The sequence below is a fragment of the Embleya scabrispora DSM 41855 genome (genome assembly GCF_000372745.1).
Taxonomy (GTDB): Bacteria; Actinomycetota; Actinomycetes; order Streptomycetales; family Streptomycetaceae; genus Embleya; species Embleya scabrispora.
In genome coordinates this window covers 1-57,671 of sequence record NZ_KB889695.1, presented here as the reverse complement: position 1 = coordinate 57,671, position 57,671 = coordinate 1, and the positions used below count along the sequence as shown (strand labels likewise).

At 71.1% G+C, this 57,671-nt stretch carries 46 protein-coding genes, 2 pseudogenes and 1 CRISPR repeat array; of the genes and pseudogenes, 13 read left to right on the top strand and 35 right to left on the bottom strand.

Annotated features, from left to right (window positions below; translation table 11 throughout):
* Window positions 1–94 precede the first annotated feature (94 nt).
* Entirely contained in the window at window positions 95–1,171 is a 1,077-nt protein-coding gene (locus tag A3IC_RS0136860) for a hypothetical protein (RefSeq protein ID WP_020555101.1), read from the top strand.
* Between the two features lie 20 nt (window positions 1,172–1,191).
* Here the strand turns inward: A3IC_RS0136860 and A3IC_RS0136855 are convergent, their stop codons facing one another.
* Window positions 1,192–2,181, bottom strand: a complete 990-nt coding sequence (locus A3IC_RS0136855) for a tyrosine-type recombinase/integrase (RefSeq protein WP_040877755.1) — start codon at window positions 2,179–2,181, stop codon at window positions 1,192–1,194.
* A gap of 380 nt (window positions 2,182–2,561) precedes the next feature.
* On the opposite strand from A3IC_RS0136855, the gene A3IC_RS71675 reads away from it, so the two are divergent.
* Complete coding sequence (locus A3IC_RS71675) at window positions 2,562–2,699, top strand: hypothetical protein (protein ID WP_020555099.1); 138 nt, start codon at window positions 2,562–2,564, stop codon at window positions 2,697–2,699.
* An 18-nt stretch (window positions 2,700–2,717) separates the two neighbouring features.
* Here the strand turns inward: A3IC_RS71675 and A3IC_RS0136845 are convergent, their stop codons facing one another.
* Window positions 2,718–3,590: a recombinase family protein gene (locus tag A3IC_RS0136845; RefSeq protein ID WP_020555098.1), complete on the bottom strand. Its 873-nt coding sequence runs from the start codon at window positions 3,588–3,590 to the stop codon at window positions 2,718–2,720.
* Between the two features lie 330 nt (window positions 3,591–3,920).
* On the opposite strand from A3IC_RS0136845, the gene A3IC_RS0136840 reads away from it, so the two are divergent.
* Entirely contained in the window at window positions 3,921–4,709 is a 789-nt protein-coding gene (locus A3IC_RS0136840; protein WP_026219162.1) for a class I SAM-dependent methyltransferase, read from the top strand.
* A gap of 161 nt (window positions 4,710–4,870) precedes the next feature.
* Here the strand turns inward: A3IC_RS0136840 and A3IC_RS73165 are convergent, their stop codons facing one another.
* From A3IC_RS73165 to A3IC_RS63115, 16 genes are all read right to left on the bottom strand, one after another.
* Window positions 4,871–5,209 carry a hypothetical protein gene (locus A3IC_RS73165; protein ID WP_020555095.1) on the bottom strand — a complete coding sequence of 113 codons (339 nt, stop codon included), beginning with the start codon at window positions 5,207–5,209 and terminating at the stop codon, window positions 4,871–4,873.
* Entirely contained in the window at window positions 5,206–8,190 is a 2,985-nt protein-coding gene (locus tag A3IC_RS0136825) for a Tn3 family transposase (RefSeq protein ID WP_020555094.1), read from the bottom strand. Before A3IC_RS0136825 ends, A3IC_RS73165 begins: the two co-directional genes overlap by 4 nt.
* 585 nt (window positions 8,191–8,775) lie before the next feature.
* The gene (locus A3IC_RS58625) at window positions 8,776–9,288 is read right to left on the bottom strand and encodes a hypothetical protein (RefSeq protein ID WP_020555091.1); all 513 of its coding nucleotides are present in this window, start codon (window positions 9,286–9,288) and stop codon (window positions 8,776–8,778) included.
* A 632-nt stretch (window positions 9,289–9,920) separates the two neighbouring features.
* Complete coding sequence (locus A3IC_RS58620) at window positions 9,921–11,093, bottom strand: IS110 family RNA-guided transposase (RefSeq protein ID WP_245599773.1); 1,173 nt, start codon at window positions 11,091–11,093, stop codon at window positions 9,921–9,923.
* An 885-nt stretch (window positions 11,094–11,978) separates the two neighbouring features.
* A complete protein-coding gene (locus A3IC_RS63125; RefSeq protein ID WP_020555089.1) occupies window positions 11,979–13,400 on the bottom strand; it encodes a peptidoglycan DD-metalloendopeptidase family protein in 1,422 nt (473 codons plus the stop codon).
* Between the two features lie 115 nt (window positions 13,401–13,515).
* Window positions 13,516–14,169: a hypothetical protein gene (locus A3IC_RS0136790; RefSeq protein ID WP_026219160.1), complete on the bottom strand. Its 654-nt coding sequence runs from the start codon at window positions 14,167–14,169 to the stop codon at window positions 13,516–13,518.
* Window positions 14,166–14,816 (bottom strand): hypothetical protein, encoded by a 651-nt coding sequence (locus tag A3IC_RS63120; protein WP_020555088.1) that lies wholly within the window; start codon window positions 14,814–14,816, stop codon window positions 14,166–14,168. The genes A3IC_RS0136790 and A3IC_RS63120 overlap by 4 nt, the downstream gene beginning before the upstream one ends.
* Window positions 14,813–16,639 carry a type IV secretory system conjugative DNA transfer family protein gene (locus A3IC_RS0136780; protein ID WP_020555087.1) on the bottom strand — a complete coding sequence of 609 codons (1,827 nt, stop codon included), beginning with the start codon at window positions 16,637–16,639 and terminating at the stop codon, window positions 14,813–14,815. The genes A3IC_RS63120 and A3IC_RS0136780 overlap by 4 nt, the downstream gene beginning before the upstream one ends.
* A complete protein-coding gene (locus A3IC_RS0136775; protein WP_020555086.1) occupies window positions 16,636–18,240 on the bottom strand; it encodes a hypothetical protein in 1,605 nt (534 codons plus the stop codon). The genes A3IC_RS0136780 and A3IC_RS0136775 overlap by 4 nt, the downstream gene beginning before the upstream one ends.
* Entirely contained in the window at window positions 18,241–19,722 is a 1,482-nt protein-coding gene (locus A3IC_RS0136770; protein WP_020555085.1) for an SCO6880 family protein, read from the bottom strand.
* Between the two features lie 4 nt (window positions 19,723–19,726).
* Complete coding sequence (locus tag A3IC_RS0136765; RefSeq protein WP_020555084.1) at window positions 19,727–22,255, bottom strand: ICP22 family protein; 2,529 nt, start codon at window positions 22,253–22,255, stop codon at window positions 19,727–19,729.
* Window positions 22,245–22,988, bottom strand: a complete 744-nt coding sequence (locus tag A3IC_RS0136760) for a hypothetical protein (RefSeq protein WP_020555083.1) — start codon at window positions 22,986–22,988, stop codon at window positions 22,245–22,247. Before A3IC_RS0136760 ends, A3IC_RS0136765 begins: the two co-directional genes overlap by 11 nt.
* Window positions 22,985–23,371, bottom strand: coding sequence for a hypothetical protein (locus A3IC_RS0136755; protein WP_158696233.1), 387 nt, complete (start codon window positions 23,369–23,371; stop codon window positions 22,985–22,987). Before A3IC_RS0136755 ends, A3IC_RS0136760 begins: the two co-directional genes overlap by 4 nt.
* 29 nt (window positions 23,372–23,400) lie before the next feature.
* Window positions 23,401–24,423 carry a MinD/ParA family ATP-binding protein gene (locus tag A3IC_RS0136750; RefSeq protein ID WP_020555081.1) on the bottom strand — a complete coding sequence of 341 codons (1,023 nt, stop codon included), beginning with the start codon at window positions 24,421–24,423 and terminating at the stop codon, window positions 23,401–23,403.
* Window positions 24,420–24,773, bottom strand: a complete 354-nt coding sequence (locus A3IC_RS0136745) for a hypothetical protein (RefSeq protein WP_158696232.1) — start codon at window positions 24,771–24,773, stop codon at window positions 24,420–24,422. The genes A3IC_RS0136750 and A3IC_RS0136745 overlap by 4 nt, the downstream gene beginning before the upstream one ends.
* 106 nt (window positions 24,774–24,879) lie before the next feature.
* Window positions 24,880–25,764, bottom strand: a complete 885-nt coding sequence (locus tag A3IC_RS63115) for a hypothetical protein (protein WP_020555079.1) — start codon at window positions 25,762–25,764, stop codon at window positions 24,880–24,882.
* A 432-nt stretch (window positions 25,765–26,196) separates the two neighbouring features.
* Here A3IC_RS63115 and A3IC_RS66985 point away from each other — a divergent pair, with 432 nt between their 5' ends.
* Window positions 26,197–26,427 (top strand): hypothetical protein, encoded by a 231-nt coding sequence (locus A3IC_RS66985; protein ID WP_158696231.1) that lies wholly within the window; start codon window positions 26,197–26,199, stop codon window positions 26,425–26,427.
* 2,481 nt (window positions 26,428–28,908) lie between these two features.
* Here A3IC_RS66985 and A3IC_RS73760 read toward each other — a convergent pair.
* Window positions 28,909–29,040, bottom strand: a pseudogene (locus A3IC_RS73760) (helix-turn-helix domain-containing protein); the annotation flags it as partial.
* Between the two features lie 188 nt (window positions 29,041–29,228).
* On the opposite strand from A3IC_RS73760, the gene A3IC_RS0136720 reads away from it, so the two are divergent.
* The 7 genes and pseudogenes from A3IC_RS0136720 to A3IC_RS0136685 all read left to right on the top strand — a co-directional run bounded on the left by A3IC_RS0136720 (window position 29,229) and on the right by A3IC_RS0136685 (window position 35,207).
* Window positions 29,229–30,152, top strand: coding sequence for a TauD/TfdA family dioxygenase (locus A3IC_RS0136720; RefSeq protein ID WP_020555074.1), 924 nt, complete (start codon window positions 29,229–29,231; stop codon window positions 30,150–30,152).
* Window positions 30,145–31,170, top strand: a pseudogene (locus A3IC_RS73755) (FAD-dependent oxidoreductase); the annotation flags it as partial. The gene A3IC_RS0136720 and the pseudogene A3IC_RS73755, both read left to right, overlap by 8 nt.
* A 113-nt stretch (window positions 31,171–31,283) precedes the next feature.
* Window positions 31,284–31,544 carry a hypothetical protein gene (locus A3IC_RS0136705; RefSeq protein WP_020555071.1) on the top strand — a complete coding sequence of 87 codons (261 nt, stop codon included), beginning with the start codon at window positions 31,284–31,286 and terminating at the stop codon, window positions 31,542–31,544.
* Window positions 31,541–32,398 (top strand): phosphopantetheine-binding protein, encoded by an 858-nt coding sequence (locus A3IC_RS58595; protein WP_020555070.1) that lies wholly within the window; start codon window positions 31,541–31,543, stop codon window positions 32,396–32,398. The genes A3IC_RS0136705 and A3IC_RS58595 overlap by 4 nt, the downstream gene beginning before the upstream one ends.
* A gap of 84 nt (window positions 32,399–32,482) precedes the next feature.
* Window positions 32,483–32,992, top strand: coding sequence for an NUDIX domain-containing protein (locus A3IC_RS0136695; RefSeq protein ID WP_020555069.1), 510 nt, complete (start codon window positions 32,483–32,485; stop codon window positions 32,990–32,992).
* A gap of 53 nt (window positions 32,993–33,045) precedes the next feature.
* Window positions 33,046–34,155 (top strand): DegT/DnrJ/EryC1/StrS family aminotransferase, encoded by a 1,110-nt coding sequence (locus A3IC_RS0136690; protein ID WP_020555068.1) that lies wholly within the window; start codon window positions 33,046–33,048, stop codon window positions 34,153–34,155.
* On the top strand, window positions 34,152–35,207 hold the full coding sequence (locus tag A3IC_RS0136685; protein WP_020555067.1) for a Gfo/Idh/MocA family protein: 1,056 nt from the start codon (window positions 34,152–34,154) through the stop codon (window positions 35,205–35,207). The genes A3IC_RS0136690 and A3IC_RS0136685 overlap by 4 nt, the downstream gene beginning before the upstream one ends.
* 71 nt (window positions 35,208–35,278) lie before the next feature.
* On the opposite strand, the gene A3IC_RS0136680 is transcribed toward A3IC_RS0136685, so the two are convergent.
* Together A3IC_RS0136680 and A3IC_RS69105 are read right to left on the bottom strand one after the other, a co-directional pair.
* Window positions 35,279–35,674 (bottom strand): hypothetical protein, encoded by a 396-nt coding sequence (locus A3IC_RS0136680; RefSeq protein ID WP_020555066.1) that lies wholly within the window; start codon window positions 35,672–35,674, stop codon window positions 35,279–35,281.
* A gap of 261 nt (window positions 35,675–35,935) precedes the next feature.
* Complete coding sequence (locus tag A3IC_RS69105) at window positions 35,936–36,358, bottom strand: hypothetical protein (protein WP_211232330.1); 423 nt, start codon at window positions 36,356–36,358, stop codon at window positions 35,936–35,938.
* A 12-nt stretch (window positions 36,359–36,370) separates the two neighbouring features.
* Between A3IC_RS69105 and A3IC_RS69100 the strand changes: the two genes are divergently transcribed.
* Window positions 36,371–36,886: a hypothetical protein gene (locus tag A3IC_RS69100; protein WP_158696230.1), complete on the top strand. Its 516-nt coding sequence runs from the start codon at window positions 36,371–36,373 to the stop codon at window positions 36,884–36,886.
* Window positions 36,887–37,838: 952 nt separating this feature from the next.
* Window positions 37,839–39,773, top strand: coding sequence for a DNA/RNA helicase domain-containing protein (locus A3IC_RS58590; RefSeq protein WP_020555063.1), 1,935 nt, complete (start codon window positions 37,839–37,841; stop codon window positions 39,771–39,773).
* Between the two features lie 749 nt (window positions 39,774–40,522).
* Here the strand turns inward: A3IC_RS58590 and A3IC_RS63110 are convergent.
* The 14 genes from A3IC_RS63110 to A3IC_RS0136595 form a co-directional block, all read right to left on the bottom strand.
* A complete protein-coding gene (locus A3IC_RS63110; RefSeq protein WP_020555062.1) occupies window positions 40,523–41,542 on the bottom strand; it encodes an HNH endonuclease in 1,020 nt (339 codons plus the stop codon).
* Window positions 41,543–41,785: 243 nt separating this feature from the next.
* Window positions 41,786–41,971, bottom strand: a complete 186-nt coding sequence (locus tag A3IC_RS0136655; protein ID WP_158696229.1) for a hypothetical protein — start codon at window positions 41,969–41,971, stop codon at window positions 41,786–41,788.
* 484 nt (window positions 41,972–42,455) lie between these two features.
* The gene (locus A3IC_RS72730; RefSeq protein ID WP_040877754.1) at window positions 42,456–46,499 is read right to left on the bottom strand and encodes a LysM peptidoglycan-binding domain-containing protein; all 4,044 of its coding nucleotides are present in this window, start codon (window positions 46,497–46,499) and stop codon (window positions 42,456–42,458) included.
* The gene (locus tag A3IC_RS72725; RefSeq protein WP_079026909.1) at window positions 46,496–47,197 is read right to left on the bottom strand and encodes a pilus assembly protein TadG-related protein; all 702 of its coding nucleotides are present in this window, start codon (window positions 47,195–47,197) and stop codon (window positions 46,496–46,498) included. Before A3IC_RS72725 ends, A3IC_RS72730 begins: the two co-directional genes overlap by 4 nt.
* A 296-nt stretch (window positions 47,198–47,493) precedes the next feature.
* Window positions 47,494–48,027, bottom strand: a complete 534-nt coding sequence (locus tag A3IC_RS0136640; RefSeq protein ID WP_245599770.1) for a TadE/TadG family type IV pilus assembly protein — start codon at window positions 48,025–48,027, stop codon at window positions 47,494–47,496.
* Between the two features lie 134 nt (window positions 48,028–48,161).
* The gene (locus A3IC_RS0136635) at window positions 48,162–48,581 is read right to left on the bottom strand and encodes a TadE/TadG family type IV pilus assembly protein (RefSeq protein ID WP_020555057.1); all 420 of its coding nucleotides are present in this window, start codon (window positions 48,579–48,581) and stop codon (window positions 48,162–48,164) included.
* 1 nt (window position 48,582) lies between these two features.
* The gene (locus tag A3IC_RS0136630; protein WP_020555056.1) at window positions 48,583–48,795 is read right to left on the bottom strand and encodes a hypothetical protein; all 213 of its coding nucleotides are present in this window, start codon (window positions 48,793–48,795) and stop codon (window positions 48,583–48,585) included.
* A 38-nt stretch (window positions 48,796–48,833) separates the two neighbouring features.
* A complete protein-coding gene (locus tag A3IC_RS0136625; RefSeq protein ID WP_020555055.1) occupies window positions 48,834–49,724 on the bottom strand; it encodes a type II secretion system F family protein in 891 nt (296 codons plus the stop codon).
* Window positions 49,721–50,647 (bottom strand): type II secretion system F family protein, encoded by a 927-nt coding sequence (locus tag A3IC_RS0136620; protein WP_020555054.1) that lies wholly within the window; start codon window positions 50,645–50,647, stop codon window positions 49,721–49,723. The genes A3IC_RS0136625 and A3IC_RS0136620 overlap by 4 nt, the downstream gene beginning before the upstream one ends.
* Before the next feature lie 5 nt (window positions 50,648–50,652).
* Entirely contained in the window at window positions 50,653–52,269 is a 1,617-nt protein-coding gene (locus tag A3IC_RS0136615) for a TadA family conjugal transfer-associated ATPase (protein ID WP_020555053.1), read from the bottom strand.
* Window positions 52,259–53,113: a MinD/ParA family ATP-binding protein gene (locus A3IC_RS58570; RefSeq protein ID WP_020555052.1), complete on the bottom strand. Its 855-nt coding sequence runs from the start codon at window positions 53,111–53,113 to the stop codon at window positions 52,259–52,261. The genes A3IC_RS0136615 and A3IC_RS58570 overlap by 11 nt, the downstream gene beginning before the upstream one ends.
* On the bottom strand, window positions 53,110–53,811 hold the full coding sequence (locus A3IC_RS0136605) for a hypothetical protein (protein WP_026219153.1): 702 nt from the start codon (window positions 53,809–53,811) through the stop codon (window positions 53,110–53,112). The genes A3IC_RS58570 and A3IC_RS0136605 overlap by 4 nt, the downstream gene beginning before the upstream one ends.
* Window positions 53,812–55,019: 1,208 nt before the next feature.
* A complete protein-coding gene (gene tgmC, locus A3IC_RS58565) occupies window positions 55,020–56,240 on the bottom strand; it encodes an ATP-grasp peptide maturase system methyltransferase (RefSeq protein ID WP_020555050.1) in 1,221 nt (406 codons plus the stop codon).
* Window positions 56,237–57,187, bottom strand: coding sequence for an MvdC/MvdD family ATP grasp protein (locus tag A3IC_RS0136595; RefSeq protein WP_020555049.1), 951 nt, complete (start codon window positions 57,185–57,187; stop codon window positions 56,237–56,239). The genes tgmC and A3IC_RS0136595 overlap by 4 nt, the downstream gene beginning before the upstream one ends.
* Window positions 57,188–57,332: 145 nt before the next feature.
* Window positions 57,333–57,667: a CRISPR direct-repeat array (repeat unit 30 nt; unit sequence CCGGCTCACCCCCACTCGCGTGGGGACTTC).
* Window positions 57,668–57,671: the final 4 nt, after the last annotated feature.

Below are 57,671 nucleotides of genomic sequence, written 5' to 3'. Positions count from 1 at the left end.
GCGGCGTGCTGAACACGGGGGTCGAGTGGGAGCCGACCGGAGCTCCGATCTGCCCGACAACGAACCCGTCAGTGGGATTCGCTAGCTTTCGCGCATGTCGATAACTGCACAACTTCGCGACTCGGTACGGCTGCCGGGGGGTGACGCCCTGGTCAACGGCTACGCGTTGGAGAGCCGCAGTGGCTGGGCACGCCGCACGCTGATCCGGAACGGGCACGAGCTGGAGGTCTACGACCTCGACGAGCTCTTCACCGGCGAAACCGCGCCGACTGCGGTCTTCCCGGTTCCGTGGCCGGGGTGGGACCGCGGTGTCGACTCGGTGAGCCCCGACGCCGCGTTCGCGGTGTTCTCCGGCCAACGCGCGGTGCGGGCTGTCAGCAGCGCCGGCGAGACGCTGTGGGAGTACCGGCACAGTTGCTGGGGACCGGCGTTCGGTCACTCCCACACGGGGGACGAGCAGGAGGTGTGCCGCGGCCTCGAACACGGCTCCTGCCGCGTCTCCGACGACGGTCGGCTCGTGTGGGCGCATGTCGTGGTCGGCGTCCATGACCGAGATTGGGACGACTGGCACGAGTGTTGGGTCGTCCTGGATGCCCGGGACGGACGGGAGCTGGCCCAACTGCGGCTCGACAGTGCCGCTGCCGGCTCGCATCACGTGTCCCACCCGGACGGCATCCACGTCGGCCTGTGCATCGGTATGGGCCAGGACGGCATCCTGCTCTACTGGGCGCGCTGGGACGGCGAGAAGCTGACCAGCTGGGATCTGAACGACGGAATGGACCGCATCCTGACGGACGTCCATCCGGACCACGCGGGCTTCCTGACGGTCGAGCACTACGGAACCGACGTGCGACTTCACATGCTGGACGGCACCGTCCTCGCCACCGGAGCGCCCGAGGCCGCCGATGGCAAGGACCCGGCGTGGTGGGACTACGGATGCGGCTTCGTCGACGGCGGCACCGTCATCGCCACGACGGTCGACGCAGACGAGGACTCGGAACGAGCAGTCCGACACTGGCTCCTGGACGGCCGGACCCTCGAAATACGTGGGACGCCGACGTACCCCACCGGCGCCAACGGCAGCTATGTGCGCCCGCTCGGCGATGGGACGTGGCTGACCTACGACAGCACGAGCGAGACGCTCTACCGCTGGAGTGAGCCAGCGTCCTGAACCCGATGACGTGAGCAGCTTCAGCGGCGGGCGTCACCGGGAGCGAGATGCGCGGTGAGCGCGGCGACGTCCTCGCCGGTGGGGTGGAAGTAGAGACGCAGGCCATCGGCCTTGCGATGCCTCGACTTGGCCATCAGCAGCAACAGGTTCACGCCTGGCGTGCGGCCGAGGTGAGTGAGCGCGCTGTGCCGGAACTCGTGCAGGTCCCACCCGGTTCCCGACCCGGCCAGGGCGGTATGCCGGTCCAGCAGCGCGCGTGCCTGGCCGTACGACAGTCTCGCCATCCCGGTGTCCGGGCACACGTCCCGCAGACCCACGACCTTGCCCGGCGCGGGCCTGCGGTGGGTGGTGAACACCGGCCCGCGCGTTCGCCCCTTGAGCAGGCGCGGCAGGAGCCGCGCGGTGCCTGCATCCAAGTACACCCATTCGCGCACCGCGTCCTCGCGGGCGGCCGACCCACGTCGGCGCGTGGCGGCGCCCTTGGCTTTGACCGGCGCGCGTCGCTGGGCGAGGTCCAGGTCTTCGATGTTCAACCCGAGGATTTCCTCGGCGCGCGCGGCGGTCTCGTACAGCATCTGGTAGAGCGTCTTCTCCCGCAGCCCGACCTCGCGCCGCGCGATCAGCCGGTCGACCGCAGTCTTGGAGCGCACCGGCGTGACCGAGTCCGGCGGTGCGAGGCGCTTGGCCCACGCAGGCACCGCCGGCGCTGCGTACCCGCGCACGTGGCACCAGCCCAGCCAGGACAGCACCGCCGCGCGCCGCGCGTTCCACGTGTTGACCGCTGCGCCGCCCCACTGAAGTTCGAGGGCCTGGCCGACCTCGTCGTCGGCGACCGACGCAAGCGGCCGGGCGTCACCGAGATGTTCGGCGACCTTGCCGACGGCGGTGGTGTACGCACGGGCAGTGTTCGGGTTCGGCTGCGCGTCGAGGAACGCGTCCGCCGCCGCCCGCACCGTCGGCCCGGCCGCAACCGGCAGCGCCACGAGTTCCGCCACCCGGCCCCCTCGCATGCCTTGCCACAGATAACGGGGTCGCTTCGCCTCGGCCCCGAGAACGGTCTGCTCAGCTCGCGCGGGGAATTGCCACAGATAATAGGGGATTATCTGTGCCTCAATCTCGGAACTCTCCCACTGCGCACACTCCGTCAGCCGTCCACCAGGCCAGACGAAGGCTTAGCGCCGGTTTTCGTTCCGATGTTGCTCAACCCCCGACACCTACGTCCGCGACAACTCGGTCCTGCTCGCGCGCAGCGCCGCCGGCCACCACGTGCTCCGCCACCGGCGGCAGGAGTGGGCGGGACCGTGGCTGCTGCGAGGCCACCCTCGAAGGACTCGACGCCGCCGCCCGCAAGGGCAAGCACGGCGGCCGGCCGCCCGTCACCACCGACGACATGCTGCACACCGTGCTGCGACGCCGAGCCGCCGGCCTCGACCTGATCATCCCCACCGGCAAGCGCAAGGGGCGAAACCCGGGCCTGGCCAGCATCTACGGCCCCGGTCTCCTATCTCTGACCCACGGTGCAAAGTAGCGGCAGGGGTCGCAGCGGTCAGGCGCTCGCCAGTGCTGCCGCCTGTTCGTCGTGTTCGCGCAGCATCCGCATGACGGTGGCTGGTGAGGGGTGCTGTCCCTTCTTCGTGCCCGTGGTGATGACGAGCCGCTTGGCGATGTCGCGCAGGCTCATCTCCTTCTCGTCGCGCAGGTGGAGGGCCATGGAGAGCATGTCGGGGTCGGTGACGCCAGCGCCACCGATGGTCTTGCCGCGGTTGCGGGCGGACTCGTGGCCTTCGAGGGTGCGGTCGCGGATGTACTCGCGCTCCATGCCGGACATGGCGGCCAGCACGGTGAACACGATGCCGGAGGGGTCGTGCGAGCCCTTCAGTTCCCCTGCGAGGAACTCCAGGCCGACATCGCTCGCCTTCAGTTCCTCGGCGAGCATGGCGAGTTCGATGCCGCGGCCGAGCCGTTTGTGCTCGTGGACGACGAGGGTGACGGCGACGCCGGAGGAGCGGATCTCCCCGGCGAGCCTGACCGCGGCCTCCAGCTCGGGGCGTCTGGTGGCACGGGTGGAGATCTTCTCCGAGAAGATCCGGGTGACCCCGGCTTCGGCGAGGGAGTCGAGCTGTGCGTCCAGGGACTGTCGGGCGGTCGAGGCGCGGGCGTACCCGAGTCGGGCGTGTCCGACCGTCTCGGCGCCGGCGCTCGCGGGCCGGGGGAGCTCGGTCCAGACCGAGCCCGGCTTGCGTACGGCAGGGGTCGGGATGCTGAGGGCCCTGGCGAGTTGAGGCACAAGGCGGAAGCGGGCGGTGTGGTACTGGATGGCCACCTTGGCCTTGCCGGTCCGGCACGGGGAGCCCGCGGGGGCGGCGCAGGTGGACATCGGGCAGGCGTGCGATTCCACGAGCTTGAAGTCGTCGTTCACGCCTCAGACCGTTTCATGGGGGCGTTTCAGACATCCAGTCGTTTGCAACAGCTCATGAAACATGATCGCCGCAGGTGGACCTCCGGGCGTCGGGGTGTTTCACGAGCGGTCGCCTATGAAACAAACCCGGCCCGGGGAGCCTTGCGCTCGCGCTTCGGCTCTCCGGCACCAGCGCCGGGGGCGCTTGCTGTATCCGGGAGGGCCCGCCGCACCGGCGTGGCCCGGCAGGGAGAGGACTCCGGGGTAGACGAGATCGATCCGTGCGACGACGCAGCGCAGCAGTTGGCCGCAGCCAGGAACCGAACTGCTGCGGCGCACGTCTCCCGCGCCATGATCTCAAGCGAGCGCCAAGAGCACGCGATTTCCAGCAGGCTGGTCTCGCCGTCCGCAGTGAGTGTGGATCCGTCGAAGACCAACGACTACAACAGCTTCGCCGAGGCGTACGCGGCCGCAAACGAAACCAACCTGGTCAATGCCTACTACGAGCGGCCCGCGATGCTGGCCCTCGCTGGAGACGTGGCCGGCCGGCGGATCCTCGACGCCGGCTGCGGCTCGGGGTCCCTGTTTGCCGCGCTGCGCGACCGTGGCGCCATTGTGAGTGGCTTCGACGCGAGTGCCGGGATGCTGGAGCTGGCTCGGCAGCGCCTCGGCGACGGTGCGGACCTGCAGGTGGCGGACCTGGGCAGCCCGCTTCCTTACGCTGATGACACGTTCGACGATGTAGCGGCGTCCCTGGTGCTGCACTACCTGGAGGACTGGGGGCCGGCGCTGGCCGAGCTGCGACGCATACTCAGGCCCGGCGGTCGGCTGATCGCGTCTGTCGACCATCCCTTTGCCATCAACCTCATACACCGCGAGGCCGGTCGCGAGGCCGAGTGCAACTACTTCGACACCACCAAATGGACCGTAGAGTGGACCATAGGCGGCCAGACCGCCCTGGTGAGCAGATGGAGCAGGCCGCTGCACGCGATGATCGAGGCTTTCATCGGGGCCGGTTTCCGGATAACGGTCATCAGCGAGCCGGATCCTGATCCCGCCGCCCGCGAGATGTTCCCCGAGGCCATCGCGGCCGAGCCGCGCTTCCTGTGCTTCCTGTTCTTCGTCCTGCAGGCCGAGTAGCAACCAGAACGACCTGACCGCTGGAAGCGGTCAGCTGTTCTCGTCGTCGGCCGCTTTCTCGTCGGTGCTCGGGTCACGCAGCGGGCGCAGCCCGGCCGCCGGCGTGCGGGTGAAGGCGTAGCGGCCGAGGAAGTCCAACGCGACTTCCGACGAGAGCTGACCTACGACGGGCTCCGGGCCGCCGAGGCCAAGGACAAGAAGGGCGGGCACCGCCCAGCCGTCCCAGCCGACAAGACCGACACCGTCCGCACCGCCTGGCGGACCACGGTGGCCGGGTTGTGCGGGCGGCCGGTCTCCCCCAGGACCTGGAGGGTGTCGTTGTAGGTGTTGCGGAGCACGCCCGCGGTGAACTCCAGCTGGTCCGCCTCCAGGTGCGCCAGGTGTTCGACGATCGCGACGCGGTCCCGGGCCGCGTAGGCGCGCATCAGGTCGAGCGCCCGCCACGCGGCCTCGTTCATCCAAGGGTCGGTGAGGTCCTGGAAGTCCTGGGTGTTCTTCATCGTGTCCCCGTGGTCGATCGGGCGCTGGTGTCCGCCGGTGTTCGGGGGCGGGGCACGGCGGCGACCGCCCCGAGGTTGAGCCGCTTGTCCATGTCCAGACGGAAGGTGCCGTACGGGTTGACGTTGGACCAGAACAGCGCGGTCAGGCCGCGTCGGTCCTCGTCCGAAAGCTTCTTCGCCCACTTCGGCTCGGCCAGGACCTGCTGGAGCAGCAGCGTGTTGACGTGCACGAGGCTGGACTGGAGCAGGTGTAGCGCGAGCATCGACGTCTCGGCGTGCTCCCTGTCCGGGCCGGTCAGGGCACCGTCCTTGCCGTAGTGGAGCACGGTGTTCGCCGAGTTCCAGTTCTCAACGACCTGGAGGCCGCCGTGGATCTCACGGCGCAGGGCGGGGCTGGCCAGGTAGTCGCAGGCGAAGATGGTGCGTACGGCGCGGCCGAGTTCTTCGAGCGCGGCGTAGGTGGGGTGCTTGGGGCCGCCGCGGGTGAAGCGCCGCAGCACCTGCTCAGCCTCCGCCGTCCCCAGGCGCAGGGCGGTGGCGTACTTGACCGTCTGGTCGTACTGCTGCTCGATCAGGTCCCAGCGGATCGGACGGGTCAGGGAGCCGCCGAGCGCGGGCCAGCCGGGCGGGGTGTCGTCCGGGCGGTACAGGCGGATGCTGCCGATGTTCTTCAGCCGGGGCAGCAGGCGGAAGCTGAGCAGCTCGGTGAAGGCGAATCCGACGACGCTCGCGCCGTGGGTGTCGACGTAGTTCGACTCGATCTCGGCGTCCGTGCAGTGCCGCAGCAGGCCCTCGATCATCGCCGCAACCTCGGACGACGAACAGCTCTTGAGCTGGGAGTAGATGCAGACGTTCTTCCGCTCCACGTGCCAGTAGATCATCACGCCGTTGCCGCCGTAGCGGGCGTGGTACTCGGTCATGAAATTCGAGGACCAGGACCCGAACTTCTTCGAGTCCGAAGCGCACGCGGTGCCCTGCCCCCACCATGCGGCGTCCCGTGCGGCGAACGTGCCGTTGACCATCTTGGTCACTGCGGCGCGCAGGTTGTCGACGGTGATGAAGTGCCGGCGCACGTGCCGCAGCGCGGCCTCGCTCTCGCCGTGCTCGCCGGTCGCCACGATCGCCCGGATGCCCATGTTCGTGCCCAGGGCGAACAGCGCGAGCAGCAGGCGCCGCTGGAGGGTGGCGCGGTCGATGCGCTCGTACGCGGCGACCGAGGAGAACTCGTCGGTGAAGCCGGTCAGGAAGTCGGCGTTCTTCAGCACGTCCAGGAGATCGAGCACGCCCCACCGTTGTACGACCTCGTCCTTCAGGGCCGCCAGGCCGGTGGGCTCGTCCAGCGGCTCCAGCTTCGGCACGGTGATCCACGGCTCGCCCTTGCGGGTGGTGACCTTCACCCCGCCCGCACTGCCGTCCGCGAGCGCCGCCGACAGCCGGTCCAGAGAGTCCGTCATCCGCTGCTTCAGCCCGGCGACGAACTCCCCGGGGTCCTCGGGCTGGCGGATCGCGGCGTAGTGCACGGTACGGGCGGACTCGAAGTCACCGGGCAAGTCGTCCTCCGGGTCGCACCACCGGGCCGCACCCTCGACGTAGATCTCACGGCGCCTGATCGCGTCCCGCACCGCCACCAGCACGCACAGCTCGTACGGGATGCGCTCGGTCCGGCCCTTTTCGTCGACGACCGCCTCGCGCCAGTCCTTGCGTACGACACCGCCGATCGGCACCGCGTCGGACGCGTCGTAGAAGCGGGTCTTGCCGTCGACGCCGGCGTACTTCTCCAGCAGTACGAGCGCGTCCATCACGGGCCGGTAGGCGGTGTTGTTGCACCTGAAGCCCAGTGTCCGCAGCAGCGGCGGCAGCATCTGCCGGTAGTACGAGCTGTAGGAGGACCGCAGTGTGGTGCGGACCTTCGCCTTGAACGCCTTCTCGTTCGCCTTCGCCTCGGCGATCAGGTCGCGCAGCGTCTTCTCCCCGACCACCGGGTACAGCACGGCTCGTACGGTCCCCTCGGGCCGTCCTACCGCCGCGTCGGCGAGCTTGAAGAGGATGCCCTCCTTGCCCCGTACCTTCTTCAGCTCCGCCGTCAGCTGTCGCTCGACCCGCCGCTCGGCACGGGCGTTGATCTTGTGGACCAGGGCGACGAGCAGTTCCACCAGGGCGTCGGTGATCTCCGCCTGGCGGGACGCGCACAGGGCGGCCAGCAGGGTGGTCCGTACGTCCTCGCCCGCATCCCGGAAGTCCGAGGGGTACATCTTGATCGCCCGCGCCCGCCACGCGGTCACCAGCTTCTCCGAGCAGTTCGCGAACGTCCCGTCCGGCAGACCGAGTTGCCGTACGGCGGTCAGCTTGACGATCTCCGTCAGCAGCGAGTCCAGCCCCACCGCGCCCGGGTCCCGCTTCAGCGAGGCCAGCAGCGCCGTGCCGTCCTCGTTGCCCTCCACGACCAGCGCCAGGAGGCGGTCGGCGCACACCTCGCCCAGACGCGCGACGGTCTGCGCGCAGAAGACGCGGTCCGCCCGTGCCCGTGCCGTGGCCACGATCCGCTCGACACGGCCCGGGGGCTCGATGCGGTCACTGCGGCACTGCACGAGCAGGGCCTCGCGCAACCGGTCCTCCACCAGTTCCACCGGGCAGACGTCATCGGCGAGCCAGGCGGTCAGCCGTTCCTCGTCCGCACGGGTCGCGGGGCGGAACCCGAGGGCCTCGCGGATCTGCGTACGGTGCCCCTTCGCCGAGCGGGACGACAGCTCGTACTTCGCCAAGTCCTCCGCCGACACCTTGACGACGTCGGCCACATAGTCGACCGCAGCCTGAGGGAACTCCTCCACGAACTGGGGAAACCGGCCTTCCAGCTCGAAGAACTTCAGCATCAGCACGAAGCCGAGTCGGGTCGGACCGGACTTGTTTGCGACCAGGTCCCAGTCACTGCCTACCGGCGTCCAGCACGCCACCACGTCCTCGGAGGACCACTCCCGACGCATGAACGCTCCCCCTCCGCCGACTACTCGTTCGGCCTAACGAGGTGGCCGACCATGAAGCAACGGGCCCGGACAAGGGAGCGACGGCCACTTTGCACCGTGGGCCAGAGATAGGAGACCGGGGCCTCTACCGCGCGCTCGCCGACCACGAGAAGCGCCAGGCGCACCCGGAAGCCGTCGAGCAAGCTCACGCCGACTTCGTCGCCCTCACCCAACCTCATCGCTAGATGTAACAGTCAGTAACTCCCTGATACTTGTCGGGTGGCGGCAGCTATACGAGAACTCGGCCTACAGGTCCGACTCTGCGGGCGGGAGCTCGGTCTCACTGCGGTTGTGCAGCAAGTTCAGGAGTCGGAAGCCGCGGTCGCTCTGTTCAGCGTTTCCCCACAGCGCGGCCGAGGACGCTGCGATGGTGATTACCGCAACGGTGCCGAGCATGACCGCCTGCAGAACGGTGAGTGGCTGGGGCTGGCTTGGGGTGTCCATTGGCGTCCTTCGTGTCGGGTGATCCAGGTGATCGAGCGTAGGAGTCGCTCGGGACAGGCTGTGCAGATATCCGGCGGAACGCCTCCTTGCCGGGCAAGGGCGTCAACTCGCGGTCTTCTGTGGGCGGGCTTTGCCGTATCGCTCCCAGGCAGCCTGCTTGGAGATGCCGAGCGCCTCGCCGATCTCCGACCAGGAGTTGTCCAGGAAGCTGGCCCGAAGGGCCGCGTCACGGGCCTGGCGGGCGAAGTAGCCGTCGGACAGGCGGATCGCGGCCAGGGCGGCCATCGGCTGGTCTTCCCGGATCAGGGTGTCGAGCTGTTCGCCGATGCTGCGGATCTGGTCCGCAAGTGCGGCCGGAGCGAGGGGGCCGAACTCGGTGATGTGCTCGTCCAGCCACTCGTTCTTGGCGGCCTGTTCGGCCTCGCCGACGTCGTATGGGTTGTACAGGTGGTAGGAGCCACCGGGTCGGCCACGTTCTATGTGCTGAGGGCCTTCGCCGCCGCGCCAGCCGCAGCTGCAGGTGGCAACCAGGCCCTCGATGGGGGCGTCGGGGTCGCGGTAGTCCACCGTGGCCTCGGAAGCGAAGCGGTGCCCGTCGAAGTCATACGCTGCCATGGACGTAATGCTTTCATTACGTCTCACGAGTCGTCAAGAAGCCATTACGATCCTGTCGGCGGTGCCCTCCGGCATGGCCGGTCCGGACCACCACGGCGGCTGCCGCTGTGTTCTTCGGGGGCGGACAGCCCATCGAACTCCTGCCAGTTCTCCCACCAGCGCCCCCGTCACCACCCAACCCCGAACGGTGGGTTCCGCCCGGCACGGGCCAGGGCCCCTCCCCTCCGCAGGGTGGCCCGCCGGAGGCATTGTTCTGACCCCGGCCCGGCACGGAGTTGACGGCGTGCACGGTGCGGATCCGGCAGGCGTGCCAGGCTGGCTGAGCATCTCCTTGGCAGACTTCGGGAACCGGGCCTCCACCTCGAAAAACTTGAGCAACAGCGCGAAGCCCAACCGGGTCACCCCGGATTTGTTCCGGACCCTTCTTCATGTCGTCTTCGAGCAACGTCCAGACCTCGATCAGGTCTTCCGGCTCCCAGTCCTGCCGGACCCGCGCTCTTTGCCCAACCACTAGGATCACCACAGAGCGGCCAGGCGGAACCGGAGCGAAGACCAGAAGCACATATCTGTTGTCAGATGATTACTTAGAGCTACACGCCACCTGGCCGTAGACATCTCAGGGGTCTGAGAAGTCAAGCCGCATCCCTCAGCGCGGAGGGGAACGCCTCATGTTCTTCGAACACTTCGCCTCTCTGAAGGCAGTGGAAGAGCTGTCCGATCATCCGGTTGAAGAAGTGCCGGAGGCCAGCTGCGTGCCAGTCTCCGCGTTCTCGGCGGGCCCGGTAGTGGGCCGTTGGCTCCCTCGGATGCGTTGAGGGGGCGAAGGACCACAGAGCCCGCGTGGTTGAGTCGGTCGTTCTTGACCATGCGGCGTCCGACGTGGCGTTTCTTCCCGATGCCCGGGTGATGGGCGCGGAACCGGCATAAGCGTTGAGGGCTCGGGCGTCGGAGAAGCGGGAGCGATCGTCGCCGATCTCGACCAGGATGCGCGCTCCGAGTTGTGTGCCGATGCCGGGAAACGACAGCATGATCTTCGAATCCGGGTGTTCGCGGAACGCCGCCTCGGCCCAGGCGGCGAGTTCGTCGGCCGCGATGCGGGCGGCGTCGAGCTGCCGCAACAGGCCGAGGAGTTGGGCACCCATGGCGGCCTCGATGCCTCGGCTGCGGCCGGCGCGCACCAGGGCGACGCGCAGTAGCGCGATGGTCAGCTTGGCACCCCTGGCCGGAGTCGGGGCGATGCGCAGGATCTCGCGTGCCTCGGGCCTGGTCAGTGGGTTGGTCCAGGTGGCGAAGGCGTACAGGGCAGCCGGGTAGTACTCGCGCAGCAGCGAGCGGACCTGATTCGACATCTGCTGCCGGTTCCACTGTGCCTCCTGCTGGGCACGCGCCAGGACCGCCACCGCTCTGGCCTGCGGAGTGTCGGCGGGAATCGGCCGGTGTACGTGCATGTCGGTGCGCAGGATGTTCGCCAGGACCAGGGCGTCACCCGGGTCGGATTTCTTCCGCGAGACGCCGTGGCGGTCCCTGTAGCGGGATGCCGCCATGGGATTGATCGCGTAGACCTTGCGTCCGCCCTGATTGAGCAGCGCGACGAGCAGACCGCGGTTGGTCTCGATGCAGACCGGGATCCGGTCGTCCGGGCCGTCGCCGTGGTCGGCGAGCAGATCCGCGAGGATCCTGTAGCCCTCGGCGTCGTCCGTGATGCGGCGCTTGGCCAGCAGCTCGCCCGCATTGTTGATCACGGCGACGTCATGGTGCGACTCGGCCCAGTCGATCCCGCAGTAGACCACCGTCAATTCCCCCACCTGTTGTCGTTGTCAGTGCTGGTGAGAGCACATGCGGAACCGCGCATCGCGCTAATCACAGGCATCGGGTGCCGACATCTCAGAAGACCTCTCGCGGTGCCGGCGCACCGCACGGGCCCCTGTCTATTCCCCAGGGCTTGACGGCCCGGCACCTTCAAGGGATCACCATGCGGTGCGCTCACACCACGAAGTCAACGAGCGTGACCGTGCGATGGTCATATGAACGCCAATCGCCCTCACGTGACCGCCGTACGACATGCCGGAACCGCCCGCCGCTCTACGGCAAGGCATCGGACGCCAGCTATACGACAGGCGTGGCGGTCCGGCACTCGCACAACCCAGCCGGGAGCAACGTCCACGAACCAGAGCTGTTAAGTACTGATTACAGTAGCGCTCGCGGACGACTCCGGGACGGCTGAACGCGGCTCACCCCCACTCGCGTGGGGACTTCTGCAACACGGCAGGGAACAGGCCCGGTTCCCCCGGCTCACCCCACTTGCGTGGAGACGTTCCCAGCATGGCAGCCCTCGGTCCGCCCCCGACGGGGTTTGCTCCGGGCGGTCCGGGCCGCGGGGCCAGGAGGACAAGCGGCCTGTGTACGGGCCGTTCACGCCCGGGCGACCTCGCGGGCCAAGGGGCCGTGGGTGGTGATGAGTTCCTCGAGGCGTTCCGCGTCGGAGTCGGGGAGGGAGCCGAGCGCGTGGGTGTACATGTTCGTTTCACGGGTCCAGTGGGCGATCGCGCTGCGGTCGCCTCGGCCGTGGGCGTCGGATAAGTGGGCTCGGGCCCAGGATTCGAGGATGGTCAGGATGCGGGCGGCTTCCCCTCGCCGACGTGCCACGTGCGCGGATCCAGTCATCGGATTCTCCCTCGTCGGGGCGTTGTTTACGGTTTCAGGCCCTTGCCTTGCAGCCATGCGTACGGGTCGATCGGGGCGCCGCCGCCGGGGCGGACCTCGAGGTGCAGGTGGGGGCCGGTGACGTTGCCGGTCGAGCCGACCTTGGCGATGACCTCGCCGGTGGCGACACTGCCTTGGGGGCGGACGAACGAGGACAGGTGGCAGTACCAGGTCAGCGTTCCGTCGCCGTGGCGCAGGACGATGCGGTTGCCGTACGCCCCGGCCCAGGCCGCCTCGACGATCTCGCCGCCGCCCACCGCGCGGACGTCGGTGCCTTCGCCGGCGGCGAAGTCCAGGCCGGTGTGGTTGTGGGCCCAACGGTCGCCGGACTGGCCGAAGCGGGCGGTCAGCGTGTACGAGGCCAGCGGTAGCGTCCAGCCGCCCTGTCCTTCGCCTCCTCCCGTTTTCGCGAGGGGGGCAGCGGCCAGTCGCGCCAGGACCGAGGGGCGCACGACCACGCCTTTCGACCAGTAGCCGGAGTCCCGGAAGTGCGCGTAGCGCACGTTGAGGCCGGTTTTGGGGGCCTCGATGATCGTGTCGTCGCCGAATCCGGGGATCGTGCCCACGTACATGCCTACGTGGCCTTCGTTCGGGAACACCAGGTCGCCGGGAAGCAGCGGCTGTCCGGTCACCTTCGGGCCGGCGTCGATCTGGCCGTAGGTGTCCCGGGGCAGCTTGAGCCCGGCTCCGCGCAGGTATGCCATCTGCATCAGGCTGCTGCAGTCGCAGTGCCGTGCCATGTTCGGGCCGTGCGCGTCGGTGCAGTCGCCGCCGTAGGAGTACGACGTCCCCAATTGCTGCTGGGCCCAGGCGATGATGGCCGTCATGCCCTCGCCGGTCTCGGCCGACGCGGCCAGCTCTGCCGCCGTGGCCTTGATGATGCGCACATACTCCTGGGTCTGGGCGTACGGCGGGATGCCCTGATGGCGCTGGACCGCGTTCGGGCCGGCGTTGTAGGCGGCCAGCATCAGGTCGATCGGGTCGCCCGGTATGCCGGCGACCTCCTTGAGGACCACGCAGTCGTAGTTGGCCATCGAGTAGATGGCGTCGATCGGGTCGAACGGGTCCTTGCGGCCGTCGTTGTTGCCGTCGACGCCGTAGGTGGTCCACGTGTCCGGCATGAATTGGGCCAGGCCCTGCGCGCCGACGTTGCTCACGGCGCGCGGGTCCCACGTGCTCTCCTGCTTGAGTTGGGCCGCGAGGAGCGCCGGGTTCAGTTCCGGGCACTTGGTTGCCGCCTGCTCGATGTGCGGCCGGTACTCGGCGGGGATCTTCGCGTCCTCGCGCAGCGCGCCCCCCGAACCCGCGAGCGTCACACCACCGCTGTCGCCGCCCCCGAGCAGCAACACCGGGACCAGCACCATGAAGAGCAGCATCCCGGCGAGCACCGAGACCACGAAACGCACCACCTCCGAACCCCCAAATCATGAAAGTGAAGACGAAGAACCCATGGGTGAACCCGCGACCGCGCTCCGCGCGACCGCTCGGCACGGACAGGTCAGAAAGACAGGTCAGCGGGACGACTCAGAGCGACCAGGCCCGTGCGACCCGCCACACCCCGTCGTTCGCGCGGTGTAGTTCGACGCTGATCGGTGCCTCGTCCGCGCGGTCCACCTCGCCGTCGCGTGCCGTCAGCTGCCACGCGCTGACCTGGACGAACGCCACGCCGGGGCCGCCCGGCGCGGCGGGGACCACCGCGGCGTGATCGACTCGGGCGGTGACCGTGCCGCGCGTGGCAACGAACACGCGCCAGCCCGCGCTCTCCCGGGCCGCGCCCGGCGCCGGCAGGTCCCGGATCCAGGCCTCGGTGGCGAACCGCGCCAACTCCCGGCCCCACCAGGCCTGGTCCTGGTCCCAGCGGTAGGACAGGTACACCTCGGCGAACGCCGCCGCCACCGCCGCCGGGTCCGCGAAGTCCACGTCCGACCGTGCCGCGACCGGGGGTGGCACCGTGCGCGCGGGTGGGCGTTCGAACGGGACCGAAGCCGACGGCACACCCGTCCCGGCGGGGGCCGGGGGCCGTCCCGGCCCGGAAGCGGCCGCCCGCGTCGCCCCGGTGGGCGGGGCGGCGGAGCCGGTGTCCGGCGGCCCGCCCGGGAACGCGCACCCGCCCACCGTCAGGCACACCCCCGCCAGCACGATCGCCGCCACGGCGCGCAGCCCCTTCACCTGCCTCACGCCCCCACCGCCCCCGGCCGAAAGCCCTCTTCGGCGTCCATCCCCAGTACCGCTTTCCGCGTCGACACGGGCCGCTCGTCCGCGTCCGCGAGCGCCCTCGCCCGGGCGTTGTCGGCCCATCCCGCGGCCCAGACCGCCTGCGCGTACCCGGGCTTGTGCCGCCCCGCGCCCGCGCACTTGTGCTGGTCCCACATCCGCCAGCGCCCGTGCGCCCGCTGGAGGGCCTCCATCCATCCCAGCGCGGCGCCGCGCGGCGCGTCGGGGACCTCGTAGGCGTCCGTGAAGGCGAGGTGCAGCGCCGCCAACTCCCAGACCAGGACCGGATGTTCGAACCAGCACCCGGGCAGTACGTCGGCCACCGGGAACACCGAGACCAGCCACTCCACCCACCCGATCAGGCGTTCCCACGCCGCCCGGGTCGCGTCCGCGTCCAGCACCCGCCAGTCGTAGTCCGCAGTGGCCGGCCCCTCCCCCTCCCCCTCCGCATCCGTACCTCCGCGCCCGCCGCCCGCCTCCAGCGCCTGCAGGCGGGCCACCACGCTCTGCTGTTGCTCCGCCAACCGCAGCAACAGTTCCTCGAGTTCCGCCAGGTACTCCTCGTTGCCCCGGTCCTCGCCGCCCCGATCGGCCGCCGCCGCCCCGCTCATCCGGCACCGCCCTCGATGCCCATGCGGGCGTACAGCGCGTCCCGCGACTCCGCCAGTTCCTTCGCGTCCTCGCGCTCCCACCACGGGGTGAGCACGGTTTCGATCGGGGGCAGGTTGCGGGTGAACAGGAGTGCGTGGCCGACCGGGAGTTGGCGGATCTCGGACTTCTCCAGCACCGGGATCCGGCGGACCGAGCGGCTGAACGTCATCCGGCCCTCGCTGAAGCTGTCCCCGGGGGTGTACTCGTCCACCTGGCCGGACATGTCCGCGAGGTTGCCCAGGTCGGCCGGGTCGGAGAGGCCGCCCAGGATCAGCTTGACCGAGCAGGTCTCCCACATCGCCGCGGCGCCCGCCTCGTCCCAGCGGGCTCTGGCCTGCCAGCGCGACTGCATCGCGGCGATGGTGGTGATGCCCTTGCCGCCGCCGTCGGACATCAGGTTCGGGAGCGAGGGGATCGGCGCGATGTTCGTGCACTCGTCCAGGACCAGCGACAGCGGCGGGTCCAGGCGCGAACCGACCGAGCGCTGCGCGAGGTCCTGGGCGACGCGCACGATGTCCTCGATGAACGCGCAGATCAGCGGCGCGACCGAGATCTGCGAGCTGCGCGAGCCCAGGATGTACAGGGTGCCCTTGCGCCTCAGGAAGTCGGCCGCGTCGAACGCCTCGTTCGAGGCGACGTCGCAGCCGGCCAGTACGCGCGGGTCGGCGAACGCGTCGAAGGCGCGTTGCACCACCGCCCACACGCTGCCGCGCAGGCGCGGGTCCGCGGCTTGGAGCTCGGCGAGTTGGTCGGCCCACATCGGCGCCGCGTCCGGGTGCGAGCGCAGGATGCCCACCGGGGTGCGGTCGTCCGGGTTCATCGACCACTCCAGCACCGTGCGTACGGTGTATCCGCCCAGGTCGGCGGCGTGCAGGTAGGCGCGGAGCACGGCGGTGGCCATGCCGGCGAAGAACTCGCCGTTCTCGACGTTCTTGCCGCCGACGCCGGAACCGGCGACGAACCCGGCCGAGCGCTGGATCGCGACCAGGGGGTCCGCGCAGCCGGCCACCGGGGACCAGCGCAGGCGGTCCATCCCGGAGGTGATGTGCTGCGGGTCGAAGACGTACACCGGGCCCAGGCGGGCGCGGGCGGCGTAGGTGACCGGCAGGGTGTCCAGGCGGGTGCTGGTGGTGATCACCGCGCCGGGGGCGCCCAGGATGCGGTCGACGATGTAGAACATCGTCTTGCCCATGCGTTCCGCGGCCACCAGCAGCCCGGACCACTCGTACAGTCCCCACAGGCGGCGTCGGGTGCCGGCCTCGCGGCCCAGCGAGTACGCCACCTGCCCGGGTTCGACGCCCTTGCGGCCCGCCAGGGACGGCCGCACCACGGCGGCCTTGGCCAGCACGGCCTCCTCCGACAGCAGGCCCTCGATGTCGGAGGGGGTCGCGAATCCCGGGCGCCGTCCGCGCGTTCGACCCCGTAGTCGCCACACGCCCCAGCCCAGCGCGCCCACGAGCGCGCCCAGCAGGACGGTCAGGACCGCGTACACCGCCACCGGTCCGCCGACGTCGGCGCGGGCCGGCTCCGGCCACGCCCGGGCGGGGTCGCCGCCGTGGGCGATCCAGCGCGCGGCGGTCCCGGGTGCGTCCCCGGGGCCTGCGTCCGGCCAACTCCCGTGGGTGAGGACGCCGGCGAGTTGTCCGGCCAGCCACACCGTCCAGACCACCAGCGCGAAGAGCGTGAGCGTGCACAGGCCCAGCAGTACGCGGGCGCGGATCTCCTCGGGTTCACCGGCGGTGATCTTGCCCTTGTCGCGGGTTCGACCGCTGTCGCGGTTCACACGCCCACCCCCGAGGCCGTCGAGACGGCGTCGGTGCCCATGGCGGTCGGCGCCGGCGCGGGGGAAGGCGGTGACGTTTCGGGGCCGTCCGGGGTCTCGCCGACGTGGTTCATCCGGCTGTCCGTCTGGACCATCTCCTTCTCGATCCGGCTCAACCGGTGCTTGACCACGTGGTATTGGGTGCCGATGTTCCACACCGCGACGCCCTGCTTGAGGCGTTTGAGGAGGTCGGTGACCACGTCGGAGGTGCCCAGGAACTCGCGTGCCTGGGCCAGGCTGCCCTCGGACTGCCGGTAGGAGATCCGCACGCCGGTGTCCTCGATCAGGCCGCGCGCCATCCGCACGATCTCGCTGTCGCCGTCGCCGACGGCCGCCAGGTCGGAGAAGCGGTGGAACCCGATCACGTTCGACATGCCGTACGCGCGGGCGATCTTGAACTGTTCGCGCAGCCGGCGCACCAGCGGCAGGTAGCGTGCGATGAGCGCGAACTCGTCGTAGACGACGATGCGCTGCTCGCCGTCCGGCCGGGACAACTCCGCCTCCAGCCAGGATTGGGCGCAGGTCATCGCCATCGCGGTCATCTCGTCCGAGGAGCGCATCGCGGACAGGTCGAGGACGGTGCCGTCGGCGGTGAAGTCCAGGTTGGACGTGGACGCGCCGTCGAAGATCCCCGACAGGGGCCCGTGCACGATCCGGTACAGCGCCATCCGCGCGTTGGAGGCGTTCTCCAGCAGCCGTTGCGGGTCGACGCTGATCCGGGACGCGTCGGTGCGCCAGCGATGCGGATCGCTCATGCCCTCCAGCAACTGTCCCAGGGTGGGGTCGGCGCGCCGTCCGGCGCTGGTGCCGTCGTGTTCGCGGGTGAGGGCGTCCATCCCGAAGGTGACGGCGGTGCGTTCGGCGTCGGTGAGGCGTTGGCCCTTCTCGATCTCCAGCAGGCCCTCGACCAGGAGCAGTCGGCGGGTGCGCTGGTGGGCCAGCCACGCCTCCTCGGTCTGGCCGGGCGCCCGGCGCACCCCCTGGAGCGGGTTCATCCGGGCGGACAGCCCCGGGCCCACCCGCAGCGGCGTCACCCCGGTGGCCGCGGCCAGCGGCCCGTACTCGCCCTTGATGTCGGCGCTGATCGAGAACTTCACCCCGAACGGCACGTTGCGGAACACCAGGCACTTCAGCAGCGACGACTTGCCGGACCCGATCTCGCCGATGACCACCACGTTCGGGGCGGTCAACAGCCCGGCCCGGTACAGCTCGTGCACGGAGAAGGTGAACGCGGTCCGGGAGAACACGTCGAACCCGATCAGCGGCCCGTCCACCGCCAGGCCGGCGTCGTTGGTGAACGGGAACCACGACCGCAGGTGCGCGGTGGTGGTGGTGTGCGGCTGCACGCGCATCCTGCGGGCCACCCGGCCGGCCGCCCGGCCGAACGTGCCCCGGCCGTCGGCCGGCGGCGGCCCGGTCAGCTTTTCCCAGGCCGACTCGGCCCGCGCGCGTCGCCGTTCCAGCCGTTTGCGCGCGCGTTCCTCGTCCCGGGTCTCGGCCAGGCGGCGCAGTTCCTCGCCCCGGTTGCCCTCGCGGACCAGGCCCTTGTCACGACGTGCCACTCAGATCACCCCTCGCATCGGGGCCAGTCCGTACGCCAGCGGCAACGCGCCCGCCAGGAACGCCTGGTCCTGTTCGCCGTACAGCACGACCGACTCGCAGCCCGACTGGGACAACTTGCGTCGCACGACCCGCATCTCCTTCTCCAGCGCGGCGATGTCGACTGCGGTGACCGTGACGAACATCGAGTACCGGACCCGGGTGAACCCGGCGGCGACCTCCTCGTCCTCGCGCGAGGCGGCCCGCGCCTCCTGACGCTGTCGGGCGCCCTCGACCAACTTGAGCTTCTGCCGGGTACGCCGGTCGCCCTCGTGCGCGACCATCTGCCGCCGCGACATCGCCTCGGCCTTGGCCGTCGACAGGGGCTGCGCGACCAGCGTCACCGACCGCCGGCAGGAGGTCTGGTTCAGCACCGGCGTCAGCCAGTTCCGGCCCACCTCGCGCACCGGCAGCTGGTGCACCCACACCGTCTGGGACCAGCCCGAGTCGTGCCGGTAGTACGCCCAGTGCGACTCGGTCGCGGCCGGTCCGGCCAGTCGCGGGTCCACCCCCTCGGCGGCGCCCTCGCCGTCGACGCCGCGCGCCTCCAGCGTGGTCAGGTCCGCGGGGTCGAACTGGGTGCGCAGCACGGCGGCCAAGCCGCGCGGGGACAGCCAGCCCTCGGTGGCCACCCCGGCGTCCAGCACGCCCTGTTCGAGCGCGCCGAGGGCGTCGACGACCACCGCCGCGATCGCCGCGTCGGTCCCGCCGGCCTCCTTGACCTGCGCGGACAACCGCGCCAGGTCGAACCGCACGGCCAGGTACACCTCGTGCCGCAGCGTCGAGGGGGCCGAGGCCGCGACGAGTTGCTTGAGCGACGTCGCGGCGAGTGTGTCGGGGCGCACCATCCGGGTCCGGATGAAGCGTTGCGCCCGGTTGGCGCCGTCCGGGACGGTGCGTTCCATCACCGACCACGACGCCAACGACTCGTCGTCGCCGAACGAGCGCATCACCGAGCCCCAGTCCACCACCCGGCGCTCCTGCAACGAGGAGTCCTCCAGGATGGTGTTGGTCCCCTGGCAACGCAGCACCGCCACCACGTGGCGGGCGTGACGGTCGTGGATCAACCCGACCTCGCGTTGCCCGTCGGGTGCGCGGGCCGGCAGCCATACGCACCCGGCCAACGCACCGGGCAACTCCATGTGCTCCTGCACGGCGTTGCGCGCGAACGGCCCGCCCCGGTAGACGTTCTGGCGCATGCCGCGCTGGGCCAGGTAGGCCCAGATCACCGGTACCCAGGCGGTCAACGCACGGCCGCTCCAACGGGCCAGGGCGATCGTCAGGAACAGTGCCATGACGACGATCCAGATGATTCTCAAAGGCCAGTTATCGGCTCTGAGTACCGCGACCCCGCACAGTAGCGCCGCGACCAGCGCGCCGAGCCGCCCGAGCGTGAATCCCATCAGGACACCACGCGACTCCAACGGCGAGAACTTGAACCTCATCGCACTACCCCCACGCCTGTTCGCCGCTGTGACTGTTGTGACCGACACCCGGCACCGTCTCCATGGGGCCGTCCGCACCGGACGAGTCCGACGAGGCGGACGTGGACGGCGGGCCCACCATGGAGGTGGGAGCGGATCCACCGGAGAAGGCCGCGCCGGACGAAGCACCCGGACCCCGTGAGCCGGCCGACCCGGCCCCGGCACCTGCTCCGGCCAGCGCGACCTCGGCGGCGATCTGCTCGTCGCCCGAGGGGGAACCGGGCGAGCCCGGGCCCGGGCCGCCGGTGGGCGAACCCGCGGTCTCGGCCGCCAGGGCGCCGCCCGGGTTCAGGGCACCGGGATCGCCACCGTCCTCGGGAACGCCCGGCGCACCGCCGTCGTGGGGGCCGTCCTCCTCCGCCTCGGGCGTGGGGTCGTCCGCCCCGTCGGCGGCGTTCTCGGCGGGCCCGCCGCCCGGCGTCGAACCCTCGTCGTCCGCGTCCATGTCCGTGTCGTCGTCGCCGGTCTCGGCGGCCATGCCCGACTCCACGTCCGCGAGGTTGGCGTCCATCTGCGACGCGGGCGAACCGCCCGGGGAATCCCGGCCGGGGGCGGCCGGGGCGGGATCGTCCTCGGACCCGCTGCCGGGCATCGCGGCGTCCTTGGCGTTCTTCATCATCTTGGCGCCGAGGTCGTTGCCGATGCCGGTGGCCTGCGCGTCGATGAAGGAGAACATCTTCATCAACGCGAATGGCGCGTAGACCATCATCCAGATCATCCCGAGGCCGCTGAGGACCGCCACCAACGAGTCGCCCTCGCCGATCAGGCTCCCCGCCAGCAGCCACAGCGCCGCGATCACGAACTTGCTCCAGGCCAACGCCGTGAAGTTCCAGAACCACTTGCGCGCCCAGGTACGGGTGTGGGGATGCGCCTGACCCACCATCGCGATGGCCCCGAACAGGGCCGCCGCGTACAGCTCGATGCCCCGGACGAACATGATCACCATCAGGGCGATCAGTCCGATGATCGCGAAGATGGAGGCCAGCAGCACCACGATGACCATGCCGCCGTCGCCCATCACTTCGCCCAACTGGTCGGCGAACGCCTGCGCACTCCACTGGGGCTTGTTCTCGTTGGACTCCAGGAGCTTCGTCGTGCACTGATCGGAGAGCTTGACCATGAGGTCGGCGACGTTGGCCGCGAGGCAGATCCCCAGCACCGCCCGGATCAGGCCGCCCACCGACGCGGGCACATGCCCGAACTTGTCGGAGACGATGTTCAGGAGCACCGCCGCGACGAAGAAGATGAACACCAACGCCAGCATCACCGTGGCCACCGAGTCGTACACCGAGGTGAAAGCGGTGCCGTGCAAATCCGGGGCGGTCTTGTCGAAGATGAACTCGGCCGCCTTCGCGAACAGCGTCGTGGCGCTCTCCGCGGCCGCCTTGACGAGCTGCTCGAGGCCCTTGTTGGCCAGCCATCCCGCGAATTTCCCGGGGAGTTTCAAGACCTTCCCGGCGGCCGAGACGATCGACTTGACAGCGCCCGGAACATCCGGGATGACGTTCCCGAAACTGATATCGAGCGTCTTGCCGCTCTTGTCGAGCAGCGATTCTCTGACCTTGACCGGATCGCATGTCCGCGACATGGCATCGCCCTTGGGGATCATGTCGCAGTGAATCTGACCATCGACACCCAAAAGCCCGGGGAACGTCCCGAAGTAGGTGCAGGTCATCCAGTCCGGCGTCGGCACCGGCATCCGCTCGCCGCACTCCATCACGGCGTCGTCCTTGATCCAGGTGACCGTGGGCCACGCCTTGCTCAGACCCTCGAAGACCTTGCGGAGCCAGGGCTGCGTGCTCGGCGGCACCACGTTGATGTCGGTCGTGCGCCCACCGGTGACCTGCGCCCTGATCGCCGCAGGATCGCAGTTGCCCACCAACGCGTGGCCCTCGGGGAGCTTGTCGCAGTGGACCTTGCCGTCCCAGCCCAGGAAGCCTGTGGGCGTGAGCAGACCGTACGTACGGCACAGGTTGTAGACCTCGGGGGCGGAGCCCGCGCAATCGATGGTGTTCGCCTTGATCCACGACACGTCCGGCCAGGCGAGCGTGAGTTGGGATGCCGACACCGGAGCGTTGGGATCCGGCGGGGGCTTGGGCGGGGCCGGCGGCGGCGGGTCGCTGGTGCGGCCTCCGGTAATCTCCTTGCGAATCTTTTCCGCATCACATTTGTCGAAGAACGGCTTGCCGGTCTTCGGGTTGAGCACTTCACAGTGGATCCTGCCATCCAGGCCGATGAACCTGGTCCCCAGCGTCTTCAAGCCGTACTTCTCGCACTGCTGCTGCGTCTTCTTGACCGCCATCGAGCGGCAGTCGATGGGCTGGGTCATCAACCAGCCCACGTCCGGCCACGCGGATGCCAGGTTGGGGTGCTCAGGGGGGGTGGGCTTCGGCGGCACATCGTCGGCGGATGAACTCCCCACCCCCAGCAGGCAAGCCACCAGAGCGAAGACCACGAGCAGACCCGCGCGCCGCCACACGCCGTCACGGGCCATCGGCCGCCGCCCCCGGCGCGGCCAGCACCACCGTGAACCGATCCGCGGTGTCCGGCTGTCCCAACGTCGCCGGTATCGGTCCGGGCTGCGGCTCGTTCAAGACGACGATCCGCCACCCGTCGTCCACCCACCGAAGGCGCGCGCCCATCGTCACCCACGACAACATCGGCGTCGCCTCCGGCGTGCGGCCGTCGGTCTTCATCCCGATCAGGTCGATCGCCCACACCAACGCCCTGACCTGCCCGTCCGGCTCGGACTGGGTGATCACCCGCATCGGCACGAACTGATTGACCGCGCCCGGGCGATCGGCGGAGAACGTCGACCCCGCGAGCCGGTCGATCTGCTCCTGCGGGGCACCCGCCAGGACGATCCGACGCGCGTACTCCACCCCCGCCGCGCGCGGACCCGTGCTCAACGCGAAGACGTTGCGCAGGTAGGCGGCCAGCGCCTGGCCCGCGCCCTCGGTCGTATTCGGGTACGACGGCGCCTGACTCGTACGCACCGGCATCCACGGCGTACCGGCGGGACCGCTCGCGGCCCCGCCGCCGACGCCGCCCGCACCCGACTGCGCGTCGGCGTCCGACGCGGCGGTCGCGGGCACCGAACTGCGCCCCCAGTACCAGGCCCCGCCCGCGACACCCGCGACGAGCGCCAGGACCAACAACACCACCAAGGCGCGCGGCCGTCCCGCGTGCGCGGACGTGTAGCCCACACCCAACCGACGCGCGCTCATCCCGCGATCACCGTGTCGATGACGAACTTGAGGATCGCCCCGGAGGCCCCCAGGATGGCGACACCGCCCAGCGCCTTCCACATGAACGTCTTGCCCTGCGCGGACACGTGGTGGCTCCCGAATATCGGCCCGACCATCCACATGACCGCGCCGCCCGCCAGAGCCGCGATGGCCATCGAGAAGCCGATCCACAACATGCCGTTGGCAATGGTGTCCAGTACCCCACCCTGCGGAACGGCGCCCTTGTCGGGCTTGAACCTGGTGTAGTCGAATGTCGAACCGGTACCCGTGCCGCCACCGGGGGGCGGACTGGACACCGGAGTCTCGGCCGGGAACATCACCCGGGCGTGGGCCCGGACCAAGGCGTGCGCAAGAGAACTCATGTCATGTCCTTCGAAGTCGTGGGGTCCGCCTACGCGGACGTGGTCGATTCCCAAGCCGCCACCACCGCGGCGGCGATCTCCAAGAGCGCGCCGCGGGCGGCCTTGCCCAGCGCCATCGGACGCACCGGCTCCGGCTTGGCCAACTCGCGGTCGTACGGCAGTCGCACGACCGCCCGCACCTGCCGCGCCAGCACCCGCTCCCCCGCCCGCACCTCGCGCGGCGGATTCGGCGCGACTTCGTTGACCACCACCACCGCGCCGTCCACGAGCCGGTCGTGGCCCAGCGAGCGCAACCAGGCCAGGAACGCCAGCGCGTGCTCGGTCCCGTCGCCGCTCGCCCGCGCCACCAGCACGGCCGTCGTCGAGCGCCGCAACGCCTGCTCACACACCGCGTCCCCGGCGGCCGGCGCGTCCACCAGGACCAACGGATACGCGCCGCGCACACGGGTGAGGACTCGGTACAGCGCCCCCGCCGTCATCGGCGGACGCGTCCCGTCACCTCCCGGTCGGGTCTCGCCGGCGAGCATCTCCAGCCCCGTCGGACCCTGTTGCGTGAACGCCCGCGCCTCGTGGTGGGGCATCGCCTCCAACCCCTCCCGCGCGAGCAGGTCGTTGAACGTCGCCTCGCACGGCGGCCCCACCCGCGCCGGAAGCCCGCTCCACGCCCGGGTACCGGCGTCGATCGCCAACGGCGGAGCCGCTCGCGGCGCCGCGAGCGCCAGCAACGCCCCGAGCGCGGCGGTCACCGTCGACACCCCCACGCCCCCGGCGGGCGAGGTCAGCGCCACTACCGGGGCCCGGGCGGGCAGCCTCGCCATCGCCGTCCACACCGCGTGGGTGCACGCGGACATCGGCAGGCCCTTGGGAACCTGGCGGGTTCCACCGGCGGCCGGGGCGTTCGGCGACACCGACGGTCCGTCCGGCGGAGCGGGCGGCGGAGCGGGCGGCGGAGCGGGCGGCGTCGCGCCGATCGCCCGTTCCGCCGGACCGGCCGAGCCCCTCTCCGGCACCGGTGCCGTCCGCCGCCCCGCCAGGGACACCGTCTCGCTCACGATCCCTCCCCCCGTCCCTGTCGCCGTGCCCGTCGCACCGAGGTCAGGTCGTCCAGCCGACTGCGCAACTCGCGATCGTCCCGACCCGCGACGGCCATGTACGACGCCTGAACCTCGCCGGCGTCGTCCAGGAAGTCCTCCATCACGTTCAACGTCTCCGGCGCGAACGGGTCGGTGACCAGCCGATACGCGATCCGGTACGCCTGCCGCCGAGCCCGCGCCAGACACAACTCGTCCGGATCCAGACCGTCGACGTCCTGCTTGGAGAGCCCGAAGTCCGGCTCGAACCCGTCGGGTTCGAAGGAACCCGACTCGAACCCCCCTGGCACCGACCACGTCGGCTCGGTCATCACCACTCCCCCGCTACGCCGGACGGACACCGACGAAGGTGCGCCCACCCGCCGCGCTGTGACCGGCATGCGCCCGCCAACCTCGGGTAATCCGCGCCCACCGATCTCAGGCGGCACGCGGCGCGCCATGCCCGGCCTCCCGCAACCGCCGCACCGCGCGACTGTGCCGCTGCCGCAGCGACGCGTACGAGATCCCCCGGGACGCGGCGATCTCCGCCGCCGGCGGCGCCGACTCGCGATAGTCCTGCGCCAACATCCGCGCCTGCTCCGCGGTGAGGACCCCCTCCTCCACCGCGCCCACCAACAACGCGATCAGATCCCCACGCGCGGCGTCGACGGAGTGCGGCCCCACCACCCGCCAGTCCCGCAACGCCGGATCCGAGGCGTCGATCACCCCCAACCGCACCCCGCGCGCCAACGCCGCCCCGGTGTCCAGGCGCCTTTCCAACGCCGGAAACGGCGCCGACACCCCGGTGTCGCCAATCGGATCAGGCGTCAGCACGAGCGTCACGTGCCCCCGTCGACGACCCGCCCCCGTCCCGTACACGACCCGGTGCAGCGTGTCGCAGGCCAGATTCGCCGCGACCCGCCCCGTACGCCGGTGGTACGGATAGGCCCGAATGACCTCGTACAGACACCCCAGAACGTGCCCGGCCGCGTCGTCGAAACTCTGCCCCGGCCCCCGCCGCGCCGACGCCAACCGCACCGCGTGCGGCAACATCTGCTGCAACAACACCCGCCCCGCCAACTCCACCCCGGAGTCCGCCAGCGCCAACAACGCGATCAACAACGCGTCCTGCTCGACCGGAGCCGCCGCGCTGATCCCCCGCTGAAGCTCCGCGAGCGTGCCGTACGCCCCCAACTCCGCGAAGTCCCGCGACCAGGACGCCAACGCGTCCCCACCGCGCAGGCCGTACGCGATCTCGTCCCACTCGTCGTTCAGCCGCCCGATCACCCCGGTGCGCAACCTGCCACCGAACTCCCCCGACACGCTCCGGAATCCGCTACGCGCCGGGCTCTCGGTACGCCCCTGTGCCTGAGGCCGCACCCGGTCTTGCGCCCGGTCCTGTGCCCGACTTCCCGCCTGGCTCCGTGTCTCGATCACCGCTGCTCCTCCCGTAGCCGATGCCGAGAACGTTGGCCGCGGGGCCTTGCCCGTTGTCTGGCCCGCTCCGACATCAACGCAGGTCAGGGAAGGGAAAGGGCTCCGGGCGACGCGCAGGCAACGTCGAGGCGAGGGACCGGCGAGGGTGTCTCGGGCGGGCGCGGTTGAAGCGAAGGGAATCGATCGCGCACCGAACGCGCGCGGGCGCGGGCGCGGGTGTGGGGGTTGGGGATGGGGATGGGGATGGGGATGGGAGAAGACCACGGCAGATCGGCGGTCGGAACGGCCGGTCTCGCCACCGAGAACCACCATGCGGCGTTGCGGAATCGGAGAATGCCCTGCGCCGCGCCACCTACCAGGCCGAAGGAAGTCCTCACCGGCGACCAGGCCCTCGGCGGCCTGCGCGGGCTGCGGCGCCTCGACCTCGTCCAAGCCGTCGGCCACACCCACACCCGGCACTGCGCAGCCGGCCCCGAAGTACGCCAAGCCCGCATCGAAATCCGCGACGAGGTCCACGCGGACCTCTACCGCGAGCCCTGTCGCAACTGACGCGCCCAAGTCCGCCGCAACGCCGACATCAAGCACACCCTGCAGCTGATCCCGGAGCACGAAGCGCGTGCTGCGTCGGGATGGTGGCCCGCCGTGTCGGGCGAGCACGGCAGCGTGTGGTGAACCTGAAGGGCGACCATCTGCGGGGCTGCCGCAGGGGCGTCGAAGTGCCGTTCGTCGCTCTGGCTGTCGCTGGGCGCGCTATGAAAAAGCGCAGGTCAACATACTCGCCATCGACTGGCAGGGACTGAAGGGACCGAGTTTCCGCTTATGAGTCGTCCATGACAAGCACCTCTCGCCCGCGCACACGCGCGCGGTCACAGGAATGGGGGGCTCGGTCCCTTCGGTCCCCCCGTTCCTGCTCGCTCGCCTTACGCCATCAGGTCTCCGGCCGGCGCTTTTCTGCGGGACGGAACGGGGATCGAACACACCAGGGCGCGACTCCGAGCCGAAATCCGCCGAGTCATCCGCCCGACGACCAAGGTCGCGCCAAAAACAGGCCGGTCACGTTGGTCGGGTGCCGGGCTACGGCTGCCACACCGCGGCAGCACTGCCGGACTGAGGTGCTCTGAGTTTGGTGGAGCGGTGTGCCGCTGGTCGTCGCGGTCGACAACTTCCTCGATCGTTTCCGCGAGGTGCCCACCACCCGCTCGACCTACGCGGGCACCCTCGCCCGGCTCCGCGACCTCCTCGGCGACGCATTCCCCACCGGCGACCTGTCCTGCGAGCAGGTCGAGGCCGTCATGGCCGGGCGATCCCCCGCGCCGGGCTGGAACGGCTGTTCGCCGACGACCGCAACCCGTTGCGCGAACGGGTGTTCTGGCGCTTCCTCTACGAGACGTGCGCCCGCGCGGAGGAGGTCCTGCAACTCGACGTGCCGGACCTGGACCCGGAGTTCCGCCGGGCCACGTCGTCGAGAAGGGCGGCAACCTCGCGTACGTCCACTGGGAGACCCCCACCGCGCGGCTGCTGCCGCGCCTGCTCCGGGGCCGCGCCACCGGTCCGGTCTTCCTCGCCGAGCGCCGCGCGCCCACCTCGGGCCGGCGGGCGCCCGCCCTGGCCGACATCGATCCCGCCACCGGCCGCGGACGCCTGTCCTACCCCCGCGCCGAGCACCTGTTCAAGACCGCCTCCGCCCTCCACGACCCGCACGGCAAGGGCTGGACGCTGCACCAGCTCCGGCACTCCGGTCTGCGACATTTGGCCGCGAAGGGCCGCACGGGGCCGAACTCCAGGCCAAGAGCCGCCACAAGACCTCGCCACCCTGGGCATCTACGTCCGACTGGGCGAGGAGACGTCCGCGCGGGTGACCGCCGAGAACGACGAACACAACCGCCGCCGGCCACGATCACCACGAAGGTGACCCACTCGACCTGACGCTCCGGGGCGGGGAGTTGCCCCGACCGCGGTTCGGTTCAGGGGGTGAGTCCGAGCCAGGTGGCGAGGCGGGTCAGGTCGGGGTTGGACCTGCGGTGCAGGCTGATGAGGACGCGGGCGGTCTCGCGGACCATGGGGTGGAAGCGGGTCTGTTCCGGAGCCGTCTTGCGGGCCCGGTAGAGGGTGTCGAGCGCGGCCCGGACGTTCCCGGTGTCGGTGTGGGCGCGGGCGAGGTCGATCCAGTGATGGCCGGCCCGGGTGGGGGCGATCTCGGGGGGTGGCTCGAACCCGGCGGCGATGTGCGCGGCGGCCGCGGGGCGACCGAGTTCGACCTCGGCCGCGACGTGGTGGATACGGCAGTTCGCGGGCCCGAACGTGAGTTGGTAGTGGCGCTGTTCGGTGGTGAAGCCGTCGGCGAGGCGCTGGGCGGCGGCGAGTTGCCGGGTCGTCTCGCCTGCGTCCTTGGCGCGCGAGGCCAGGGTGACGGCGCGCAGATGCAGGCTGCCGAGGACGGTGACCGTCGCGGGGTGGGCCCGGTCGGCGGGGCCGCCTTCGAGGGTTGTTCGTGCCCGGTCCAGGAGTTGCAGGCCGTGGTCGTAGTCGCCGGCGGCCCTGGAAGGACGCGCTGCGGGTCCAGTCGGCGAGGGCGACGGCGAGGGGGTCGTGGGCGCGGGTCGCGGCCCAGGCGAGTTTGGGGTCGATGGCGTCGGCGAGGTCGCCGTATCCCAGACGGGAGGCGAGTCCGTGGGCGCAGTAGTAGCCGGTCGTCAACAGCGCGAACAGGGCGCGGCGGGTGTTCTCGTCGGTGGCGGCGTGGGCGGCGGCGGCGAGTTCCTCCAGGAGCGCGGGCAGGTTCGCGGCCAGGCGGACGTAGTGGCCGTCGCGGCGGTCGGTCTGCGCGGCGCGGACATCCGCCGCGAGGTCGGCGAGGGGGCGGGGCGTGGTGTCGTCGGTGGGCAGGTCCCAGGCGCGCAGGGCGTCGCGGAGCGCGTCGATGCGCACGGGGACGGTGGGTTCGTCGCGGTAGGGCTGGCCGTGGATGCGTTGGACGGGCACGCGCAGGGCTCGGGCGACGGCCGCGATCAGCGCGTGGCTCGCGGTGCGGTCGCCAACCTCGACCTTGGACAGCATGCTCTTGCTGATCGCCGCCCGGTTGGCCAGTTGCCCTTGGGTGAGGCCGGCGGCCTTGCGTAGGACGGCGATGTTGTTTCCCGTGCCGAGCGGCTGATCACCCATCAGGTCCTCCAGGAAGTCCCGCATCGCCCTCACCTTTCCCGACGGTAGGGCGGCCCGCCCCACTCCCCAAGCTAGCGGCCCGGGCTGTGCGACATCTGTGCAACTCGGGCACGGATTTTGGCCTTTTGCTGGGTCTTGTCCACCCGGCGCTTGCGCCGGGATTCGCCGCCGATGGAGGGGAATTGACGATGACTCGGTTCGAGGACCCGGTGCGCGTGGTGGTACCCCACGTGCTGGCCGGAAAGCTGGTGGCCGCGTGCACGGCCGACATGGACGGGCATCTGTGGGATGCCGGCAACGTCGAGAGGGCCCGGAGGGTGCTCGCCGGAGGGGAGGGCCGGGCGGTGGTCGCCCGGTTGTCCCGGTCGGTGGCCCGTGGCGGGGCGCCGGGCTGGGCGGTGCTGGCGTTGCCCGCCCGGCTGGGCGACGAGGAGTTGGAGCGGGCCGCCGCCGGAGTGCTGGCCGCGATCGGCCGCCCGTTCCTGTCCGTTCCGGGCGGTCGGGGGCTGTGGATCGGCGGGGAGTCGTCCGCCGACAAGGACCCGGGCTCCTTCGGCGGGACCGGTCACAACCGGTTGCACGTGGACGCGCCCAACGTCGAGCGGGTGCCCGATTACACGGCGCTGTTGGTGCTGCGGCCGGACCCGGCGGGCGGCGGGGCGTCATTGGTGGGCGACCTGCGGGCCGCCGCTCGGGAGATCTCCGAGGCGGACGCGCGGGAGTTGCGACGTCCGGTGTACTTCGAGGGACGCGCCGAGGGCCTGCTCGGTGTCGGGGCGCCGCGGATGCCGTTCCCCGTCCTGGACGACGCGGGCGAGGACCCTTCGTGGATCCGGTGGGCGGCCAAGATGCTCGACGACCCGCGCAACGCGGGCGACACGGGCGCGTTGACGCGCTTCGACGCGGCGCTTTCGCGGCACACCCGCGCGGTCGCGCTCGGCCGGGGGCAACTGCTCGTCTGCGATCAGCGGCGGGCCGCGCACGGTCGCGCGCCGCTGGGCGACCAGAGCGGGCTGCCCGACGGCGGCAGGCGAATGCTCATGCAGGCCAAGGCCGCGTTCGACGCCCTCGCCCCCGCGCAGGCGACGGCCGTGGGGGGCTCCGATGGTTGAGCGCGGCGATGTGGTGGTCGTGGGCACGGGCGTCGTCGGGCTCGCCGTGGCATTCGCCCTGCTGGAGCGCGGGATCGCGGTGACGGTCGTGGGCCCGCGTAGCGGGGACCACGTGGGTCAGGCGACCCGCGCGGCCGGCGCGATGTTGTCCACGTTCTCCGAGGTCGAGCCCGGACACCCGGCCGAGCGCACGCGGGTCGAGACCGGCGAGCGGGTCCTGGCACACGGGATGTACGGGGCTTGGCTCGCGCGGATCGCGGCCGCCGGCGGCGTCGAGGTTCCCGCCGTGTCCGGCACGTGGGTCCTGGCGCCGGCGGGTCGGGCCGCGCACCTGGCGGCCATCGCCGCGGTGGCGCGCGGTGCCGGGCATCCCGTGGAGGAACACGACGCCCGTCAGGTGCCGGGACTTGAGGTGCCCGTCTCGTCGGCGGGCGCGTTGTGGCTGCCGACCGAGGCCCGCGTCGACAGCGGGGCGCTCATGCGCGCGCTCACCGCCGCGGTCTCCGGTCACCGCCGATGCGCGTGGCTCGACACCGCGGCGGTCTCGGTGCGCGTCGGCGTGGTCGCGTGCGCGGACGGTACCCGGGCTCGCGCGTCCCGGATCGTGTTGGCGGCCGGCGCCGGGACGGCGTCGCTGCTGCCCGGGGCGGGCCGGGACCTGGGGGTGCCGCCGGTCCTGGCCGGGCGCGGGGTGGGGGTGACCCTGAACGCGCCCGCCGTTTCTGCGGACCGTGTGGTGCGTACGCCGAACGCGGCGTTCGCGTGCGGGGTCCACCTGGTGCCGCGCGACGACGGGTGCGTGTACCTGGGCGGGACGAACCGGCTCACCACCACGCCGGATCCCTCCCGGCCGGCGACGCTCGACGAGCTCGCGGTCCTGGCCGGGGACGCCGCCGGCCTGCTCGATCCCGCGCTGGGGTCGGCCGAACTCCTGTCGCCGCGCGTGGGGCTGCGCCCGTACACGCTGGATCACCTCCCGCTGATCGGCCCCACGCGCGAGGCGTCGCTGCTGCTGGCGACCGCGACCTACCGCTGCGGGATCCTCCTCGCCCCGCGGATCGCCGCGCTGATCGCGGACGAGATCACCACCCCGGCACCCTGGACGCGCACCCGTACCGGGCCCTGCGTCCCATGCCCGCCCCGACCATCGGGCAGGTCCTGGACGAGGGCGCGGGCGAGGCCCTCGTCGAGCACCTCCTCCAAGGCGGCGCCAACCTGCCGCCCGCCGCAGCCCGGGAGTTCGCCGCGTTCGCCGCTTTGTCCCTGCGCGCGCTCGGCGAGGAGGACTCCGCCGGCGGGGCGGCCGTGCGGCGCCTGTGGCGCGCGGCGCCCGTCGTGGAGGCGGTGCCCTCCCTGTACGCGCTCGCCCGGCGACTGGAGAAGAGCCGGTGACCGCGAACGAACGCGTTGCCGTGCTCGTCCTGGACGCGGTCCGCGCGATGCGCCCGTCGACCCCGGTGACCCCGGTGACCCCGGTGACCCCGGTGACCGTGACCGACTCGTTCGCCGACCTCGGCTTCGATTCGCTGGACCGAGTGACGCTCGCCGTCGCGATCGAGAACGCCACCGGCCGAGACGTCCCCGACCACGTCCTGGCGAACGCCGGCACCCTGCGCGACCTGATCGACCACCTCGCGACCGAAAGGAGCACGCCCGTGACGAACACCGCACCCGTGAACGCCGGTTGGGCCGACCCCGGAGCCACCGTGGGCGAGGCGACCAGGATGTGGCACCAGGCCCAGATCGCCCCGGGCGCGAGCGTCGGCGCCGACTGCACCCTCGGCAAGGGCGCCTTCGTCGGCACCGGCAGCACCCTGGGCGATCGGGTCAAGGTCGGGAACTACGCGAACATCTTCGGCGCGACGGTGGGCGACGAGGCGATGATCTGCCCCGGCGCCCTTCTGCTGGAAGACCCCGCCCCACGGGCCACCACCCCGGACGGGCACCGCAAGACCGCGTCCGACTTCACCCGGGCGCCCGTCACCGTCGGGCAAGGCGCCACGATCGGCGCCGGCGCCGTCCTCGCACCCGGGATCCGCGTCGGCGATCACGCCCTGGTCGCGATCGGCGCGGTCGTCGTGCGCGATGTCCCCGCCCACGCCCTGGTCGCGGGCAACCCCGCCCGCCGCTGCGGCTGGGTATGCCGCTGCGGCCGAACCCTGGACGAATCCCTGCGATGCCCCGCCTGCCCGCGCTCCCACCGGCTCCGGGACGACACCCTGATCGAGGACCACCCGGCCGGGTGATGATCGCACCGCTTTGTCACACCCCTGTCGCAAGCGCCCGTGCCGCCGCAAACCCACGGCGGCACGGCACTAACCTCACGCGGCATGAGCCATCCCCTTCCCCCCGCCGAGTACTACGCCGGCCTGCCCAAGCACATCGGCGGCGCCGGCGCGATCCTCCACGACGAAGACGGGCGGATCCTGCTCGTCGAACCCTCCTACGGCGACGGCCGCTGGGAGATCCCCGGCGGCGCCATGGACGCCGGCGAATACCCGTGGGACACCGCGCACCGCGAGATCAAGGAGGAACTCGGCCTCGACCTGGCCCCCGGCCGGCTCCTGGTCGTCGACTGGGTCCCCCCGCAACCCGACGGTCGGCCCGCGCTGGCGAACTACCTCTTCGACGGCGGCACCCTCACCCGAGCCGACGCCCAGACGCGCGTCCACCTCGCGGCCGGTGAGCTCATGGCCTGGCACCTCGCCGAACCGGCCGAGTGGGACGTCCTGATGGCCCCCCACATGGCCCGCCGACTGCGGGCCTGCGCGAACGCGCTGGCCCGCGGCACCACCGCCTACCTGCACCACGGATCGGATCCGGCGACACCCCAACGCTGACCGTGCACCGGGTTCCCCGTGCCGGCCGGCGCCGACACGGAAGGGACCACCCCGTGACCTCTCCCATCCCGCTCGCCCACGCGACACTGGACGAGGCGGACATCACCGCAGCCCTGCGCGTCCTGCGCGGCTGCCGGCTCGTCCAGGGCCCCGAAGTCGCCGCTTTCGAGGTCGAGTTCGCCACCCTGGTCGACGGCCGCGAGTGCGTCGCCGTCAACTCCGGTACCTCTGCGCTGTGGCTGAGCCTCCTCGCGCTGGGCATCGGCACCGGCGACGAGGTCGTCCTGCCCGCGTTCACCTTCGCCGGCACCGCCGCGGCCGTACGCCTGACCGGCGCCGACTGCGTCTTCGCCGACATCGACCCGCGCACCTTCTGCCTCGACGCCGCCTCCGCGGCGGCCGCGATCGGGCCGCGTACCGCCGCGCTGCTGCCCGTCCACCTGTACGGACACCCTGCCGCCATGCACGACCTGGTGCCGCTCGCCCGCCGGCGCGGCCTGGCCCTGGTCGAAGACGCCGCTCAGGCCCACGCCGCCGTCCTCGACGGACGCCCGGTCGGCGGCTTCGGCGACGCCGCCGCGTTCAGCTTCTACCCGACCAAGAACATGCAGGCCGTCGAAGGTGGCCTCGTCGCCACCGCCGACCCCGAACTCGCCCGCGCCCTGCGGCTGCTGCGCAACCACGGCGCGCAGGAGCGCTACCGGCACGAACGCGTGGGCACCAACGCCCGGATGAGCGACGTCAACGCCGCCATCGCCCGCAGCCAACTCCGCCGCCTGGACGAGCGGACGACGGCCCGCCGCCGCAACGCGGACCGCCTCGACGCCGCCCTCGCCGACGTCCCCGGCATCATCACCACGTGGACCGCGCCCGGCGCACGACACGTCCGCCACCAGTACACGATCCGCGTGCGCGAAGCGGCCCTGTCCCGCGACGAGTTCGCCGAGGAGCTGTCCGCGCTCGGGATCGGCAACGCGGTGCACTACCCCGTCCCGCTCCACCGCTCGCCCGCCTACCGGGCCGCCCTCGATCTCCCGCACAGCGACCGCGCGGCCGCCGAGGTTTTGTCCCTGCCCGTCCACCCGCACCTGAGCGAATCCGATCTCGACCGCATCGCCGGCGCCGTCACCGCCCTGGCCCGGGGAAAGAAGGCCACGACATGACCAGGCACACCCTGCGCGCCGCCGTCGTCGGCCTCGGACGCATGGGCCGCCTGCACGCCCGCGTGCTCCGCAGGCTCGACGGCGTCGACCTCGTCGCGGCCGTCGACCCCGCCGGCGACCTCCACCGCGCCGCCGAGGGCATCCCCCTCTTCGCGGACCTCGACGCCCTCACGAACCTGGGCGTCGACTACGCGGTCCTGGCCTGCCCCACGCTCCTGCACGAAGCCCTCGCGGTCCGCCTTGCCGCCGCGGGTATCCCGACCCTCGTCGAGAAGCCGCTCGCCGCGACCCCGCGCGCGGCCCGCCGCATCGTCAACGCCTTCCACACGGCCGGGGTGCCGGCCCGCGTCGGCTACATCGAACGCTTCAACCCGGCGCTCATCGCGCTCCGCGCGCGCCTGGAGGACGGCCAACTCGGCGACGTCTTCGAGGTCGGCACCCGTCGCGCCGGCCCCTACCCCGCCCGGATCACCGACGTCGGCGTCATCCACGACCTCGCCACCCACGACCTCGACCTCACCGCCTGGGTCACCGGCCACCCCTACACCTCGATCGCCGCCCGCACCGCCCACCGCAGCGGCCGCCCCCACGAAGACCTCCTCGCCGCCCTCGGCCAACTCGACGACGGCACCATCACCCACCACCAGGTCAACTGGATCTCCCCGATGAAGAGCCGCACCACCATCGTCACCGGCGACCACGGATGCCTGGTCGCCGACACCCTCACCGCCGACCTCACCTACTGGGCCAACGGCCGAACCCCCCACGAGTGGGAGGCCCTCAGCGCGTTCCGCGGCGTCACCGAAGGCGACGTCACCCGATACGCCATCCCCAAGAAGGAACCCCTGGTCGCCGAACACGAAGCCTTCCGCGACATGATCACCGGACGCGACCGACACCCCGGCGACCTGCGCGGCGCCCTGCGGATCGTCCTGACCGCCCACGCCACCGCCGAAGCCGCACGCACCGGCACGACGGTCCCGATCCCGGACCCGATGACCGACGAGCCGTTCTCCGGTTCGTTCGCGGTCCCGGTGAGCACGCCCGGCTGAACGCGGGGATCGCACACCCTCTTCCGACGCGGCGGGCTTCACGCGCACGACCGCCGACCGGCCGCTCCCCGTCATGGCCGTTCGGGGCGCCTGGCCCGTAGCGGCCGGTACCCGGTCAACTCGTCCGGTTCGTTGGTCGCGTTGACCTGACCGACGGCCTGGGCCTGACGCTGGGCCAGCCACGACAACAACGCGATGTCGTCGCCGGCGCTTCGACACCCGGCCGCCTCGAACGCCTGGCCGGTGGCCGTGCCGATGTCCTCGATCGTCGTCCCGACCGCCCGGGCCGCCTGTTCCGCGCGCATGGCGTGCTGCTCGGCGGCGCCGATCAACCCGTGGGACAGGCTCAGGACCAGATTTTCCTGCTTGCCCGCGGCAGGACCGGTGCTGAACCGGAGCCCCAACACCTCGAACACCTTCAGGAGTTCGGGCGCGTCGACGGGCGGGGGCAACTGTGGCGTGTTCACGCCGTGGATCGGAATAGCGTCCACGAGCCGACAGGAGGAACTTCACGGAAGTCACGACCCGCCGACGACAGACACTCGCCGACTGCCTCGGCCCGCATCGACGCGCATAAGTGCAGGTCAGCGAAATCCGGTGTTTTTTCGGCGAGTACTACGGAGAGGCCTTACCATCCCGAGGCAGTCCCCGGAGTGGGGTCGGCGCGCCGACAACATGACGACTGCCGCATCCCCAGGCCTGCTTCGCCCGGCGCCCGTCGGCAGGCGCTATTGCGCGGCGAGCAGGCGGAGTTGCGCGCTGCGTGCGTTGGCTGGCCCGATCAGGTCGGCGACCTTGGCGGGCGCCGAGCCCGGAGTGTCCAGGGGGAGTCGGTACAGGGCCGGGGTGCCAGTTCCTGCCTGGGAGACGAAGTAGGCGGTGTGGCCGTCGACGGACAGGATCGCTTCGCTGTTGGTGCGATCGTTGGCGGGCAGCAGGTTCTCAACAGCCGAGATCGAGGCGAAGTCGGATGTGAAGGTCACACGGGCAAGAGTGCGGGCGTTGCCGCATACCAGCACCGTGGGCGCGGTCCAGAACCGCGGTGAGCACCCGGACGGGACGCTGTCGCCGCCCGGGAGCGCCTTGTCCCCGTAGTAGCTGGGCGCCCCCACCTTCGGACCGACCGGGCCCTCCTGCCCGTTGCGGACCAAGCGCATCCGTAGGTGTCACTGAACACGGCGGCGACGGTGCCTGCGGGTGAGACAGCCTCGGCCGAGGCGCTGACCATCGACCAGGACAGCGGGGTCCACACCATCGTGCCGTCCGGCCCGCCGAACATGAATCCGCCGTTCACGGAGAGCCCGCGATCCGTCTCGGGCGCCTGCGGCGTGCGGGCGTCACGCGAGCGGATGCGCTCGTCCTGGTCCTGGTACCACAGGATGTCGGTGCCCGGCTGGAACGCGGGCGAGAAGTGCTGGGGCGCAACGCCGAACGCGTCGGGATCCGGCCGTGGGCCGATGACCCGCCCGGACGCGAGGTCGAGCGCGATGGCCTGGCGGCCCTGGCCGTTCGCCCCGCGCACCACCCCGGCGAGTAACGTGAAGTCCTTGTTGAACAACTGCCGCACCTGCTGCTGCGATCGAACCGCGCCGGAGGCGCCGCACACGTACTCCGGCGTGCTCTCGGAGGGAAATGAGACCTGGCGCTGCGCGGCGATCCCGCCATCGGTCGTCCTGTAGGAGGCGAGCACGGCCCCGAACGTGCTCAAGCCCCCGGCTGGTCCGTCGCACCACATCACCGTCACGGTCCCCCTCTCGAACAGGCGTCCGGAATCGGGTTTCGGCGCGGCAGAGTTCCCGGCTGCGGTCTGGTCGGGCGAGGCCGGACGCCCTTGGATCCCGCCCCCGTCTCCGTCGTCGCTGCATCCGGCCACCAGCGTTGCCGCCAGGATCAGGCCGGATATGACTGCGGAACGTCGTCGTCTCATGGCGCCCCCGCGTGGATCGACTCCGTGACCCTATCAAGACTCCCAGTGATCACCGCAGTTGGATTCCCAGCGCTTCTCCGGCCGGATTGGGGCGGTGGGGTCGACGCGGCCCGTATCAGGTAGACCTGACGATCGGCGCGAGACGACGCCGTCGACGACGCTTCCAGCCCGGGGAACCCCCTGACGCACCAGTACCTACCCCACCGCCAACAGCCGCTGGGTGGAGACCACGCAGCTTCCCAACGCGTACTCCAGGCACAGCGCCCGAACCGGCTCACCCCACTCGCGTGGGGACTTCGCGAGACGGGTGCCGTCGCCGCCTCCTCCACTCGGCTCACCCCCCACTCGCGTGGGGACTTCTTGATCAGGAAGCACGAGAAGCCGATGAACCACGGCTCACCCCCACTCGCGTGGGGACTTCCGCCGGATCTTGTCGGCGTGCTCCGGGCACAGCGGCTCACCCCCACTCGCGTGGGAACTTTCCTTCCCGACCTGCGGGTTCACACGAGCATTATCATTCCGTTACCAAAGTTCGAGTTAATCAGGCAACGCCTTGCCTGATTGATACGCCACACTTGATCACGTCGCGTGTCATACCGGAGAGCCTAGTCCGACACCTCGCGGCAACCGTCGCCCCGCAACGTCCTTCCTCCCGGCGATGTGCGGTAAGCGATCCGCCGGACTTCCTGGTAGACAACGTCTCCATGAGTGCCCGGAGAAGTGTCTTCAGCGGAACGGTCACCGAGGCGGCCCAGCAGGCGATCTCCGATCTCGTAACCGACGCCGCGCGGGAGTTCCAGCGCATTCATCGCCGGCCGGTCGGCGCATCGGAACGAAGCAGCTGGGAGAACAGTTGGCCGCCGCTGCTGACCGCGCTCGTCGACGCGGGGTTGGGCGACCTGCACCTTCTCCTCGAGTACGAACTGCCGGGTACCCAACTGCGCCTGGACGCCCTGGTCCTGGGGCGGCGGACCATCCCTGCCCACGGCATCACGGCACTGGTCATAGAGCTGAAGCAGTGGTCGCACGCGGCTCCCGTCCCTCGCATGCCGGGCCTGGTGGAGGTCTCCGGACGGCAGGTGCAGCATCCCGGACGTCAGGTCGGAACCTACGTGAACTACCTCCGGAACTGGGCGGATCCCGCCCTCTCACTGGACGTGTATGGCACCGCACTCCTGCACAACGCCCCAGACGATCTCGTCCAGGGCCTCCGACGCCAGGTCGCCAGCGGCCCCAGCGCCGACTTCCCCCTGCTGGGCAACGGCGACCTGGCCGCGGGCCGCCTGATGGGGCAGATCTTTCCGAACTTCGCCTTCCCCACACGGCTCTCGGCCGCCGAAGGCCGCCTGTCGCAGTTCCTGAACGGGCAATACCGGCCCTCGCGCAAACTCCTGAACCGCGTACGCGGCACGATCGCGACACACGACCGTTTTCAACTCCTCGAGGAGCAGGACATCGCCCGGCAGAGCATCGCGCGCCTGGCCGGCCACGACCCGCTCCGTCCCAACGGTTCGGTCGTCGTGGTCACGGGAGGCCCCGGTACGGGCAAGACCGCCATCGCCACCCGAGTACTCGCCGACCTGTGCGCCCGCGAGAACGCCAACCCCCGGCTCATGTCCCCCTCGGGTGCCGTCACCCAACAACTCCTGCGCTCCCTCGGCCCCGACGCCACCGGACTGGTCGCCACCCTGGCCTCCGGCCTCCCCTCGGGGCTCACCCGCGAGCACAGCATCGTCCTGCTCGACGAGGCACACCGGATCCGCCGCGACGGCGGCGTCCTCGAGGCGATGATCCAGCGGTGCGCCGCGACCGTCTTCTTCCTGGACGAACGTCAGATCATCCGACCCGACGAAGGCGTCACGGTAGACGAACTCCGGGCACTCGCCACCCGGGAAGGCCGCCACTTCGAACTCGTCGACCTCGTCGCACAGTTCCGATGTGGCGGCTCCCGGATGTACCAGGAATGGGTCGACGCCCTCTTCGACCGCGACGGCCGTGCCCACCGGTGGCCGGGCGGCGACGAAGACTACGATCTCGCCCTCGCCGAATCCCCGGACCAACTCGACTCTTGGACCGCGGCGCGCGACGAGGGCGGGAACGGCCCCATCGCCCGGATAAGCGCCGGATTCTGTTGGACATGGACACGCGCCACGCGTCCCCCACTGGCCCCGGACGTGTCGATCACCTGGACCGACACCGACGGAGAACATCGCTGGGATCGCCCATGGAACAGCGGGTTCTCCACGAACGCACACCAGGACGTCCCCGGTCGGGTGTTCTGGGCCACCGATCCGGGCGGGCGGTTCCAGGTCGGCTGCATCTACACCGCCCAGGGCATGGAGTACGAATACTCCGCCGTCATCATAGGCCCCGACCTGGTCCACGCTCCGGACGGCTGGCGCGCCCGCCCCGAGCACAGCCGCGACCCCGTCATGAAGAACCTCACCGCCGAGCAGTACCTGCCGTACGCCCTCAACACCTACCGCGTACTCGCCACCCGCGGCATCCTCGGCACCCGGCTGTACTCCACGGATCCGCAGACACAGGCGTACCTGAAAACGCTTATGCCCCGGCACGAGGATGTACGGGACCCGGAGGAAGGTGCACCCCGGCACCCAGTCGCGACCCCGCAACAATGACAATTTCGCGCGCGCCCGGAACATCCCCGGCACCAAGTGGCGCGGTCGGCGTAAACGGCGACGATTCGGTGGAGCGATGCCGTCGAGGGCTACGTTCCGACGACCTTCGAACGTCCTCGTTCCCGACGCCGGACAGCCACGCCACCACGAGACAGGATCGTTCCTCGTCGCGGTGAAGGCCCGGGGCCGGCCGTGCGATCCCCGGAACTTGCGCACGGCCCGGGCTCCATGGTGATCGAACACGTGTCGTGGGTCGTCGGTCGTGGACGTCGGTCGGCGTCGAGGGGTTGTTGCGGGTACGAACGGCGGGCGGCCGGGGTCCGCGTCCCCTGTTCTGCCGCGCGTCGAGGATCCGGATACGTGTGGCCTCAAGTTCACCGTCATCGCATCGGCTCGTCCTGGCCGCCTACACGACGACGACGCCACGCCGACACGTGGACCTGTTGCGGGGTGACGGCGGCTGTCTCACACCCCGACACCAAAGCCCCTGCCGCAGGCCAAGACGCCCCCTGCGACGCGCCTTCCCCAACGGGTGTGGACGCCCGATCACTACCGGCAACACGACGGGGGCACCACGCGGTGGACGGTCCAAAGCTCCTGGCCGAGGGCGATCGAGGTCGCCCTCATGACACCCCATATGCCTCAAGGCCGCGCGGTGTCCCGCGATCCACAGCCGGCAGCTCCGGGACTCCGCCGCTGGGAGCCGCTGTTCCCAAGCCGTGTGAACGCGTTCGCGGACGAACGTCGTGTCAGGCCTTCCTCCGAGCGGCTTCGTCCAGGCACCAGTCCCGGTGGTAGCGCGTGTATCGCTCGTCGATCGCGTGGCCTTCGACGACACGCAGATCACCGCGCCGTGCGCGAGTGAGCGTGTCGAAGACGGCGAGTGATCCGGTGGGGGTTCGGGCGATGTGGAAGGTGCACCAGTCGAACTCGGCGTGGCACTTGCCGCACAGGCACAGGATGTTCGAGATGTGATCCGGCCCGTTGTGAGGCGCGCCGAGGCCGCGGATGTGCGCGCCGATGCTTCGCGGAACGTCGAGCGCGTACATGACGTCGCCACATACCTGGCACGCGTTGCTGTACATCTCCTTGACCCGCGCGGAGACCTTGGTGTCGCGTTTGACCCGGGTCCCGCTGTACGCGGTGCGGACGGTCTGTACGACCTCGCCGTGACCGGCGTCGGTCCGCGTCGGGACAAGGAGACCCGCGGGATCGTCGGCTTCCCGTTCCAAGAGGTGGGCGACCCGCGCAAACTCGACGGCGGTGCGTCGCTCGAGCGTGCGCACGTCGCGGCGACCTATGAGCGGTATCAATATGGGCCCAGAATCGAGGCCGGGGTCGAACTCGTCGACGTTGGTGAGGGCCATGATGTGCTTCCACGTCTTGCCGGTCTTCGCGTCGAGGCCCCAGATCTCCGTGGCCAGATCCTCGTTGTCGAAACAGTCCAGGATGGTGGCTTGGGCGATGATCTCGCCCTCGGCGTAGAAGAGCACACGATCGCCGGCGGAGCGCGTGGCCAGTGCGAGGGCCTTCCGGTTGCCGGTCTGGTCCGTCGGGGTCGCCCCCCACAGGTACGCGGTACCGGCCGGATAGAGCTTGGTGAGCCTACCGGCGTCCTTCCCCGGCTTGCGGAGCGTGGCGAGCCGCACGCCCTCCTGGATCGACTTCGCGAAGTTCTTGGGTCCGCCGACGGCGGCGGTGCCTCGTCCTGTGAGGACAACCGCCGGCAAGGCAATGGGTACGGGCGAGGAGGTGTTGAACGTGCTCACGGAAGAACCCCTTCGGAAAGGCCGAAACCCCGACCGGGGCAATGTGGTCGGGGTGGTCGGAGCGAAAGTGTGGTCTCTGCGCGAAAGCCCAATTTACCTTGCGCACACCGATATTCGACTTCGAGGCAAGGCAACTCCCGTCGACAGTCGACGCCTTGGCTGTGCGAACTTCGGATTCGTCGCGCGCTTCCGGGCCGCCCGCCGGCGGGAGAGCGAACAGCGGACGGCCCGGGTCGGGTGCGGTCAGGGAGCGAGGACCACCGTCTTGCCGGGCAGCCGCCCGGCTCGGGGTCCCTCCAGCGCCTCGTCGATCGCCTTCGCCTCAAGATGCCGCATCACTGCGGTGAGCATCGCCGCACGCTTCGGCTCCGTAACGCAGTCCAGCAGCGGGGCCTTGCTGCCCAGGGCGTACCGTGATTCCACTGGCACCCGGCGGATGCCAGCGGTGGTCCGCAAGGACCCGACGGGCTTTCACCGAACCGCCCCGGAGCAAGCGGGCACTGTGCTAGCCGAACAAGATCAAGCCGGGTCCGGCGGCTCACCCCCACCTGCGTGGGGACTTCTGTGCGTCGCTCTTCGAGTGTTGGTTGCGCTCCGGCTCACCCCCACCTGCGTGGGGACTTCATGCCGCATGCGGCCGGTTCCGCCATCGACACCGGCTCACCCCCACCTGCGTGGGGACTTCGGACCGCTTCTGGGGTTGATCGGTCCCGGCGACGGCTCACCCCCACCTGCGTGGGGACTTCCCTTGCTGACCTGCGGCGCTTTGAGGTCGTTACCGATCCGTGATCGGAACGCGGGGTAATCAGGCGATGGCTTGCCTGATTGGGCTTCTCCGTCGAGGGTTCATGCGTGCCTCCTTCGGAAGGCCTCTCCGGGTCGGTTTGGTGGATCGTCGACGGTGGCTGCCCCTCTATCCCGCAGCCCGGGAGTTGGCGCTTCTGCGGCGGGCTTCCAGGAGGGAGCGAAGGAGGTGGATGGTGTCGTCCTCCATGTCGCAGCCGAGATCGTCGAGCAGGCGGTTGAGGCGGGCGGCGTACGCCTCGAGTTCGTCGATGTCGCCGGAGAGGTAGGCGGCACGGAACATCAAACGGTAGAGCATCTCGGACTCGGGGCAGACCTCGAGGCCCTTGCTCAGGGCGAGCTTCGCACCGCGGACGTCCCCGTCGCGCAGGCGCAGTTCGCCCAGGCGTGCGGCCACATCGACGATCGACGACGTCATGTCCTGACGCAGGTATTCCGCCCAGATGTAGCGGCGGGGGCTGGTTCCGCCGAACGGGCGTCCACGCACCAGCGACAGCGCGGTGGTCAGGTCGGGGCCACCCAGCGGGCCCAGCCGCATGCCCTTGCGTGCCAGGCGCTGGAAGCGGATCCAGTCGCAGGTCACTCCCGGGGCGAAGCGGTAACCGGCGTCGCCGATCATCGGCAGGTACGGCTCTCCGTCGGGGTTGCCACCCAGCCACCGGCGGAGCTTGCTCATCGCGGTGTGGCGGTTGGTGGCGGAGCCGCTGTCGGGCCAGATCGCGGCGTCGACGTCGTTGTGGCCCAAGCCCGGGTTGAGCACGAGGAACGCGGCGAGTTCGGTGAGGCGGGCGCGTTTGCTGGCCTCGGCCGGATCGCCCACACCGACGATCTCGACCGGTCCCAGCACGCGGATCTCCGGTCCGATGTGAGGCAGGGCGGGCACACCGGACAGCCCCGGTTGGGCCTCCGCGGACGCTGACCCCGACGGTTTTGGGGAGGAGGAGATCGTGGGCAGGATCCTCGAGGAGGTCTCGGCCATCGTCTCCTCCCATGCCTGCGCCCAGGCGGCGTCCTCGTCGTCGGGGGTGGGCAAGGAGTCCAACCAGGCGCTGACGTCGGCGTGGTCGCCTTCGTTGGGCAGCGCCGGGATTGATGTCGGGTCGACGTCCGGCGCTCCGCCGTCATTCGTGGGATCGGGCTCGGTGGATCCGAGAAAGGACCTGAACGGGGCGACGGACGGCGACGCGGTGGTGGAAACGGAGGCGGAGGCTTCCGTAGGGTCGGTTGCCCCGGGGTCCCCCTCCGGCTCGGCCGGAGGAACGGGCTCGCCCGCAGCGACCGTCGCGCGCTCCGTCCCCTGCACACCGAGGTCGTTCTCCACCGGACCCGGATCGCCGGTGGCGCCGACGTCACCCGCCGAACCCGCGTCGCCGTCGTTCCCGGCGGGCGGTGCGACCCCGATGGTCGGGCTGTACGAGGGCTTCGCGGGCAAAGTCGCCGACATCGGACCCACCGGAAGCGGGAACGTGGGCACCGCGGTAGGGGCGCCATGGGCCGCCGCGGCGCCGCCGTCGCGGGGAGGCCCGCCGTACGTCGTCACGGTGACGGAACCGCGTCCGGGCGCCTCGGCGGCCAAGGCTCCGCCTGCCGCGGCCGTCGCAGGGGGTACCGTCGAGACGCTCGGCGGTGTCTCCGCACCCACGTCCCCGGCTGCCTCGTCGTCCTCCGGCGGCGGCGCGGGCTGACCCGTGGTATCCGCTGCGGCGGTGAAGATCCCCACCAGGGCGACGAGTTCCTCGTCGGAAAGCCGGTGGACGGTGACATCGCCGTCGATGCCCGGCAGCGTGCTCGGGTCGGGGCCGGCTGGCAGGGTGTACCAGTGCTCGGACGTCTCGACATCGGTGGGAGCGGGCGCGACGACGGCCCAGGCGGTACGGGTGTCGTGTTCCTCCAGGCGCCGCAGCGCGGTGATCGCGTCGGCGTCCAAGGGCTCTCGGGACAGCACGATCTCCGGGGGCCAGGTGTCGGGGGCCGCGCCGATGGTACGGGCCGCTCGGGCCGAGGGCGTGTACTCGCGGGCCAGGACCTCGGTGCACTCGTCGTGCCAGCCGGCCAGGCGGGACAGGGCCTCGGCGGGTGAGGCGGCGCGGAAGACCCGTTGTCCGGGCAGGGAGTCGAGGTCGTCGTCGAGGCCGACGACGGTGACCGAGACATCCTCGCTCCGGGGCCCGGTCAGCAGGGCGACGGCCAGGGTGCGCAGAATCCGCCGCTGCTCCTCGGGGGTGCCGTCGAGGAGGGTGACCGGGCAGGACTCCAGGTCCAGGAGGACCTCCCCGATGCCCGTTCGCGCGATCGGGGTCAGGGCCGGGCAGGGGGCGGGCAAGACCCGCGCGCGCTCGGGGCCGCCCAAAGGTGCGTCGACCGGGCAGAACCAGCGGGTGGTGTCGCCGTCGACGGCGTTGAAGGGTGCGATGGGCGGTTCGGCGGTACGCAGGCGCAGTTCGAGGCCGGCGACGGTGAGGTGGCCGGTGGTGAAGGCGGGCATCGTGCGGCCCACGTCGGCGAGTTCGATGCCCAGCGTGCTCAGGGCCAGGTCGAGGAACTCGGCGCCTTCGGGTCGTTCCGCCGCGCGCAGCCGCTGCTCGTACGCTGCCGGGCCCGGGGCGGGCAGGGCGATGCGCCGGTGGGCGCGACGTTCACGCTGCTGGAGTCGTCGGCGCACCCCCACGGCGGCGATCAGTCCGGCACCGGCCAGCGCGCCGACGCCGATGCCGATCGGGACCGGGGACGAAGTCCCGTCACCGTCGTCATCGCCGTCGACGCCGGCGGGCGCTGCGGACTGTGCCGGCGGCGCGGGGGCGTCGGCCGTAGCGGGTGGTTGCGTCGCGGGCGCACCCGTGGACGCCGGTGATGGTGCCTGGGCCGTTTCGGCCGGCGCGGGCTGTCGGGCGCCGGGGTCCTGTGCGGGGGGCGCCGGCACGTCGGCAACCGGAGGCTTTTCACCGGGCGGCTGGGCGGGCGGCACCTGAGCGGGCGGAATCCGGGTCTGCGGGACCTGAGCGGGCGGCACTTGGGCCGGCGGCGTCTGAGCGCGCGGTGTCTGCTCGGACGGTGCCGCGGTGGCGCCCCCCGCACCAGGCGCCTCGCCGGGGTCTGCCGCACGTGTCGAAGGCGCGCCGGGCACGGCTTCCGGAACTGCCGCAGGAGGGGCTTGCGTCGTGTCCGGAGCGGCCGGCGCGGCAGGAGCGGCCTGCGCGTCCGAGGCCGTCGGCAGGTTCAGCACCCACCCGGTCTCGATCACGTCGGGGTCGGTGAGCGCACCTCCGTCCGGCTGCGACCGGTCCCTATTGGCCTCGAACAGCGACGTCCAGTCGGGGTCGCCCAGTTCGCGCTGGGCGATGGCGGAGAGGGTGTCGCCCGAACGCACGGTAACGGTTCGGGGCGCGTCGACGGCGGGTCCTTGCGCGGGGGCGACGGGGTCGGCGCTCTCGGGCGCGGCGGCCGGCGTGGTGGCGCGGGCACCGGCCGGCATCCGCAGAACCCAGCCGACGTCGATGTCGTCGGCCGCCCGGAAGGTGTGCCCGTCCCCCATGTCGCGGCCGTCGTTGAGTTCGGCGATCTCGTGCCAGCGGGCGCCGTCGCCCAGGGTGCGTTCGGCGATGTCCCACAGGGTGTCACCGCGTTGGACGGTATACGTGGCTCCGGTCGGGGCGGCGCTGCCTCGGGCGACGGCAGGCGCGGCGGGCGCTGCCTGCGCGGTCGTCTCCACGCCGGCGGGCGCGGACGCGGCGGCCACCGGGGCGGCGTGCGCGGCCAAGGCGGGCCCGCCGGACATGGTCAGGGCCAAGCCGCCGAGGAGGAACGCGGCCAGACGTTGGCTCCAGCGGAATCCGCGTACCGCCCGACGGGTGCGGCCGCGCAGCGCAGCCGGGATCTCCCAGAGCACGGAGCCGGCCAGGATCGCCCACGCGAGCCAGCCCACCGCGAGCGCGGCGACGTAGGCGACGCCGGCGTCGGCGGGCCGCTCCAGGAGCGCCTCGAAGGTGAGGTCGTCACGGTCGGGGAAGCGAGGGGCAAGGGTACGGGTGGCCAGGAACAGGACAGTGGGCATCGCGGCCAGAACCGCGGCCAGCGCCACCAGACTTGCCAGGGCCCGCAGGGGCGCGATAGGGGCGCGGGGCCGGCGGTCGGGGGTGGGACGGGTGGCGTTCATGATGTGTTGCCCTCCGGTGCGATGACGCCGTGGACGAGGGTGACCCGCGCGGTGGCGGAGACGGATCCGTCGGTGAGCATCCCGCTGAAGACGGGTTTGAAGGGAACGGTGACGGTGACGGTGAGCGTGACCCGGTCGGCGCCGATCGACACAGTGCCGCTCGCGCCCGCGCGGGCCAGGTAGGCACGGGCCGTCGCGGCCGGTACCCCGGAGTCGGGGCTCATCCGGACCGCGCCGTCCTGCATGGCGGCGGCCGGATCGATGGCCTGCGCCGCGGCGCGCGCCGCCTCGGCCGCGAGACTGTCCGCGCGTTGGGCGGCGCGCAGTCGGCCACCGCCGTCGACGACCAGCGCGATCAACAACAGGACCGCGATGGCGACACCCGCGAAGAGCAGACTGACGCTGCCCTCGTCCGGTACGCCCCGGGGCCTTCGCCATCCCGCCGGCGACCGTGGCTCGGATACCGCGTGGCGTGTTCGCGATCCGGGCCGCTTCCCAGCCTCCGAGCCGGCGGCCGGTTCGCCGAGCTCGCCCACGTTCGCGGGGGCAACATCGACACGGCCCGCAACGGCGCGTTCGCGGCGCCGCCCCCGCGCGTTCGCGGAGGCGAGGTCGATACCGCCGCCCCGAACGGAAGCGGTATCAATCGCGCCCGACCCAGCGGAAACGGTGTCGATCCTGTCAACTCCGGCGCCCATCCGGGCGGGGGCGGGGGCGGTGCCGGCCCCGCCCGCTCGGTCGGACATCGGATCGGTCCCGCCCACCCTCGCGGATGCCGCGCCCGCCCCACCCGCCTCGGCGCAAACGGCGCCGGTCCGGCCGACCCGAGCACACGTGTTGCCGAACCCGCCCGGCTCACGGGAAGCAGCTTTCGGCCCGCCGGAGCCGGCAATGGCCGGGTCCGGCCCACCAGCCCCGGCCGAAGCCGCGTCAATCCCACCGACCCGGCCGAAATCCTCGTGGCCCCCGCGCCCGCCCGCGAGCGTTGCGCCGCTCATCCCCGCGCCCGATAGGTGTCCAGCGGGGACACGAACGTGGAAGTCATCGACTTGGTCCCCAAGTTGGGCAGGCCGGGCGCGGCGAGGTCCCCGAGCGGGAGGCGGCAGGTGACGGTCGCGGTGACCGAGGCGACGCTGCCCACGGGCGCAGCGAAGCCGGAGGTGTCCACGGTGACCGTGGTGCTCGCGCAGTGCAGTCCCTGCTGGGACAACGTGGCGCCCGCGGCGCTGACTGCTCGGCTCTGGGCGTCACCGGCCGTTCGGGCCGAGGTCGCGGCGCGGGCGGCGGCCTTCGCCGCGGCGTCCACGGCCGATCCCGCCAGGGTGACCCGTCCGGCCAGCACGCCCAGCAGCAGCAGGGCGAGCAACGCCGGGACCAGGATAGCCACTTCGAGGGTGACCGAGCCGGTATCACGACCATCCACGCGAGCGCGCCGCGCCGACGCGGACACGCGGGCGGTCGCGGGGACAGCCGCGAAGACGGCCACGGGCGCACTCGCGGGGGCGGGGGCGACCACGGGCACGGTCACGGAAGCGGCCTCACCTCGGGCCCGGTCGTCGCGCGGGCGAAAGCGGTCGGCCGACACGAGTGTCGTCCTCCTCTCCGGTCCCCGGGAACGGCGCCGTGGCATAAGGCGGTCGGATATCACGGGGCGACCAGGTGTCATGGGACGAACGGACTCCACTGTTCTACCGGCGCCTGCGCGTCCTGGGCGATGGTGATGTCTGGCAGCAGCGGCACGATCGACAGGCACTTGGCGGTGACTCGCACCCGCACCGTGTCGGCGGTGCTCCCCGACGTGGACACGCTCGGGTCGCGCAGGCCCAGGTTGTCGGCGGCCTGCCGGGCGCGTTCCGCGGCGCTTTGCGTGCCGCCGATCCGATAGGCCCGGCCGGATTCGACACCCTCGCGAGCGGCGGCCAGCGCCGCCTCGCGGGCGAACCACCACAGGCAGCCCTGCAGGGTCACCAGGATCAGGGTCAGCACCACCGGCATCAGGATGGCCAGTTGCAGCGAGGTGGTCCCGGCGTCCGGTTCCAGCCCCCGATAGCGGCGACGGACGCGGCGAAGCGGGTGAAACATGTCAGAACCCATTGATGATGCTGATCTTCCCGTTCACGACCTTCGTGATGACGGCGATCAGCCCCACCGCCAGAACACCCACCCCGGCGGCGATCAGGGCGACCTCCAGGCTCGTCAACCCCGCGTCGGAGCCTTCCTCCTCGACCTTGCGCCGGTAGCGGTCGCGCACGGTCAGCGCGAAGGTCAGGGCGAAGTGGAGCGCGGTGTTGTACATGGGGTCCCTCCGTGGGTTGTTCGGTGGCGGGCCGGGGCTCAGATCGCGACGATCTGGAGGATGGCCGGCAGGCCCAAAAAGATCGTCAGCAGGATCACCAGGACGGTGCCCGGCACCACCAGGCGTTCCGAGTCGGTGTTGGCGCGTTCGTGCTCCGCGGACAGCAGTTCGGTGCGCAGCGCGGCGGCCCGGGCCCGCAGGGTGCCGTAGACGGCGGCGCCCTCGACGCCGGCGAGTTCGATGATGTCGGCGACGTCGGCGAGTTCGGGCAGGTCGAGGTCGCCGGCGAGGTCGCGCAGCGCCTGCCAGGGATCGGCGCCGTGCGCGCGGGCACGGGCGAGCGCGTCCTGGATCCGCAGGAAGGCCCATCCGTTGCCGACCTGCGCGGCGTGTTCGAGGGCCTCCGCGGGGCCCGCGTCACCGGCGCGTTGCAGGGCGACCAGGTCGAGGTAGGTGGCGGCGGCATGCTGGAACTCCACCCGGGCGGCCTTGGCCTTGACCGCGAGTTCACGGTCGGGGGTCTGCCACATCACGACGCACAGCACCAGACACGCGCCGACGGGCACGACGAACGGCAGCGTGATGCCGAGCATGCTCACGGCCGTGGAGAACAGGACCGGCAGAAGCAGACCGAGCAGACCCATCGCGGCCTTGGTCCGCAGGTGATCGCCGGCGCTCTGGCCGACCAGGGCCAGGCGGGTGTGCGGGACGGAGACGCCGGGCACTCGCTGGGCCAACCGGGCCAGGACGTCGCCGAACGCGCTGCCGGTGCCGGTGTCGCGCGCGGCGAGGGCGGCGGCGGTGGGCCGGCCCGTCAGACGTTCGGCGGCGGCCGTCAAGTCCGGTGGGGCGGGACGCAGTTCGCGGATCAGCAGGGCGATGCCCGCGCCGACCAGGGCGCCCGGAATCAGATACCAGGTGGAGATCATCGCACGGCCTCCGGCACGGCGACCGTGTCGGCCGGGGGGACGACGGTGACGACGCTGCGGTCGTCGTGGACCAGGATCCGCGGCGCGGGCTTGTACGCGGTCACCGACCGCATCCACAACAGGACGCCGGTGAAGCACGCCATCAGCACGACCAGGGAGGTCTGACCGACGGCACTGGCGTACGGCTTGGCGTAGTCGCGGTTGAACGCCATCAGGCCACCCATCGCGACGGTGAGGTAGGTGATCCAGCGGACCGTGGCACGGGCGCTCGCGCGGTCGGCCTCGATCGAGCGACGCTGGCGTACCTCCTCGCGCACGGTCGTGGCGAAGTCCCGCAGCGCCAGGGCCAGTCCGGGACCGCGGTCGTCGGCACGCAGGATCAGCGCGGCGGCGATCTTGTCGGCGGTGGCGTCCTGAAAGGCGTCGGCGAAGCGATACAGGGCGTCGGCGGGCCGCCATTGGGCCTGCAGGCGCGAGACGAGGTCGCCGACCTCCGACTCGATCGGAGCCGGACAGGTGCCGCGCGAGGTGAGGATGGCGTTCTCCAGACCGGCGCCGAGCTCGACGAGGTCGGCCAGGCGCCTGGTCCACTCGGCGAGGGCGTCGAGCCGGTCGATGCCGGTGTAGTCGGCACGGGTGGGGGCCATCAACCAGGGCCACCCCAGTACCGCGACGGGCACCAAGGCGACCGCGACCAGCCAGCCCGTGAGCAGCCACGCCGCGACGCCGGCCACACCCGCGGCAACGCGGCGCACGTTGCGGGCGCGAACGGCCGCGGGCGACAGCGGCGCCCGTACCCGGCGGGCACGACCGGGCCGCGGAGGGCGTTCGCCCTCGGTGCCGCGCCACCCCCACCACAGCAGGACCAGTCCGGCGGTGACCACCGCCGTGCACACCCCCGCCCACAGGGCCTGTGCGTCCATGTCGGTCAACCCCCCACGAGGTGCATCGGCGCCCATTGCGGGGCGGCATTGAGCCACAGCGGGTCGAAGCCCGCCCGGCGCAGGGCCGCGGCGTCGGTGGGCGCGGTGAGCGGTACCGCCCGAGGGTCCTCGCCGCGCGGACCGAACACCGTGTTGGTGGCCGGGCGGCCGTTCTCCCCCATGCCGGCCATCTGCAGGACGTGCGAAACGAAACGGTGCCGGCGTCCGCCGATCCCGCTCTCGTCGATCATGCGGACGAACACGAGGTAGTCGACGGCGTTCGCGGCCAGCCGGTAGGCGAGGCGGTCGCTCATGTGTTGGCCGTACTCCAGGCAGAGTTCGGCGATCCGGTCGAAGATCATGTGCGGTTCGCGGACGTGGAGGGTGCACATCGAGCCGCCCTCGCCGTTGGTCATCACCCGCAACATCGGAACGATCTCGCTGGAGCGGACCTCGCCGACGATCATCCGGGAGAGCGTCATCCGCAGGGCCGGCGGAATCATGTCGCCGATGGTGATCTCGCCGGCGGAACGGCCGTCGTTGCCGCGTTCGCCGTTGCCCTCGCGGGCCTCGAACGCGATCACCTGTTCGAGATGGCCGAGTTCGTGCAGAAACAGCTCATACTCGCTCTCCAACGTGCCCACCCGCTCGCTCGCGGGGATCTCACGGGCCAGCGCGCGCAGGAGGGAGGTCTTGCCGACACCCTGGGTGCCGCAGATGATCACGTTCTTCTTGGCGCGAATCAACGCGCCCAGGAACCGCGCCAGGACGGGTTCGAGGGTGCCCCACGCGACCAGATCGTCGAGGGTGACGGTCTTGACCCGGTGCCGGCGGATGGTCACGCAGGTGTGCTGGGTGACCTCGATGACCGCCTGCAGCCGCGAACCGTCGGGCAGGCGCAGCGCCAGGAACGGCGAGGACGTGGACAGCGTGCGCTCGCCCGCGCCGCTGCGACGGGCGAGATTGCGCAGCAGCTCGCGCAGTTCGTCGTCCGAGGCGGTCAGCGGCGCGACCCTGCGGCGGGGACGGTCGGCGTAGTCCACCCACACCGTGTCGTAGCCGTTGATCAGGATGTTCTCGACCGCGTCGTCGTTGAGGTAGGGCTCCAGCGGCCCGGCGCGGAAGATCCAGTCGAAGACGGCGCGGGTGTAGGCGCGGTCCTCGACGGGGGTGGTGGCGGTGCCCCGTTCGCGCGCGGTCACGTCCGCCCATTCGGCGACGACCTGCGCGATCAGCGCGCGTCCGCGTTGTTCGCGGTCCGCCTCGGGCAGACCCGGGCGGGCGCGGTCCTGTTCGTGGAGGCGTTCGGCGGCGCGTTCGCGCAGGACGCGGACGGCGGCCAGGTCCAGAACCAATTGAGGGGCATTGGCGCCGAGGGCGGGGCCGATGGCCGCCGCACCGGCGTTGCCGTTCGCGGTGCCACTCCCGGCGGCGGTCGCGGGGCCGGCACGAGGAGTCGAGACGGGTCCGGTGAGAAGCGCGGTCGTCCATGCGGCGGCGGTGATCGGGGCCGGTGACGGGACGGGGGCCTGGGCCGGCGCCGACGGCGCGGCGGGCGCGGGCGGCTGGGGCGTGTCGTCGGGACTGGGACGGTGATGCAGGGGCGAGGCGTTACCCAACACGGGACTGCTCCCCCGATCCCGAGTCGAAGCCCGATTCGGACCCGCCGCCGGGCAGCCACAGACGCACCTTGCGGGCCCGGGCTTGCGACAGGATCTCGTCCGCCCCGGAGGCGATCTGGCGCATCAGCCGCGAACGCATGGCCCGCTTGTCCACCTCGCCGCGACCGTCGGACAACGCCTCCGCGGTACGCGTGTCGCACGGCAGCGACATCAACAACGGCAGGCCCAACAGCTTCGCGACCTCGCCCGCCGGGTAGTCCGGGCCCTCCACGACGGCCAGTCCCATCGCGTCCGCGCCGGTGCCGTTCGCGTCCAGGTCCCGGCGCAGCGCCTCGACGCGAACCCGGGCGGCGGTGGCCGAACGCAGCGTCCCGCGCGCGACCACCAGAACCACGTCGGCCTTGCGGGCCAGGACGGCGGAGGAGCCCAACGTGCCCGAGCGGCCCAGGTCCACCACCACGTCGTGCGGGATGTCCGGGCCCTCGAGCCAGGCGAGCAAACGCGCCAGCGGCTCCCAGGTGTGCGCGAGCGAGGCCGCCTGGGCGAAGTCGGCGAGGCCCGGCAGGAGCAGCCGGTTGCGTTCGCCGCCGGTGAGGTCGATCAGCTGCTGGAAGAAGAACTCGTCCAACTTGCCCTGGCGGTGGGCCAGTCCGAGCTGGTGCAGGCCGTACTGCGCCGACACGCGCCCGCGCAGCGCGCCGGCCAGGACCGCGCCGCCGTCCGGATCGGCCTCCACCAGCACCACCCGCAGGCCCTCGCGCAGCGGCCACGCCAGGGTCAGGCCCAGCGCGGTGGTGGTGGCACCGGGCGCGCCCACTCCCCCGACCACGGCCACCACCGTCACGGCCTGGCCCCCGGCTGCAGGACCACCAGCGCGACGAGCTCGGTCGAGGCGCGCGCGGCGACCGTCGCGGCGTCGCCCTTGGGCACGGCGACGTCGACCACCACGCGCCCGGACTGGTCGGGCGTACCGACGGCGAACACCGTGGCGGCGACGGTCGCGGGCGACACCAGCGTCTGCCCCTTGGCCGCGTCCGACACCTTGCCCGGCGTCGACACCACCAAGACCTTGCGCCCCGGCTGCAACGGCGTGGTCGGCAACTGCCCCGGAGTCAGGGCCATCCCCACCAGGATCTCGTCCGGCTGCAACACCAGGGCGTCGGTGACCTGCCCGCGCGCGATCAGCGTGTCCGGCCGCAACTCCACCGCGGCGCGCTTGCCCACCACCGCCCGCTTGTCCTTGGCCGAGACCGTCTGCACCCCACCACCGACCGACACCATCACGGTCCGCACGTCGGCGTCGGCGACCACCGCGCCGTAGGGCACGGTCCGCGCCACGGCCAGCACCTCGACCCGCTTGTCCTTCGCGGTGAACAACGCCGCCCCGCCGACTCCACCGACCGCGACCAGCGCCACCGCCAGCGCCATCACCCCGGGCCGCCGCCGCCGCTGCCCAAGCCCTTTGGGCGGCGTCACCAGCGAAACCCCCGGCGCGGCCTGGTCCCCCGCATCCCGAGCCCGACGCGCCGTCGCGGATTTCAACGCAGACTCCCCCTATATCCCGATACACAACATCGGCGACCGAATGGGCATAAAGAATTCCCCCATCGGACAAGCCAACATACTGTTTCAGCCATGCGGACGCGATTGTTCTGTGGCGCAATCCGCACACTCGGTAGGTGCCCGTGCGGAACGGGTTGTGACAGGGACGAAGAAAAAGCCCTCAAAGGGCCCTCATCCCCATGAACCCCCGAAACCCCCGCACTCCCACCGGACACGAACGCCCCCAAGGGCACACCACACAGGCGGCGAGCCCCACCCACGCCCGCCCTGCCCCACACCGCCGAAGGCCCACCCGGAACAACGATCATGGATCCGGGCAAATTATCGACGGAGAACCAAAGTCACAAACCCCACGAGACGCCCTCGAAGAAACAGTCCGATATGCGCGAGCCGACCGACACGAAACAATGCCCCGATACCACATTGAATGCCGAAATCAACCCACGGAAGCAAATCCGACACACGACGACCACACCCCGAACCACCCGAAGCACCACAACCCTCGACGCCCACGCGGAAGGCTCGACCGACACCACGAGGCCTCCCCTCCCAGCGCGGTCCACCCACCCGTGTGGGGACTCCGTCGACTCACCCCCACTGGCGTGGGGACTTACTGCCGGTGGTCATGCGGGTGGCGTGGCTGTACGGCTCACCCCTACGCGCGTGGGGACTTCGCGAAGAACGTGGACGTGTACGCCGAACACCACGGCTCACCCACTCGCGTGGGGACTTCTACGGCGGGTCCGTGATCGCGTCGTTCCACGCCAGCTCACCCCCACTCGCGTGGGGACTTCCGCAACGCGGAAACCCGCGCTCAGGTCGAGCGCGGCTCACCCCCACTCGCGTGGGGACTTCAGGACCGCCCACACCAGCGCGATGGCCGCGACCGGCTCACCCCCACTCGCATAGGGACTTCTCGCCCCACAGAATGGCCGACTCGCAGCCCGCCAGCTCACCCCCACTCGCGTGGGGACTTCGGCGTGAAGCTCGTCCTCAAGTCCAAGTCCGCCGGCTCACCCCCACTCGCGTGGGGACTTCCGCGCGGGCGACGAAGGTCGCGAGGTTGTAGAGCGGCTCACCCCCACTCGCGTGGGGACTTCCGTGTAGTGGAAGAGGCTGCTCATGGGCCCAGCTTCGCAGGACGGGTGTCCTTGCGCATCGCACTCACGGGTGAAGGTCAGTGGTTGCTACAGGTGCGGCAGTACGAATCTCAATCCCGTCGCGGCATGCCGGATGAGCTGCTCGTCTGCGTGCACCGTCATCTCGAACTCGGTCATGGCGAACGAGCCGGCTGCCCGCCACTTCATCACCGCATCCTCGATCCGATCCCACAGGCGATCGGGTCCGGACTGCGTGACCGTCCAGCCGTCGCCGTCCGGGCCGATCGCGGCCGACGACCCGCTTGCCGTGTCCACCAGGAACACGCTCCCCTCGGGATAGCCCGCCGGGTCGACCATCTGCGCGGTCGGGGCGGCGAGTTGTGCCACGAACCGGGCGTGGAACGCCGACACCGTGGCTTCGCGATAGAAGACGGGGGACAGGATCGTGTCGCGGGTGGTCGTGTCCTCGTCCTCCTTGGCGGTCATTGCCCAGTGATAGGGGTTGCCCGGCGCGGGGGTGGCATCGCGGCGGGCGGGCATGAACGACACGGTGCCCGGGAGGAGGTGCCCGTGTGCGCGATCGCCGTCGACGGTCAGCAGGACGCGGGCGTAGCCGTCGCCCCAACCGCCGAGGGTCGTCAGGATCCTGCCGCCGGGTGTGGTCTGCCGCAGCCAGGTATCGGGGATGCACCGCACCGAGCAGGCGGCGACGATGCGATCGTAGGGCGCTCCCGGCCAATATCCCTGGAGCCCGTCGGCGGTGGCCACCCACGGCATGTATCCGAGCCGGTTCAGCGCGTCGACGGCTCGATCCAGCACCGAGCCGTCCACGTCGACCGAGGTCACCAGGTCGGAACCCAGTCGCTCACAGGCCAGAGCGGTGGAGTACCCAGTGCCCGTGCCGACCTCCAGGAGCGAGTGTCCGTCGTGGATGTCCGCGTCCTCCCACATGCGCACGACCAGGGACGGCAAAGTCGAGGAGGACGTGAAGTGCCCACCGACGCGCGGCTTGGGATCCGCCCAATCGGTTGCCTTCCCGTCGAGTTGGGTAATGAGGGTCGTGTCGCTGTAGACGGCGTCCAGCCACGCCGCAGGGTCGGACGCTGCAGTGACCGGCTCCCACCGGGTCGCGCCGTCGACGAAGCCGGCGCTGCGGTAGAACCCGGGAACGAACGCCTCGCGAGGAACCTTCTCCACGGCGGTGCGCCACGCGGGGTCGGTGAGTTCTCCGGCCGCCTCCAACTCGTCGGCGAGGCGCGCACGCACAGCGCGTGTCTCCTCGGGGTCGGTGCTGGTCTTCACGGTCACAGTCCTTTCTGGAGTACGTCCGCGAACGCGGCGGCCATCGCGTCCGCTCCGGGGAGCCAGGCCCACTGGCCGTTCGCGTTGCATTCGAAGAACACCGGGCCCGACGACGCGGTCAGGGCGAAGTCAAAGCAGCCGAACACGAGTCGGTAGGCGTCGAGATAGGCGCGCATTCGACCGGCGAGGTCGTCCGGCACCGGGATCGGGGTGTATTCGGCCCGCGTGCCGTTCGCGCATCGCCAGTCGAGCAGGTCGCAGTCGACGCGCACGCCGAACGCTCGATTGCCGATCATTGTCACGCGCAGGTCGGCGACCTTGTCGACACGTTCCTGGAGCACGTGCGGCATGGCAACGAGGGATTCGTCCAGCGCGTTCGGGTCGATCTCCTGCGCCCAGATGGTGCGGGCCTGACCGGCGTGGATGCGCGGGGAGCGCAAGGGCTTGTAGACGATCGATCCGTGTCCGGCGGCGAATTCCCTTGCCGCCGCGAGATCGTTGGTGACGATCGTCGCGGGGATGTCGAAACCCAACCGGGCGGCCGTCTGCAACTGCTCCGGCTTCATTTCCGCGCGGGAAATCCGCGCCGAGTGGTTGACGTAGAGGCAGCCCGGCAGTGCGGACAAGACCCCACCGAGACCGTAGCGGGCCTCGTTCTCGGCGAACAGGGCGTCGGGGGGATCGAGATGCATGTAGGTCACGCTGTAGGGGGAGGGGCGTCGGTAGTAGAGGGAGCGAGCCCCGGCGAGGTCGAGGACGCGGGAGGGCGTCGTGATCCGTCCCCGCCACGTGGTCGACCCGCCGCCGATGCGCGCGTCCATGATCAGGGACTCGCCGATGTCTGCGGGGTCGAGCCGCACGACCGGCACGTGCCGGTCGTGCAGTTCCTCGACCACCCAGTCCGCAGTCGTGTCGTCCCTGCCGGTCACGACCACCACGGGGTTTCCGGTCATCGGGTTCCCTAGTCCGGCACGTGGTCGGTGACGGTGTCGTCCTGGGACTGCTGCTGGGGGCCGCTGCCGTCGCCGCCGCCGGACATGCTGGCAGTCCCCGTGTGCCTGTTGGTGCCGTGCTTAAGCGGCCCAAGGTCATGGTCCGCCGGCTCACCCCCACTCGCGTGGGGACTTCGTAGCCGCGCGAGATGGGCCAGGGGATTGACCCGGCTCACCCCCACTCGCGTGGGGACTTCGCCGGGACCGCGCGCATGACGGACGGCGAAATCGGCTCACCCCCACTCGCGTGGGGACTTCGGTCTGGCTGCCCACGTAAGCGTCGAACCCCGAGGCTCACCCCCACTCGCGAGGGGACTTCAGGGTTCGGGTGGGTCCGTCGGTGTATGTGGCCGGCTCACCCCCACTCGCGTGGGGACTTCATCACCGTGTCGTTGCCCCGGACGCTCTCGTCCGGCTCACCCCCACTCGCGTGGGGACTTCTCCG

Excerpts from the sequence above, each read along its gene's own strand:
- A3IC_RS72730 (WP_040877754.1), bottom strand. The coding sequence starts at position 46,499 with ATGAACGCCACCCGTCCCACCCCCGACCGCCGGCCCCGCGCCCCTATC.
- A3IC_RS0136625 (WP_020555055.1), bottom strand. The coding sequence starts at position 49,724 with ATGATCTCCACCTGGTATCTGATTCCGGGCGCCCTGGTCGGCGCGGGC.
- A3IC_RS63120 (WP_020555088.1), bottom strand. The coding sequence starts at position 14,816 with ATGAGCGGGGCGGCGGCGGCCGATCGGGGCGGCGAGGACCGGGGCAAC.
- A3IC_RS0136705 (WP_020555071.1), top strand. The coding sequence starts at position 31,284 with ATGCCCGCCCCGACCATCGGGCAGGTCCTGGACGAGGGCGCGGGCGAG.
- A3IC_RS0136695 (WP_020555069.1), top strand. The coding sequence starts at position 32,483 with ATGAGCCATCCCCTTCCCCCCGCCGAGTACTACGCCGGCCTGCCCAAG.
- A3IC_RS0136760 (WP_020555083.1), bottom strand. The coding sequence starts at position 22,988 with ATGAGCGCGCGTCGGTTGGGTGTGGGCTACACGTCCGCGCACGCGGGA.
- A3IC_RS0136745 (WP_158696232.1), bottom strand. The coding sequence starts at position 24,773 with ATGACCGAGCCGACGTGGTCGGTGCCAGGGGGGTTCGAGTCGGGTTCC.
- A3IC_RS58625 (WP_020555091.1), bottom strand. The coding sequence starts at position 9,288 with ATGGCAGCGTATGACTTCGACGGGCACCGCTTCGCTTCCGAGGCCACG.
- A3IC_RS0136860 (WP_020555101.1), top strand. The coding sequence starts at position 95 with ATGTCGATAACTGCACAACTTCGCGACTCGGTACGGCTGCCGGGGGGT.
- A3IC_RS0136685 (WP_020555067.1), top strand. The coding sequence starts at position 34,152 with ATGACCAGGCACACCCTGCGCGCCGCCGTCGTCGGCCTCGGACGCATG.
- A3IC_RS58590 (WP_020555063.1), top strand. The coding sequence starts at position 37,839 with ATGAGTGCCCGGAGAAGTGTCTTCAGCGGAACGGTCACCGAGGCGGCC.
- A3IC_RS0136595 (WP_020555049.1), bottom strand. The coding sequence starts at position 57,187 with ATGACCGGAAACCCCGTGGTGGTCGTGACCGGCAGGGACGACACGACT.
- A3IC_RS0136770 (WP_020555085.1), bottom strand. The coding sequence starts at position 19,722 with ATGAGGTTCAAGTTCTCGCCGTTGGAGTCGCGTGGTGTCCTGATGGGA.
- A3IC_RS0136630 (WP_020555056.1), bottom strand. The coding sequence starts at position 48,795 with ATGTACAACACCGCGCTCCACTTCGCCCTGACCTTCGCGCTGACCGTG.
- A3IC_RS0136635 (WP_020555057.1), bottom strand. The coding sequence starts at position 48,581 with ATGTTTCACCCGCTTCGCCGCGTCCGTCGCCGCTATCGGGGGCTGGAA.
- A3IC_RS72725 (WP_079026909.1), bottom strand. The coding sequence starts at position 47,197 with ATGGGCGCCGGAGTTGACAGGATCGACACCGTTTCCGCTGGGTCGGGC.
- A3IC_RS0136825 (WP_020555094.1), bottom strand. The coding sequence starts at position 8,190 with ATGCGTCGGGAGTGGTCCTCCGAGGACGTGGTGGCGTGCTGGACGCCG.
- A3IC_RS0136840 (WP_026219162.1), top strand. The coding sequence starts at position 3,921 with ATGATCTCAAGCGAGCGCCAAGAGCACGCGATTTCCAGCAGGCTGGTC.
- A3IC_RS71675 (WP_020555099.1), top strand. The coding sequence starts at position 2,562 with ATGCTGCACACCGTGCTGCGACGCCGAGCCGCCGGCCTCGACCTGATC.
- A3IC_RS0136755 (WP_158696233.1), bottom strand. The coding sequence starts at position 23,371 with ATGAGTTCTCTTGCGCACGCCTTGGTCCGGGCCCACGCCCGGGTGATG.
- A3IC_RS73165 (WP_020555095.1), bottom strand. The coding sequence starts at position 5,209 with ATGAAGAACACCCAGGACTTCCAGGACCTCACCGACCCTTGGATGAAC.
- A3IC_RS0136855 (WP_040877755.1), bottom strand. The coding sequence starts at position 2,181 with ATGCGAGGGGGCCGGGTGGCGGAACTCGTGGCGCTGCCGGTTGCGGCC.
- A3IC_RS0136620 (WP_020555054.1), bottom strand. The coding sequence starts at position 50,647 with ATGGACGCACAGGCCCTGTGGGCGGGGGTGTGCACGGCGGTGGTCACC.
- A3IC_RS0136720 (WP_020555074.1), top strand. The coding sequence starts at position 29,229 with ATGACTCGGTTCGAGGACCCGGTGCGCGTGGTGGTACCCCACGTGCTG.
- A3IC_RS0136765 (WP_020555084.1), bottom strand. The coding sequence starts at position 22,255 with ATGGCCCGTGACGGCGTGTGGCGGCGCGCGGGTCTGCTCGTGGTCTTC.